Raw genomic sequence first — 41724 nt, 5'->3', positions numbered from 1 at the left:
GGCGGCGCCCTGCGGGGCACCGGCCGGGCGCGAGACCGCGCGGCGACGGCGGCGCGGCGGGGCCGCGGCGGAGCCGTCGGCAGGGGTGTCGGCCTGTTCCGCAGCGGACTGCGGTTCGGTGTTCTCGAGCATGCGGGTGGATCTCCCGTCAGGCCCCCGGGCTCCGCATCCGGGCACGGCTCGACACCTGGTTCACGGCCGGCCACGGTATGGCGTGCCGGCTTCCACGGTGCCGCCGTGCGGACGCGAGGCCGCACAGGAGCTCATAGTCTCGCTCGGCGCCCCGCACGGTGCGGGATGCCGAAAGTCTTCTGGCGTACCAGTCTTCTCGTTGTCCAGGTCGGGCCGCGGGGCCCGGCTGCGTGCGACGACGCTCGCTCCCCTGGGAAGCCGCGGGGACCGGGGAGCCACGGCCCGGTGGTGAGCCCTGGCTCCCTGCCCACTCGGCGATCGGCGAGGCGCGCGGCCCTGCGGCCGCTATCGGCCTGCCGGGGCCGCGGCGCGATCGAGCGCCAGCGGGTCGGTCACCGTGCCGGTCTCCTCGTCGAGCGGCCCCTGCGCCAGCCTGGTCACCTCAGCGGGGACCGGCGGCGCCAGGTCGGCCGTCGCACGGAGACCGGACAAAACGTCGTCGGGTCGTACGGCGGGTGTGGCATGTCGTACTACCAGCCGCAGTATCGCACAGGGTGAGCCCGGACGAACATCGTCGGCACGCTCTGTGCCAGTGTCGTTACCATCGCCGACCTGCGACGGGAGTACCTGCAGCGCCGAAACGGCCCCACGGGCGTCGAACACCCGCACGCCGTTCTTGGTCGTGCGCTGCACCTCGACGGCCTCCTCGGCCAGGAAGGCGGCGACCGCGCGGGCCGCCTCGTCCCGGTCGACGCCGGCCAGCCGCAGCTGCCACTCGGAGGCCTCCAGGCGCTCGACGAAGTTGGCCGTGCGGACCTCGACGGCGTCCACGATGTCCAGGCCGGGCGGCAGCGACTCGTCGAGCTGGGCCCGGAGCTCCTCCGGGTCGCGGGCCTCGGCGAGGCCGATCTCCAGGTACTCCGCCTCGCTGGCGACGCCGGTCGGGGCCGCGTTGGCGTAGGAGACCTTGGGGTGCGGGGTGAAACCGGCGGAGTACGCCATGGGAACGGCCGAGCGGCGGAGCGCGCGCTCGAACGCCCGCTGGAAGTCCCGGTGGCTGGTGAAGCGCAGACGGCCGCGCTTGGTGTAGCGGAGACGGATGCGCTGCACCGTCGGCGCGGGCGGCGGACCGTCGGGCGTGCGGCGTGCCAGGGCTGCTCAGTCCTTAGATCGGTGTCCCGTCCGGCCGTACCGGCCGGTTGCTTGTCAGGACAAGGGTACGCGCCCGGGCCCACCGCCCGGACCGGGTCACCCCACCAGGGCCCGCCGGACCTCCCGCAGCACCCGCGCGACCTCCACCCTGGCCGGCCACCACACCTCGCGGCGCAGCCAGCGGCAGGGCCGCACCACCAGGAACTGCCAGATCCGCCCGCCGATCCGCCAGGCCCGGGCGATCGCCCTCCCCACCTCGCGGAGCACCGGGTACAGCACCACCCGCCACAGCCACCCCAGCGGCACCGCCACCAGGACGCGCAGCACCCACCCCGTCCCCCGCGCGACGGCGGTGAGCAACCACACCAGTGCACGGGCGCACGGCTCCAGCACGTACCGCCACAGCGCCGCGAGCGGGACCACCACCAGGTAGTGGCCCAGCCGGGCCAGCACGGTCCACAGCACCCGCCCGGCGGGGGCCAGCACCTGCCGTCCCAGCCAGGCCAGCGGGGCCCACAGCAGGGTGCGGCCGATCCAGGCCAGGGCGTGCCCGCACGGCACGAGGACGTACCGGTACAGCTGAACGAGCGGCCAGCCGACCGTCCAGTACAGGAGTCGGCAGACCTGCACCACGAGCCACCCGAGCGCCCGGCCGCACGGTCGCAGCACGGCAGCCAGCAGCAGCTCCCACAGGAAGCGCAGCGGCACCACCACCAGCAGCGCGAAGACCCGCGCCGGCACCCGCACGAACGCCACCAGGCACCCCTCGGCGGGTCGCTCCTCGGTCATCTCTCCCCCTCGTCAGCGCGACGGCCCTCCCCGGCAGGTACGCCGGGGAGGGCCGTCGGGTTGCGCTGCGGTCCTACGACTTGACCACGGTCAGCGGCAGGAGCTTCTTGCCCGTGGGGCCGATCTGGATGTGCGTGTCCATCTGAGGACACACCCCGCAATCGAAGCACGGGGTCCAGCGGCAGTCCTCGACCTCGACCTCTTCGAGGGCGTCCTGCCAGTCCTCCCAGAGCCAGTCCTTGTCGAGGCCGCTGTCCAGGTGGTCCCAGGGCAGCACCTCCTCGTAGCCGCGCTCGCGGGTGGTGTACCAGTCGACGTCGACGCCGGTGCCGGCGAGGCCCTTGTCGGCGCAGGCCATCCAGCGGTCGTAGGAGAAGTGCTCGCGCCAGCCGTCGAAGCGGCCGCCGTCGTCGTAGACGGCGCGGATGACGGCGCCGATCCGCCGGTCGCCGCGGGAGAGCAGGCCCTCGACGATGCCGGGCTTGCCGTCGTGGTAGCGGAAGCCGATGTTCTTGCCGAACTTGCGGTCGTGCCGGATGGAGTCGCGCAGCTTGGCAAGGCGGGCGTCGGTGTCCTCGGCGGACAGCTGCGGGGCCCACTGGAAGGGGGTGTGCGGCTTGGGCACGAACCCGCCGATGGAGACGGTGCAGCGGATGTCGTTGCCGCCGGTGACCTCGCGGCCCTTGGCGATGACGTTCTTCGCCATCTCGCCGATCTGCAGGACGTCCTCGTCCGTCTCGGTGGGCAGGCCGCACATGAAGTACAGCTTCACCTGGCGCCAGCCGTTGCCGTAGGCGGTGGCGACCGTGTTGATGAGGTCCTCCTCGGACACCATCTTGTTGATCACCTTGCGGATGCGCTCGCTGCCGCCCTCGGGGGCGAAGGTGAGACCGGAGCGGCGGCCGTTGCGGGAGAGCTCGTTGGCCAGGTCGATGTTGAAGGCGTCCACGCGGGTGGACGGCAGCGACAGGCCGATCTTGTCCTCGGCATAGCGGTCGGCGAGGCCCTTGGTGACGTCGGCGATCTCGGAGTGGTCGGCGCTGGACAGCGAGAGCAGGCCGACCTCCTCGAAGCCGGTGGCCTTGAGGCCGCGGTCGACCATCTCGCCGATGCCGGTGATGCTTCGCTCCCGCACGGGGCGCGTGATCATGCCGGCCTGGCAGAAGCGGCAGCCGCGGGTGCAGCCGCGGAAGATCTCGACCGACATCCGCTCGTGGACGGTCTCGGCGAGCGGGACGAGCGGCTGCTTGGGGTAGGGCCACTCGTCGAGGTCCATGACCGTGTGCTTGGAGACCCGCCACGGCACGCCGGGGCGGTTGGGCACGACGCGGCCGATCCGGCCGTCCGGCAGGTACTCGACGTCGTAGAAGCGCGGCACGTACACGCCACCGGTCTTCGCGAGCCGCAGCAGCACCTCGTCGCGGCCGCCGGGGCGGCCCTCGGCCTTCCAGGCGCGGACGATCTCGGTCATGTCGAGGACGGCCTGCTCGCCGTCGCCGATGACGGCGCAGTCGAGGAAGTCGGCGATCGGCTCGGGGTTGAAGGCGGCGTGGCCGCCGGCGAGCACGATCGGGTCGTCGAGGCCGCGGTCCTTGGACTCCAGCGGGATGCCCGCGAGGTCGAGCGCGGCCAGCATGTTGGTGTAGCCGAGCTCGGTGGAGAAGGAGAGGCCGAACAGGTCGAAGGCCTTCACCGGGCGGTGCGCGTCGACCGTGAACTGCGGGACGCCGTGCTCCCGCATCAGCGCCTCGAGGTCGGGCCAGACGCTGTAGGTGCGCTCGGCGAGCACGCCCTCGCGCTCGTTGAGCACCTCGTAGAGGATCATGACGCCCTGGTTGGGCAGGCCGACCTCGTAGGCGTCGGGGTACATCAGCGCCCAGCGCACGTCGCAGGCGTCCCAATCCTTGACGGTCGAGTTGAGCTCGCCGCCGACGTACTGGATCGGCTTCTGGACGTGCGGGAGGAGGGCCTCCAGGCGTGGGAAGACCGATTCGACTGGCATGCGGTGAGCCCTTTGGGTCGTGGACGGGGACGACCCTCAAGGTTACCGGACCCGGCTGCCCGTCCTTCCCGGCCGGAACGCGCCGGTGCCGCGGCCGGGAACGGGTCGGCGCCCGCGACGGCGGTGGCCGTCGGGGCGCCGGCCGGGGGCGGGTGCGGCTGCCGGGTCAGATCCCTATCGGCCGCTGGGAGCGGACGGACTGGAGCAGTCCGACGGCGACCCAGACGGCGAACATCGAGGAGCCGCCGTAGGAGACGAAGGGCAGCGGGATGCCGGCGACCGGCATGATGCCGAGGTTCATGCCGATGTTCTCGAAGGCCTGGAAGGCGAGCCAGGTGATCACGCCGGCGGCGAGGATCGTGCCGTAGAGGTCGGTCGCCTGGCGGGCGATCTTGCAGGCCCGCCAGAGGATGACACCGAGCAGGGCGATCAGGCCGATGCCGCCGACGAAGCCGAGTTCCTCGCCGGCCACGCTGAACACGAAGTCGGTCTGCTGCTCGGGGACGAACTGGCCGGTGGTCTGGAACCCGTGGAACAGGCCCATGCCGGTGAGTCCGCCGGAGCCGATGGCGATCCGGGCCTGGGCGGTGTTGTAGCCGACGCCGGCCGGGTCGAGCGAGGGGTTGGCGAAGGCGGCGAAGCGGTCGATCTGGTACTTGCTGAGCACGCCGAGCTTCCAGATGGCGAGCGCGCCGATCGTGCCGGCCCCGATGAGGCCGAAGACCCAGCGGCGGGCTGCGCCGGAGGCGAGCAGGACGCCCATGATGACGACGCCCATCACCATGACCGAGCCGAGGTCGGGCATCAGCATGATGACGCCCATCGGGACCGCGGCGATCACCAGGGCCTGCACGACGCTGCGCGAGGAGGGGAACTCCCGTTCGCCGGCGTCGACCCGGGCGGAGAGCACCACCGCCATGCCCATCACGATGGAGAGCTTGGCGAACTCGGCGGGCTGCAGTGAGAAGCCGCCGCCGAACTGGATCCAGGAGTGCTGGCCGTTGATGGTGGAGCCGAGCGGGGTGAGGGTGGCGGCGAGCAGCAGCAGGACGCCGAGGTAGACGAACGGCACGGCGGTGCGCAGCCGGCGTGTCCCTATCCCGACGGTGACCGCGCAGAGCACGACGCCGACCAGGGTGTTGGTGAGGTGCCGGTAGAGGAAGTACTGCGGGTCGCCGTGGGTGAGGTTGTCGCGGCCGCGGGTGGCGGACCAGACGAGCAGCGAGCTGCCGAGGGAGAGCGCCAGGGCGGAGAGGACCATGATCCAGTCCATCCGGCGCAGCGGCGAGTCCTTGGCCAGGGCCCTGGCGACGGAGCCGCGCCGGGGAGTGAGCCGGACGGTGCGGTACGAGCCGTAGGAGGTCATCCGCGGCTCCTTCCGGTGGCGCGGGCGGGCTCCAGGGCGGCGAGCGCGAGGACGGCCGGGGCGCGGCTGCCGGTGGCGGGCGCCGGGTCGAGGAAGGCGCGGTCGCCGGGGGCGTCGTAGGAGGCCTGCTTGATGATGGCGGTGCCGTCGGGGTTGAACTTGGGCAGTTCGGCCTGCGGCTTGGGCAGCAGGGCCTTGTTGTTGTCGATGGCGCCCTTGTCGTCGACGCCGTAGAGCGCCTGGTAGATGCGGCGTACCGAGTCGCCGGAACCGCCGGAGCCGGTGCCGCCCTGGCTTATCGTCATCACGACCGCGTAGTCGCCGCTGTAGGTGGTCAGCCACGAGGTGGTCTGCTTGCCGGCGACCTCGGCGGTGCCGGTCTTGGCGTGCAGTTCGATCTTGCCCTGGGGCCAGCCGGCGCCGACGAACTTCCAGGCGGCGGTACCGCTGGTGACGACGCCCGCGGTGGCCTGGTCGATGTAGTCGAGCAGCTTGCCCTGGGCGGGGATCTTGCCGTCCTCGTGGGGGGCGATGTCGCGGACGAGCTTGCCGTCCGGGCTCATGATCGCCTTGCCGATGGTCGGCCGGTAGAGGGTGCCGCCGTTGGCGAGCGCGGAGTAGATCCGGGCCATCTGGAGCGGGGTGACGAGGGTGTCGCCCTGGCCGATGGCGAAGTTGACGGCGTCACCGGCGCGCATGACGTTGCCGTCCTGGCAGTTCTCGCGGGCGATCTCGTCGGCGTACTCGTGGCCGCCCTTGGCCGCCTGGGCGCACCAGGCGTCCTTGTTGGCGTCGAAGAAGGCCTGCTTCCACTGGCGGTCCGGCACACGGCCGGCGACCTCGCTGGGGAGGTCGACGCCGGTCTTGGCGCCGAGGCCGTACTGGTGGGCGGTCTTGGTGAACCAGTCGGCGGGGTTCTTCGGCTTGATGCCGCCGTCCTTCAGCCACTGGTCGTAGGACAGGTAGTAGAAGACGGTGTCGCAGGAGATCTCCAGGGCCTTCTCCAGCGAGATGTCGCCGAAGCTCTCGCCCTCGAAGTTCTTGAACTCGCGGCCGCCGATGGTCATGCTCGGCGGGCACGGGTAGTGGCCGTCGAGGGAGTAGCCGGCCTGGACGGCGGCGGTGGTGGAGATGACCTTGAAGGTGGAGCCGGGGGCCGACAGGCCCTGGATGGCCCGGTTGATCAGCGGGTAGTTGGAGCCCTTGTCGGTCAGCGCCTGGTAGTCCTTGGCGGAGATGCCGCCGACCCAGAGGTTGGGGTCGAAGGTGGGGGCGCTGGCCATGGCGATGATCCGGCCGGTGTGCACGTCCATGACGACGGCTGCGCCGGAGTCCGCCTCGTAGTTCTTGTGGGTCTCCTTGTCGTAGACCTTGCGGGCGTCGGTCATGGCCTGCGCCAGCTGGTCCTCGACGACCTTCTGCACCCGGGCGTCGATGCTGGTGACGAGGTTGTTGCCGGACTGCGCGGGGACGGTGCCGGCGCTGCCGATGACCTTGCCGAGGTTGTCGACCTCCAGCTTGTCGATGCCGGTGGTGCCCCGCAGGTCGTCGTCGTAGACGGACTCCAGGCCGGCCCGGCCGATCTGGTCGCTGGGCAGGCGGCGTTCGCGGCCGGTCTTGTCGGCGGTGCTCGTGACCTCCTCGTCCGTCACCGGGGAGAGGTAGCCGAGCACCTGGGCGGCGCTGGCGCCCTCGACGCCGGTGTAGCGGCGGACGGCGGTGGGCTGGGCGGTGACGCCGGGGAAGTCCTCGCGGCGCTCCATGATCTGCATGGCCTGCTGGGTGGTGGCCTGCTGGGTGACCGGGATCGGCTGGTAGGGCGAGCCGTTCCAGCAGGGCTTGGGCGTCTTGGCGTCGCAGAGCCGCACCTTGTCCTGGACCTCCTTGGGCTGCAGCCCAAGGACGCCGGCGAGGCGGGTCAGCACGGCCTTGCCGTGGTCCTTCTGCTGGAGCAGGGAGGTGCGGCTGACGGAGACGACGAGCTTGGTCTCGTTGCCGACGAGCACCCGTCCCGAGGCGTCGAGGATCTCGCCGCGGACGGCGGGCTCCACGACCTCCCGGATGTGGTTCCCTTGCGCCTGGGCGGCGTACTGGCTGCCGGTCCGGATCTGCAGGTACCACAGCCGCCCGCCGAGGGTGGCGAGCAGCGACAGCACCAGGATCTGCAGCACCACCAGACGGATCGTCACCCGTTGGGTGCGTCCGGTCTCCGGGATGTTGCTCACTGGGGGGACTCCTCCTGGGGGTCTGCGGGGCGTCAGGGACGGCGGGCGAGGCCGAGCGACCGCTTCTTGCGCGGGCTCGTCGGCATCGGCGAGGACTCCCGGGTGGTCTTGTAGCGGGCGAGGCTGCCGAGGCCGGACGCGCCCGGGTCCTCGGTCTCTGCGCCGGAGCCGCCGTGGTCGAAGCGGCGGGCGAGCAGCATGACGGCGGGCACCACGAAGGGCGCGAGCAGCACGTCGTACAGCAGGGCGCTGAACACCAGGCCGGCGAGGCCGACGTGGCGGGCGGCGGTGTCGCCGACCAGGGCGCCGACCGAGGCGTACAGGCCGGTGGAGACGACGGCCGCGACGGCGACCACCATCAGGGCGCTGACCGCGGAGCGCTGCCGGCCGCCCTCGGGGCGGAGCAGGCCGGCGGCGTAGCCGACCAGGCAGAGCACCAGTGCGTACCGGCCGATGGCGTGGTCGGAGGGCGGGGCGAGGTCGGCGAGCAGGCCGGCGGTGAAGCCGGCCAGGCAGCCGCCGGTCGGGCCGTAGACCAGGGCGAGGCCGACGACGACGAGCATCAGCAGGTCGGGGGTGGCGCCGGGCAGCTGGAGCCGGCCGAGCACGCTGACCTGGACGACCAGGCCGAGCAGCAGCAGGACGGCGGAGAGCAGGATGCGCTTCGGACGCACGGTCAGTTCCCCCCTGCGGGTGTGGAGGCGGCGGTCGGCTGCGCGGGAGCGGCGGCCGGCGGGTTCGCCGCGGCGGCGGACGGCTTGGGCGGCAGCACGCCGTCGCGCGGGTCGCTGCGCGGCGGTACGACGACGACGCCGACCAGGTCGAGGCGGGTGAACTGCACGTAGGGCTCGACCAGGATCGTCTTGGTGAGTTCGCCCGGGGTGGCCTGGACCTCGACCACCCGGCCGACCGGTACGCCGGGGACGAACGGGCGGCCGCTCTGCGAGCCGAACGTGACGACCCGGTCGCCGGCCTTGACCTGGGCGCGGCCGTTGAGCAGCTGGACCCGCATCGGGCTGCTGCCCTGGCCGGCCGCGAAGCCGATCTCGTCGCTGCCCTCCAGCCGGGTGCCGGCGGTGAAGCCGGGGTCGGAGGCGAGCAGCACGGTGGCGGTGGTCGGGGCGACGGTGGTGACCCGGCCGACCAGGCCCTGGCCGTTGATGACGGTCATGTCGCGGGTGAGGCCGTCGTCGCTGCCGGCGTCGATGGTGATCGTCCAGGAGAAGCCCTGGGCGGCGCCGATCGCGATGACCTGGGCGGCCTTGATGGTGTATCCGCCGTTGCCGGCCGTCCGCAGCAGGTCGTCGAGCTGCTTGGTGCGGCCGGCGGCGGTGTCGGAGGAGGCGAGCCGCTGGCGCAGCTCGGTGTTCTCCCGGGTGATCTGGTCGAGGCGCTGCTGGTGGGTGGAGGCGTCCCGGACGGCGCGGATGGTGCCGGCGACCGGGTCGACGAGGCCGGAGGCGCCGCGCTCGACCGGGCCGAGCAGGCCGGCGGCCGCTCGGCGGGCCCCGCCGAGCGGGGAGTCCTCGCCGCCCTTGATGTCGACGGTGATCAGGGCGAAGGCGACCGCGACCAGCAGGATGAGCAGTAGTCGGCTCTCTCGTGTGTCCCTCACGGTGCTGGAGCGCCCCTTCGTTCCCTGGTACCGGTTGTTCAGTTGGAGATGTGACGCGGTGTGCGCCGTTCGGCCCCCGCGGGAGGGGTCAGCGGCGCGGCTGGGCGTCCAGGACCTGCTGGAGCGCCTCGAACTCCTCGACGCACTTGCCGGCGCCGAGGGCGACCGAGTCCAGCGGGTTCTCCGCGATGTGGATGGGCATGCCGGTCTCCCGGCGGAGCCGCTCGTCGAGGCCGCGCAGCAGTGCGCCGCCGCCGGTGAGGACGATGCCGCGGTCCATGACGTCGCCGGCGAGCTCGGGCGGGCACTGGTCGAGGGTGGTCTTGACCGAGTCGATGATGGAGTTCACCGGCTCGTCGATGGCCTCGCGGACCTCGGCGGCGGAGATGACGACCGTCTTGGGCAGGCCGCTGACGAGGTCGCGGCCGCGGATCTCGGCGTGCTCGTCCTTCTCGCCCTCGAGCGCGAAGGCGGAGCCGATCGACATCTTGATCTGCTCGGCGCTGCGCTCGCCGAGGAGGAGGCTGTACTCCTTCTTGATGTGCTGGACGATGGCGTTGTCCAGCTCGTCGCCGGCGACCCGCAGGGACTGCGCGGTGACGATCCCTCCGAGGGAGATGACGGCGACCTCGGTGGTGCCGCCGCCGATGTCGACGACCATGTTGCCGGTGGGCTCGTGCACCGGCAGGCCGGCGCCGATCGCCGCGGCCATCGGCTCCTCGATGATGTGCACCTGGCGTGCGCCGGCCTGGGCACTGGCCTCGATGACGGCGCGGCGCTCGACCCCGGTGATGCCGGAGGGGACGCAGACCACGACGCGCGGGCGGGCCAGGTAGCGGCGGCGGTGGATCTTGAGGATGAAGTAGCGGAGCATCCGCTCGGTGATCTCGAAGTCGGCGATCACGCCGTCCTTGAGCGGGCGGATGGCGACGATGTTGCCGGGCGTGCGCCCGATCATCTTCTTCGCCTCGGCGCCGACCGCGAGGATGCCGCCGGTGTTGGTGTTCACCGCGACGACCGACGGCTCGTTGAGGACGATCCCCTTGCCCCTGACGTACACCAGCGTGTTGGCAGTGCCGAGGTCGATCGCCATGTCACGGCCGATGAACGACAGATTGTTGGCCATGGGGTGTGCAGTGCCTTCCCGAGCTCGGTGTGCATGTGCGGGGAGTGGGCCGATCGCGCGCGCCCACGACAGGGCTGACATCAGCTGAGCAGCCGTACCGGGCCCATGAGTTGCGTCCATCGTAGCCAGGCCCGCTCACCGCGAACGGCGAGGTACGGCATGCTGGCCATTCTCCGGCGGCCGATGTGCTCTTCCCGGGATTGGGACGCCGTGTCGGCGCTTGGGGTTCCGCCTTTTCGGGGCGGGTTCCGGCGGTTGCACCTGGTCGGGCCAGGGCGGTTGCGCCCGGCCCGACCTGGGCGTATGTCAGACCTGGGTCGGTCCTGCGTCAGGTCCGGGTGGGTCCTGTGTCAGGTCTTCGTCAGGCCCGCGTCGGGGCTGTGGAGGTCAGGCGTGCGAGGGGAAGAAGATCTTGATCTCGCGCTCGGCGGAGGCCTCCGAGTCCGAGGCGTGGATCAGGTTCTCGCGGGTGATCGTGGCGTAGTCGCCGCGGATGGTGCCCGGGCCGGCCTGCAGCGGGTCGGTGGCACCGGCCAGCGCGCGGATGCCGGGGATGACGTTCTCGCCCTCGACGATCAGGGCGATCGACGGGCCGGAGGTCATGAACTCCAGCAGCGGCTCGTAGAACGGGCGGCCGACGTGCTCGGCGTAGTGCTGCTCCAGCGTCGCCCGGTCGAAGGTGCGCAGCTCGAGGGCGGCGAGCCGCCAGTTCGCCTTGCGCTCGATGCGGCTGATGATCTCGCCGGCCAGGCCGCGCTGGACGGCGTCGGGCTTGAGCAGGACGAGAGTGCGCTGGGACACGGTGCAGCTCCTGGGGATCGGGTTCGGCACGGTGGGTTCGGCCACCGCAGACACTACCCTGAGGCCGCGGCCCGCCGATGCGAACGGGCCGCTCAGCGGGGGTTCAGGCGGTCTGCGAGGCCGCTGCGGCCCGGGCCGCCCTGATCGCGTCGACCTTGCGGCCGTAGTGCACCGAGCACCACCACAGGGCGGCGAAGACCGCGCCCAGCCCGAACATGGTCGGCAGCACCAGGCCGCTGGCGATCAGGCCGATCTGCAGCACCCAGCCGACGGCCACCGCGCCGGGGCGCTCGATCATGCCGCAGAGCAGCACGCACAGCACCATGGCGGTGCCGCTGACGGCCCAGATCGTGCCGGTCGGCACGTCCGACAGCGGCATCGCGACCAGGCCGGCGAACATGATGAGCAGGGCCTCGCCGATGAGGGTCGAGGAGCAGAGGGTCCGCATCGGGTGCTACTTCCTTCCGAACAGCAGGCGCGCCTCGCCCACCGTGATGACCGAGCCGGTGACCAGGACGCCGGCGCCGCCGAGGTCCTCCTCCTCGGCGAGGGTGACGGCCGCGTCGATCGCGTCGTCCAGCCGCGGCTCGACCTGCACCCGATCCTCACCGAAGATCTCCACGGCGAGCGCGGCCAGCTCGTCGACCGGCATCGCCCGGTGGGTGGAGTTCTGGGTGATCACGACCTCGGCGAGGATCGGCTCGAACACCTCCAGCAGACCGGAGACGTCCTTGTCGCCGCTGGTGCCGATCACGCCGACCAGCTTGGTGAAGCCGAAGGCCTCGCCGATCGCGGCGACGGCGGCCTCGGCGCCGTGCGGGTTGTGCGCGGCGTCCAGGATGACGGTGGGGCTGCGGCGGACGATCTCCAGGCGGCCCGGCGAGGAGACGCCGGAGAACGCCCGGCGGACCTTCTCGGTGTCCAGCTGGCCGCCGGCGGCCGCGCCGACGCCGAAGAACGCCTCGACCGCGGCCAGCGCGAGGGCGGCGTTGTGCGCCTGGTGGGCGCCGTGCAGCGGGATGAACACGTCCTCGTACTCGGCGCCGCCGAGGCCGCGCAGGGTGACGAGCTGGCCGCCGATCGCGACCTCGCGGCGGATCACGCCGAACTCCATGCCCTCGCGGGCGACGGTGGCGTCCACCTCGACGGCCCGCTTGAGGATGGTCTGCGCGGCGTCCAGCTGCTGCTGGGCGACGACGGCGAGCGCACCGGGCTTGATGATGCCGGACTTCTCCACCGCGATCTCGCCGGTCGTCCCGCCGAGCTTGTCGGTGTGGTCCAGGCCGATCGGGGTGATCACGGCGACGGCCGCGTCGATGACGTTGGTGGCGTCCCAGGAGCCGCCCATGCCGACCTCGACCACGGCGACGTCCACCGGGGCGTCGGCGAAGGCGGCGTACGCCATGCCGGTCAGCACCTCGAAGAAGGACATCGCGATGGGCTGGCCCTCGTCGACCATCCGCACGTAGGGCTCGATGTCGCGGTAGGTCTCGACGAACCTCTCGGCGCTGATCGGGGCACCGTCCAGGCTGATCCGCTCGGTGACCGACTCCACGTGCGGGCTGGTGTAGCGGCCGGTGCGCAGCTCGAAGGTGTTGAGCAGCTGCTCGATCATCCGGGCGGTGGAGGTCTTGCCGTTGGTGCCGGTGATGTGGATCGAGGGGTAGGAGCGCTGCGGCTGGCCGAGGATGTCCATCAGCGCCTCGATGCGGTCGAGCGAGGGCTCCAGCTTGTTCTCCGGCCAGCGGCCGGAGAGCTCGGTCTCCACGGCCCGCAGCTCGGCCTCGGGGCCGGTGGCCCCGGCGTCGGAGGGGCGGGTGGTGTACGGGTTCTGCTCGGCCTTGTCGCTCACGGGGCCAGTCTACGTAGCGTCCGGGGGCTGTCCGGCGCAGGCTCCCCGGCCCGGTGGGGCGGGGCCGGGGAGCCTGCGCCGGGGGGCTCAGCGGTGCGCCGGGAACTGCACGACCTGCTGGTAGGTCGGCCGGTTCTGCCAGGTGGACTTGGGGTCGGTGACGCCGCCGAGCGGGCGCTGGACGATCGAGTCGGCGCACCACTGGTCGCCGGCCGAGCAGTCCGTGTCGCCCGGGTAGACCTGGGCCGGGGTCTGCGCCACGGCCTTCTTCAGGCTGTCGAGCAGGGCGGTGCGGCAGGCCGCGAGGTCGCCGCCGCCGCAGAACGGGCGGGCGAGCGGTCCCGCCACCGGGTCGCCGAGGACGTGCCGCAGGTCCTTGTCGACGTAGCTCCACCAGCCGTACTGGAAGGCCGAGCCCTTGTGCGGGATGGACTCGTTCGCGCTGGCGGTGCCGTTGGTGGGGCCGGTCTGCCCGCCGGAGGGCGACTCGTTGATCTGGACGGCGCCGGTGAGGGCGGTGAACAGGGCGTCGCCGAGGCCGGGCCGGAAGACCGCGTCGGCGAGCAGCGGCCACCAGGCGTCGATGGTGCGGATCGCGTCGGCGTCGGCGTAGGCGTGGCTACCCGGTGAGGTCTCCCGGCGCTGCCCTCCGGCGGCCCGCCACGTCTCCAGTCTCTGCACGGCGGTGGCGAGGGCCGGGTCGGTGACGGGGGCGCTGCGGACGACCCGGAGCAGTTCGGGCAGCACGTCCTCGGCGCGCAGGTCGGCGAGGGCGGCGGACTCCATGGCCTTGGCGAGGGAGACCCGGCTCGCCTTCCCGCCGCCGGCGATCAGCGCCTTCACCCGGTCGTCGAGCAGGTTGCCACGGTGCACGGAGCCGTTGCCGAAGCCCGCCGCGGCGAAGCCCGCGGCCTGCTTGTTGTTCCAGGAGACGTAGTAGTCCTGGTCGACCGACTGCGGGTGCTCGGCGGGCGGGGTGTACCGGGCGGTGTTGGCGGCGGGGTCGAAGTCGCGCCACTCGTAGGCCGGCTCGGCGCGGACGGGCAGACCGCCGTCGACTCCGGTGGCGCGCACCGGGTTGCTGCCGGAGTTGTAGTACGCGATGTCCCGGGAGTCGGCGTAGAACCAGTTGAAGGTGTAGTTGATGTTCTGCGCGGCCTGCTGGAAGCTCGCCGCGTCGTGCACCACGCCGGGGTCGTTGAGCATCTGGAAGCCGATGATGGAGTCGGCCTCGTGGCGGTAGGTGGAGCGCAGCGTGGTGAAGGCGACGGGGGCGCCGGCGACCGTGCCGCGGGCGGTGACCAGGCCGTAGTTGGTGCGGTTCATCACCAGGGTGTAAGAGCCGGCCGCGGTGGAGTCGGCGGTGGTCGGCTTCCAGGAGTTCTTCCGCTCCAGCCGCTCCATGGCCAGGCACTGGCCGTGCCACAGGTAGTGGTCGGCCGTCAGGCTCGCCGGGCTGCCGTCGGTGGTGCAGAGCGGGACGGCGTAGGTGTCGGTGATGTCCTGTCCGGCGGAGGTGGCGCTCCAGGCGTAGTCCTGGCCGCGGCCGAGCTGGACGTAGAAGCCGAGGCCGGCGAAGGCGGCGCCGCGGGCGCTGATGCCGGGGCCCTGGATCTCCTCCAGCATGAGCAGTTGCGGGGCGAAGTAGCCGGTCTGCGGGCCGAACACGGCGACGGGGTGGCCGTCGTCGGTGTGGGCGCCGGAGACCAGTAGGGCGTTGGACATGCCGTGCTTGGCGGTGAGCAGGTTGCCGGGCAGCAGGCCGGGGGCGGTGGTCGCGCTCTGGGTGCCGGTGCCGGTGGCGTCGTAGATCATCTTCTCGGGGACGACCGAGCCGGGGTCGGGCAGCGCGGTGCCCTGCGGGGCGTCGGGAGGCAGGGCGTACGGGAAGCGCTGGCCGTCGTGCAGGGTGAGGACGGCCTCGGGGTCGTCCGCCTCGCGCAGCGAGGACCAGAGCCGGTCGCCCTCGGCGGTGCCGTAGCGGGCCTCGGCGGCCAGCCGGACCTGGGCGGAGGCGAGTTCCCCGCCGCCGCCGGAGCCGAACAGGGCGCCGACCACGGAGGCGAGGGCGACCAGGTCGGTGAGCTTGAACGGTTCGATGCCGCCGGCGTTGGTCACGGCGTCGATGTGGCCGGTGAGGTCGTACTCGCCGGGGAAGTACCGGCCGTCGTAGGACTCCCGGACGTACTGGTTGATGCCGTCGAGGTAGGCGCCGGCGTCGGCGAGGGCCTGCCGGGCGCGGTCGCCCTGGCCGGCGATGGCGTCGATCTGGCGCTGGAGTTCGTCCTCGGTGTACGGGGCGGCCTGCCAGAAGCTCTGTTCCAGCTGCCGGTTGGCGGCGGCGCCGCCGGCGAAGCCGGAGAGCTGTCCGCGGCCGACGTGCCGGAAGAGGTCCATCACCCAGAGCCGGTCCTGGGCGGCGGCGTAGCCGGCGCCGAACTCGGTGCCGTAGCGGGTGGTGCCGGTGATGTGGGGGACGCCGGTGGCCTTGTCGCGGACGATGGCGACGTCGGCGCGCGGGCGGGCGGTGGAGGCGACCTGGTCGGCGGGGACACCGAAGGAGGCGTCGTTGAAGAAGCTGCGCAGCTGGGCCTCGGTCAGTTGCGGGTAGGCGCCGGCGAGGTTGGCGTAGGGGCCGAGCTGGTCGTCGGTGTGGGCGGGGCGGGAGCCGAAGACCTTGTTGAGCAGGATCTCGGCGAGGGTGGCATTGCCGTTCTCGCCGGGCGGCAGGACGTCGAGGCATTTCCCGCCGCAGTAGTCGCCGGGAGCATAAGGGGCGGCGGCAATGGGGGCTTCTCCGGCGGCTGCTGCCGCGGTGGGGGAAGCGGTGGGGGCGAATACGGCCAGCAGGGCTGCCGCGAGGATGGCGGCGGCGAATCTGCGCGGGTGGGGGCGTCGTTGCATGCCGGCTCCTCGGTCGAGTTGCGGATGCGTTGCGGTACTCGACGGTAGGGGCCTTGCTGACATTCTGCCTAGTAGCGTGCATGCCACAACCCGCTTGCGGGCATGCGGTTTTGCCCGCCCTTGGCGGTTCGGCCGGATCAGCCGTGCCGGGCCTCCGGCACCTGCGCGGCCCGGCCTCCGTGCCGGCGGCGCAGCTCGGCCGCGATCTCCGCACCCTCGCCCTCGGGAAGCAGCGGCAGCATCATCGCGACGGCCTGCAGCATCCCGCCGAGCAGGTAGGTGGTGTCGGGGGTGGCCGCGACCAGCGTGCGGACGGCCGCGACGTCTCCGGTGCCGACGGCCTCGACCAGCCGGGCGGGGTCGGCGGCGTCCTCGTCGAGCAGCACGCCGGAGGTGTCCGCGGGGGCACGGCGGGCGAGCGAGCGCAGCACCCGGTCGGCGGCCTCGGGCGCGTACGCCTTGCGGACCGCCTCGGCCGCGATCCACACCAGCAGGGTGGCCACCTCGCGCTCCACGTGGTCGGCGAGGAGCCGGTCCAACTGCGCGTCGAAGGACAGCTGGTTCCCGTGCCGGAATGCCAGCAGCAGGGATGCCGCCCGGGCCTTCGCCGTCTCGACCTCGTGCTGCGGCAGTTCGTCGGCCAACTCCGTGGTCACCGCCATGACGTGCCCTCCCGTCAGTCGCACACCCGAATGGGGACATCTGCACACCGTACACATCCCAACTCCGAACACCGGTGGAACGCGCGCACGCACAAACGGAGATAATGCGCCAGACAAACGGTCACCGGGATTCATCGGCCCACTGTCGGACGCACACGATGAAATACCGCCGAACGGACTATCAAGAACGGCGCAGAATATACCGAATGGCGGATTTCACGCCGGTCCGGGCGGTGCACCGGCCGGGGCGTGCGGCGACGTTGGAGGGTGGCCCGCCCGTCCTCTGGGTATTGGGAGGGCGACGGGGGACGGCCGTCGCCGCCTGCCGCCCGGACCACCCCGGCGGGTGCGGACGGCCGTGCGGTAGCGTGCCCGGATACTCGCGCGGGCAGCCGTGCGGGTACTGACGAGGATTACGCCAAGTTCAGGCCGCGGAACGCCGTGGCGGGGGAGATCGATTTCGATGTACGGCCAGGGTCAGCAGTATCCGCAGGGGCAGCCGCAGCAGCCGTACGGCCAGCCGCAGTACGGGGGCGCCCCGCAGCCGCCGGCGTACGGCGCACCGCAGCCGCCCTCCTACGGCTACCCGCAGCAGCCGCCCGCCCCGCCGTACGGCGCCCAGCCCGGCTACCCGCAGGCTCCCGTGCCCGGGCAGCCGCAGCCCTACGGCGCACCGGGCGGCTACCCGCCGCCGACCCCGCCGAAGAGCAACACCGGTCTGGTGATCGGCCTGGTGATCGGCGCCGTGGTGCTGATCGGCGGCGGTCTCGCGGTCTGGGGCCTGTCCGGCAGCGAGGGCGGCAGCAGCACCAGCGGTGGCACCGGCGGCACCGGCAGCACGGGCGGCGGCACGGTCGCCTCCGCCGCGTACAAGCTGGAACTGCCGATGTCCCTGCCGGACGGCCACACCCAGCAGAAGGCCACCTCCGCCCCGGCCACGCCCGGCCCCGACGGCCAGAAGCCGGCCTGCTCGGACGGCACCGCCGTGGCCGGCAGCTACACCAAGGGCCAGACGGACATGGTGCAGGTCGTCGGCTGCTACGGCTCGGTGGCGACCCCCGAGCTCGTGCTCGTCGCCCTGGAGGCCGAAGCGGTGAAGCCGAAGACGCTCGCCGGTACGACCGTCACCAGCACCTGGAAGACCCGGCCGACGGAGTACCCGGCGGGCAGCGCCGGTGCGCCCGGCGCCAAGCTCAAGTGCGGGGTGCTGACCACCAACGCCACCAAGACCGCCGCCGGAAACACCGTCTGCTTCTGGGCGGACCGCTGGACGGCGGGCGAGGTGGTCTTCGCCGACCTGAGCTTCACCGGGAAGGCGCCGATCACGCCCGCCGAGGCCGCGGTGAAGGCCGCCGCCATCCGCGGCGCCGTCGAAATCAAGAAGTAGCCGTAGCGCCGGCGAGGCTGCCGGCCGGGAGCACCGGCCGGCAGCAGCCGGTCCCGGCCGGCCGGCCGACACCGGCCGGTCGGGAAGCAGCCAGGGCCGACCCCGTCGAAAGGACCTCCGGTGTCCGAGCAGAATCCGTACGGCGGCCCGCCGCCGTCCCCACAGCCGTACGGGGCGCCGCCCCCGCCGCCCGCCCAGCCCGGTTTCGGCCCCCCGCAGCAGCCCGGCTACGGCTACCCGCAGCAGCAGCCCCCGTCGCCGTACGGGCAGCCTGCCGGCTACGGGGTGCCGGCCCAGCAACCCTGGGGCGGCGGGGTCGTCCCGCAGCCGCCGAAGTCCCGCAAGACGCTGTGGGTGGTGCTCGGCTGCGTCGGCGGCGCCATCCTGCTCGGCGGCGGCCTGGCCGGCTACTTCGTCTATGACGTGACCTCAAAGACCGACAACTACCGGATCTCGCTGCCGAGCTCCTTCCAGGGCCTGCCGCGCGAGGACTCCAACCCGCTCGCCCAGAAGCTGGAGTCCGGGCTCAACGGCTCGCTCGGCAAGGGCAGCAACGCCTGGTCGCCGACCCCGGTCAGCACCGTGTACACCGACCGGCAGAAGGTGGTCGCGGTCTTCGGCGGCTACGGCACGGTGCTCTCCCCCGGCAGCCAGATCGACGACTTCTACACCAACTTCGAGAAGGGCGCGAGCAGCCAGGGCACCACCTTCAGCGGACGACGGGACTTCGAGCCGGGCCCGCTCGGCGGCCGGCTGAGCTGCGAGGTCATGCACGCCCCGACCGAGGACGACAGCCTGTGCGCCTGGGCGGACGGCTCCACCTTCGTCGCCGTGCTCACCGGCGAGGTCGACCAGGACTCCGATGTGGACCTGGACGCCGCGGCGGCCGCCGCCCGCGCGCTGCGGCAGATCGCCGAGGTGCCCAAGTAGCGCCCTCCCCCTGACGGGACAGGTCGGCGAACGACAGCACGGCGAAGGCCCTGCACCGCTTCCGGGTGCAGGGCCTTCGCCGTGTGTCGCCGTGAGTCGTGGCGGCGGAGCGTCAGGCGCTCTTCTCGCGGCGCTCGCGCTTGATCATGTCGCGCGGCACGAGGGTCGGGATGGCGTGCTTGGAGACGACGTCCCCGGTCACGACCACGCGGGCGACGTCCTGGCGCGAGGGCACCTCGTACATCACGGACATCAGCACCTCCTCCATGATCGCGCGCAGGCCGCGGGCGCCGGTGCCGCGCAGGATCGCCTGGTCGGCGATGGCCTCCAGCGCGTCCCGGGTGAACTCCAGCTCCACGCCGTCCAGCTCGAAGAGCTTGCGGTACTGCTTGACCAGCGCGTTCTTCGGCTCGGTGAGGATCTGCAGCAGCGCCTCGCGGTCCAGGTTGTGCACGCTGGTGATCACGGGCAGACGGCCGATGAACTCGGGGATCATGCCGAACTTCACCAGGTCCTCCGGCATGACCTGCCGGAAGTGGTCGCTCGCGTCCGACTCCCGCTTGGAGCGGATGGTCGCGCCGAAGCCGATGCCCTTGGCGCCGGCCCGGCCCTCGATGATCCGCTCCAGGCCCGCGAAGGCACCGCCCACGATGAACAGCACGTTCGTGGTGTCGATCTGGATGAACTCCTGGTGCGGGTGCTTGCGCCCACCCTGCGGCGGCACCGAGGCGGTGGTGCCCTCAAGGATCTTCAGCAGCGCCTGCTGCACGCCCTCGCCGGAGACGTCGCGGGTGATCGACGGGTTCTCGCTCTTGCGGGCGACCTTGTCGATCTCGTCGATGTAGATGATCCCGGTCTCGGCCTTCTTGACGTCGTAGTCCGCCGCCTGGATCAGCTTGAGCAGGATGTTCTCGACGTCCTCGCCGACGTAACCGGCCTCGGTCAGCGCGGTGGCGTCCGCGATGGCGAACGGCACGTTCAGCATCCGGGCCAGGGTCTGCGCCAGCAGGGTCTTGCCGGAGCCGGTGGGGCCGAGCAGCAGGATGTTGGACTTGGCCAGCTCGATGGCGTCCTCGCGGCCGTTGCCGGCCCGGCCGTTCTCACCGGCCTGGACGCGCTTGTAGTGGTTGTAGACCGCGACGGACAGCGCCTTCTTCGCGAGGTCCTGGCCGACCACGTACTGGTCGAGGAACTCGTAGATCTCGCGGGGCTTCGGCAGCTCCTCGAAACGGACCTCCGAGGACTCCGCGAGCTCCTCCTCGATGATCTCGTTGCAGAGGTCGATGCACTCGTCGCAGATGTAGACGCCAGGCCCGGCGATCAGCTTCTTCACCTGCTTCTGCGACTTGCCGCAGAACGAGCACTTGAGCAGGTCGCCACCGTCTCCGATGCGTGCCACGAGGTGCTTCCCCTTCGCCAGGGGCCCCGCAGCTCTCCGGGGCCTGGTGCTGTGGACCGGCTGCGCCGTCGGCGGTCGGTCTCGCTATCCGACGGTACTCTGCCGAGCCGGTGATTCCGCCGACTTCGACAGCTCTGCCCTACGCCCTGGGCGAATTGATACCGAACAGAAGCCGTCTCACGGGCATGGGCCCATACTGCATTGTGCCCGTCCGGCCGCCTCGACCGGAACGGATCGGGGCGGGGCGTACGTCACTGTCGCGCGCCCCCGTACCGTCCGGCACTCCCGCACCGGTGGTTCGTGAGGAACCGACAGCCGCGCACGGCCCCGCCCCCGAAGCCGCGAAGGCTCAGCCCGTCAGCGAGGACTTGCGGGTCGAGATGATCTGGTCGATCAGCCCGTACTCCAGCGCCTCCTCGGCGGTCAGGATCTTGTCGCGCTCGATGTCGTCGCGGACCGTCTCGACCGGCTTGTTGGAGTGCTTGGCCAGCATCTCCTCCAGCTGCTCGCGCATCCGGAAGATCTCCTTGGCCTGGATCTCCAGGTCGGACACCTGGCCGCGGCCGGTCTCGGTGTACGGCTGGTGGATCAGGATGCGGGCGTTCGGCAGCGCCATCCGCTTGCCCGGGGTGCCGGCCGCCAGCAGCACGGCCGCGGCGGAGGCCGCCTGGCCCATGCAGACGGTGGTGATGTCCGGCTTCACGTACTGCATGGTGTCGTAGATGGCCGTGAGGGCCGTGAACGAGCCGCCGGGCGAGTTGATGTACATCTGGATCTCGCGGTCCGGGTCCATCGACTCCAGGCACAGCAGCTGGGCCATGATGTCGTTGGCCGAGACGTCGTCCACCTGCGAGCCGAGGAAGATGATGCGCTCCTCGAACAGCTTGGCGTACGGGTCGTACTCGCGGATGCCCTGGGAGGTGCGCTCGACGAAGCGCGGCACGATGTAGCGGCCCTCGGCACGGGGGCCCTGGAACTCGCCGCGCGGCGTGTAGGGAGTGTTCATGGGGTGTTCGGTCCTCCGAAGCGTGCGGTCTGGAAGTCTGGGGCCGGCCGTCAGGCGGTGAAGCCTGCGCCGGTGCCGCCGCCGCCGGGGACGTCCGCGGCGCTGTGCATGATCTCGTCGATGAGGCCGTACGCCTTGGCCTCCTCCGGGGTGAACCAGCGGTCGCGGTCGGAGTCAGCGGTGATCTGGTCGAAGCTCTGGCCGCTGTGGAAGGCGATCAGCTCGGACATGCGCTTCTTGGTGCGCAGCAGCTGCTCGGCCTGGATCCGGATGTCGGACGCCGAACCGCCCAGACCGGCGGAGGGCTGGTGCATCAGGATGTTGGCGTTGGGCAGCGAGAAGCGCTTGCCCTTGGCGCCGGCGGTGAGCAGGAACTGGCCCATGGAGGCCGCCATGCCCATCGCGATGGTCACCACGTCGTTCTTGATGTACTGCATGGTGTCGTAGATCGCCATGCCCGCCGAGATCGAGCCGCCCGGGGAGTTGATGTACAGGAAGATGTCCTTCTCCGGGTCGGCGGCCAGGAGGAGGAGCTGCGCGGTGATCTTGTTGGCGATGTCGTCGTCGACCTGCTGGCCGAGGAAGATGATGCGCTCGTTGAGCAGCCGGTTGTAGACCTGGTCGCCCAGGCCGCCGAGCACGTCACCGGCGGCGGCGCGCGGCGCCGTCAGGCCATCCATCTGCATCTGCGGGAACGTCACTTAGCCACCTGCTCAGTCGATCTGCGTGTGTGTCGCTGTCCACCGACCCTAACGCGCAGGCCGCGACTCAGAATCCCCCACGCAGAACTGTTCGCTGTGAGCGCAGGGTGTGCGCGGAAATACGGGGCCGCCGGTGTCGCGGCCGGGCTCCCGGGGTGTCACGGCCGCCCCGGCAGAGGCCGGCGGCGGAGGCACGGGGCCGAGGCAGGCTGCGGACGGGCGACCGGACAGCAGTGGCCCGGACACCGTGCGGTGTCCGGGCCACTGCTGTCAGCGGGCTGAAGATCAGGCCTCGGCGGACTCGTCGGCGACCTCGACGGTCTCGACGGCGTCGGTGGCCTCGGTCTCGTCCTCGTCGTCCTCGAAGGAGACGGTCTCACCGTTGCTGTCGGTGACGGTGGCGGCCTCGACGACCAGGGCCAGCGCCTTGCCGCGGGCGACCTCGCCGACCAGCAGCGGAACCTGGCCGCCCTGGACGATCTGCTGGGCGAACTGGTCCGGGGTGAGGCCCGAGCCGGCGGCGCGACGGATGAGGTGCTCGGTCAGCTCCTCCTGGCTGACGTTGAGCTCCTCCTTCGCGACGATCTCGTCCAGGACGAACTGGGTCTTGATGCCCTTCTTCGCCTGCTCCTCGGTCTCCTTCTCGTAGTCCTCGACGGACTTGTCCTGGGTGGCGAGGTAGGTCTCGAGGGTCATGCCCATGGGCTCGAGCTGGTGGTGCTCGAGGTTGTGCTTGCGGGTCTCGACCTCGTCCTTGAGGAGCTTCTCCGGGTACTCCATCTCGACCCGGGTCAGCAGCTCGTCCAGGACCTTCTCCTGGGCCTGGGTGGCCTGGTCGAACTCCTTCATGCGCTCGAGGCGCTTGCGGGAGTCGTCCTTCAGCTCGTCCAGGGTGTCGAACTCGCTCGCCAGCTGGGCGAACTCGTCGTCGAGCTCGGGGAGCTCCTTCTCCTGGACGGTGGTCACGGTGACGGTGACCTCGGAGCTCTTGCCGGCCTGGGTGCCGCCCTTGAGCTCAGTGGTGAAGGTCTTGGACTCACCGGCGGACAGGCCGATCACGGCGTCGTCGATGCCGTCCAGCAGGCGGCCGGAGCCGATCTCGTAGCTCACGCCGGTGGCGGTGCCGTCCTCCGGCACCTCGCCGTCGACCTTGGCCTCGAGGTCCACGACCACGACGTCGCCGGCAGCGGCGGCGCGCTCGACGTCCTTCACGGAGGAGAAGCGCTCGCGGAGCTGCTCCAGCGACTTCTCGACGTCCTCGTCGGCGACCGAGACGGCGTCGACGGTGACCGAGATCTCCGAGAAGTCCGGGAGGGTGATCTCCGGGCGGACGTCCACCTCGGCGGTGAACTTCAGGTCGCCGCCGTCGGCGATCCGCTCCACGCCCTCGATGTCGGTGATCTCGGGCTGGCCGAGGACCTCGATCTTGCCCTCGTCGACGGCCTGCGTGTAGAAGCGCGGCAGGGCGTCGTTGACGGCCTCCTCCAGCACCGCGGCACGGCCGAAGCGCTGGTCGATGACGCGAGCCGGGATCTTGCCCTTGCGGAAGCCCGGAACCGTGACCTGCTGGTTGATCTTCTTGTACGCCGCGTCGAGGCTGGGCTTGAGCTCCTCGAAGGGCACCTCGACGGTGAGTCGAACCCGGGTCGGGTTCAGAGTCTCGACGGCGCTCTTCACGGTTTGGTCTCCTATGGGCTTGCGGTCAGGTTGTCTCCGCCCGACGTCCCCGGCCAAACGGCCGGTCGGTCGGGCGAGACGGGCGATGGGCGATTGGGGCTGCATCTCCCGTACGGGGGTGGACGGTGAGCGTGACTCCTCGCCCTCGGGCGGCTGCCGCCTGTGTGCATGCCACAGGTACTACCGCCATCGGCCCATCCTACCGGTACCACGAAAGCAACAGGGCCCCGCCCGCCTGACGAGACCCTGCCGAAAGCGTCGGGGTGACCGGATTCGAACCGACGGCCTTCCGCTCCCAAAGCGGACGCGCTACCAAACTGCGCCACACCCCGTAGTGCCGAAAGAGAGAGTACACGCCGGTCCGCTGCCTCCTCGCCGTAATATCAGCAGGCACCGGAGCGAAAGCGGTGTGCATTCGGCCGACCCGACCAGGTAGGCTGGCCCCCGTTCCCGAGGCCCGCACCGGCCGAGGGGCGACGTGCCGTCAACGCACGTACGCGGGCGTAGCTCAATGGTAGAGCCCCAGTCTTCCAAACTGGCCACGCGGGTTCGATTCCCGTCGCCCGCTCCACAGCAAAGGCCCCAGCTCAGCGACATGATCGCGGAGCTGGGGCCTTTGTCGTCTGAGGGGATTTCAGGGCGTCGTGCCCCTCGCGTGCCCCTTCGGATCGGCCGTGCCCTTCCGTGCTCTCGGACGGGCCTTGCTCACGAGTTCGCTGACCGCCCGGGCGATCGAGCGCTCCCGCTCCGCGGTGGCGTGCTGATAGATCAGCGCGGCCCGCGCAGTGCTGTGCCCCATCCTCGCCATGAGCTCCCGGGTGCTCGCCCCGGTCGAGGCAGCGAGGGTGTTCCCGGTGTGCCGAAGATCGCGGAAGCGAAGACCGGTCACGCCCGCCCCGGCGCACGCCCTGCGCCACAGCCGATTGAAGTGGTTCCGCCGCGGCATGACGCCCGTAGGCCCGACAAACACCTTCCCGTCGCTCCCCTGCTCGGCGAAGAGGCCCAGGTGTTGCCTCACCTCGGCGAGGATCACCTCGGGGATCGCCACCGTCCGGACGCCGGCCGCGGTCTTGGGCAGCTTGGTGATCCGCTCCCCATTGGGCAGCTCGGCCACGGACTGACGGACCCGGATCGTGCCGAGACCCGGGTCGACGTCCCGCCGGCTCAGCCCCAGCAGCTCGCCCCACCGCAGCCCGCAGAAGGCGGCGAGCAGCACGAGCACCCGGTACCGCTCCCCGATCTGCCCGGCGACGGCATAGACCTCGGCCACCGTGGCGATCGGCCGCTCCGGGGTCTCCTCCTTGCTGCCTCCCTTGATCTGGCACGGGTTGCGCCGGATCAGCCGGTCGGCGACGGCGGTGTTCAGCACGGCCCGCAGCAGGGCGTACGACTTGGCCACCGTCGAGGCCCCGACGCCGGCGGACAGCCGAGCGGCGCGCCAGGCCCGGACGGCGGCCGGGGTGGTGTCGGCGACGGGAGTCCGTCCGAAAGTCGGCGCCAGGTGGAGACGGAGCAGCGTCTCGTACAGCTGAACCGTGCGCACCCCGAGGCCCCGCTCGGCGATCCAGGCTTGGGCGAACGCACCGAAGGCGATCTTCCCGGCATCAGGGTCGGACCACTCCCCCGCCCGCAGCTCGGTCTGTGTGGCGGCGAGCCAGTCATCGGCCTTCCGCTTGGTGTCGAAGGTCTCCGGGGCAGCACGGAGGACGCCGTCCGGTCCGATGTAGCGAGCCTGCCAGCGCCCGGAGGGCAGCTTGCGGACCCGGCCGAAGGCACGGCGGCCGGCCATCAGGCAGCCACCCCCAGCCGGGAGCGCCGGACGGGCGGACGAACGGTGCCCGCTTCGATGAAGGCCGCCAGGACCGATGCCCTGATCCGGACGTGCCGGCCGACCTTCACGTACTCGATGCGCCGCTCCTCGATCAGGCGCCGCGGGAAGCGCACCGTGGTCCCGAGGACGTCGGCCACCTCCTCGACGCTCAACAGCCGGTCAGCCATGGGTCGGTTCTCCTTCCGTTCCGGGTGCGGGTTGCAGTGCTTGGGCGAGCCAGGCTTCGCCGCGGGTGAGGCCGGTGCCGGCGAAGGCCCAGTGGGAGAGGACGAGGGTGGTCTCCTCGGTCGCCGGGGTGTCGGGGCCGTGGAGATGTTCGAGGGCTTGGGCGCGGCGCCAGGCGGCGCGGGCATCACGAAGCGCGCCGAGGGTGGTGGAGTAGCGGCGGGTCTTGGTGGAGAAGTGGCCGCGGAAGCCGAGCATGTGGGCCCAGGCGCGGAGGCGGAGGTCGGCGAGTTCGGGGCGGTTGCCGAGGGTCCAGCAGGTGCGGATGAGGCGGCGGGCGTGTTCGGGGATGTAGAGGTGGATGATCTCGGCGATCAGGCGCACGGGGCGGTCGAGGGTCCCGGTGGCGGTCTCGGCGCCCTTGGTGGCGTATTTGGCGATGTAGGCGGCGACGGCCCGTTCGGTGATCTGGACCGGGCCGGTGAAGTCGGCGCTGCGGATGGTGCGGATGTCGAGCTGGGTGCCGAAGGCGAAGCGGTGCTCGCGGCCGTCGACCAGGGGGCCGGGGATGTCGGTGCGGCGGGCGGCGGCCCGGATCGCATCGGTCAGCAGCTCGGGGGTCGCCCAGTCCGGGGGTGGGGTGTCGCCGCCGTCGGGGCCGTCGAGGCGGATCACGGCGTGGAAGTGGATCGCGCCGCGCTTTTGGTACTCGGCGACCTTCCCGAAGGAGATCCGGGCGTGCTCGCGGAAGGCGCGTTGGGTGAGTCCGGCGCGCTTGGCGACCTCGCGGCGCAGGTGGATGGAGAACCGGGCCCAGAGCTTGCCGGCGTGGGCGTTCCATAGCACCGCCTGCTGGTAGTCGTAGCGGTCCGGGTCGAGGGGTGAACCGAGGGCCGGGTCGTTGACCGGGTGCTCGATGCCGCAGCGGCAGCGGCCGGAGGTGGGCCGGTTGTGGACGGGGCCGAAGCTGGGGGCGGTGAAGGTGGCGAACACCCGCGGGTGCGCGGCCACGGTGGCCGGGGTGCCTTTGCCGCCGGTCAGTCCGGCGGTGATCAGGTGGAAGGTGTCGCGGCGGTAGGTCTCGGTGCAGGACGCGCACCGGGTGGTGCGGCGGTTGCCGCAGCGCAGCAGCAGGTTGCCGGCGGGTAGGTCGGAGGATTCCAGGTGGTGCAGGACCTCACCGGCGGTGTTGGTCTCGGTGCGCCAGCCGGTGAGGCGGATCGGGGTGGTGCAGCCGGCGAGCGCGGAGAGCTGGCGCATGAGGGCGGGCATGGTGCCGAGTCGGGCGAGGCCGAGGAGATCGGCGACCGGGGGTAAGGCGGTGGCGGTCAAGGGAGTCACCTCCGGTGAGTGGCCGGCCCCGAAGCCGGGTGGTTGGTGGCTTCGGGGCCGGACGGTCAGGACGGGTCGGGGGCGGGCTTGGTGTGCTGGTCGGTCCAGGTCTCGGCGCAGACCTTGTGGACGGGCTTGCCGCGGTCCGAACGCAGGTTGGTGGGCCGCTCACAGACGCCGCAGGGGGCGGGCTTGTTGTCCCAGTGCCGGGCGTCGCGCCAGTTGAGGAGCGCGCCCATGTCTCAGGCCCGGGCGGTGGCGGTAGGACGTCGCACGGGGAGGTGACCAGTGCCGTGGCAGGTGCGGCAGTCCGCGGCGATCGTCACGCGGGTGCCGTCCGGGTGCCGGGTGCCGGTGGCGATGGCGGCGCGGGCGAAGCCGTCGCAGGCGGGGCAGATCGGGGCGTTGGCCTGGCTGTGCTGGGGCATGATGAAGGTCTCCTTCGTGGGCTTTGGGTTCGTGGAGGGGTGAGGTCCTCGGGGCGGGATGCTTGGCGGCTTTGCCGTCCCGGGGACCGGTCTTGCTAGCGGCGGCGGGAGGTCCGGCCGCCGGGCTTGTGGGCGTACATGTCGCGGTCCGCGGCGGCCAGCGCGTCGGTGAGCGACGGGACCGGCAGGCTGGCCAGGTGGCAGACGCCGACCGAGGCCCCGACCGGCAGCTCCAGGCCGGCCACGAACGTTCGCCTTGTAAGGGCGGCGCTGAGCGCTTCCAGCCGGTCGGCGGAGTCGAGGGCGACGGCGGCGAACTCGTCTCCACCGAGGCGGGCGGCCAGGCCATTGGGTCCGCACCAGGCGGTGAGCCGTTCGGCGGTGGCGGTGAGGACGGCGTCCCCCGCGGCGTGGCCGTGGGTGTCGTTGACCTTCTTGAAGTCGTCCAGGTCGACCAGCAGCACTGTGGTCCGGTCGGGGTGGCTGCGGATGAGGCGTTCGGCGCGGGTGGTGAAGCCGTCCCGGGTGAGCAGGCCGGTCAGCGGGTCGCGGCGGGCGGTGGCCAGGCGGCGGGCGAGCCAGGTGCCGTGGGTGGTCCAGCCGAGCAGCGGGACGCCGGCGGCGAGGATCGGGGCGAGGTCCATCGGTGCAGTTCCTCTCGAAGGGGTGCGGAACCGCGGGGCGGGATGCTTGGCGGCTTTGTCGCCCCGAGGCCCGGTCAGATGCCGAGGGACAGTGCGCGGGCGGACGCCCGGTCGAGCAGGTGGTGCACGTCGGCCTGGCGGGTGCCGGGCGCGTCGTTGAATCGGTCCGGGGAGGCGTGGGGTCGTCCGGTGGCGTGGAGGACTTCCATCAGCTGGACCCGGCCGCGGAGGACGGTGGTGGGGGTGCCGTAGCCGTGGGCGAGGACGGCGGCCTGGGCGCCGAGGAGGCAGACCCGGCCGGTCTCGTCCCACAGGCGGCCCTGGGTCCAGCCGAACGCGGTCATGTACCGGGAGGCGAGCTGCAGGTGGTCGGCGATGGTCACCGGCACGGGCCGGGCCGGGCGGCGGGTGAGCCGGTCGAGGAGCGTCGCGGTCGGGGCCGGGTATCCGGCGTTCCAGGGCCGGAGGGTGGCACCGAGGGGGCAGACGTACGGGACGGCCAACTGGGCGGCGGCGGGGAGGGTAGCGAGGTAGGTCTCGATCTCGGCGACGAGGGCGGTGACCTCCGGGGTGAGGGCAAGCGGGGCGGGTAGCAGGAGAGCGGCGGTCATGGCGGGCCCGCTACTTGCCGGTGACGGCGGTGACGCCGGAGCGGGTGGTCTGGTCGATGGCCGGGGCGAGGAAGGTTCCGGCGACGTAGAAGCCGAAGAGGGCGATCAGGGCGGCGACCCACATGCGGATGCCGAGGAGCTTGACGGCGGTCCAGGCGAGGGCGCCGAGGACGACGACCAGGGGCAGGGTGACGTTCACGGTGGGTGTCTCCTGTCAGCGGACGGGGCAGTGGTGGGTGCGGGCGGCGATCTCGGCGGCGGCGCGGGAGTCGTAGTCGGCGGAGAAGCCGCAGCGCGGGGCGGTGCAGGCGGCGGTGTGCTTCTCGCGGCCGCGGCCGTCGTAGTAGGTGGCGACCTGCACCGGGCCGATGCGGATCACGTTGCGGGGGCGGATCGGGCGAGGCATGACGGGTTCTCCTGTCAGGCGAGTTGGGCGGCGATGGCGTCGGCGAAGTGCGGCGGGACGCCGAGCCGGGCGCGGAGGGTGTCGGTGTCGATCGGCTCGCCGGTGCGGGCGCGGTGGTCATCGGCGACCTTGCGGGCGTGGTCGACCAGCGCGGCCGGCACGGCCAGCGGCGGTGCAGGTGCCGGGGTAGGCGGCAGAGCGGGCAGCGGCTCGGGCACGGTGACGGCTTCGGGCGCGGGCTCGACCGGAGCTGCAGGCGGCGCCGGTTCGGCTTCGTAGATCGGGAGTTCGGGATCGGCGTCGATGGCCGGGGCGTCCGGTTTGGCGTGCGGGGTGGGGCTGTGGGCGAGGAGGGTGCCGCCGAAGAAGGCGAGCGCGGGCCACCCGGCGACGAGGATGCGAAGCCACGCGGGGACGTGGACCAGGTCGAGGAGTCCGGCGGTGGCGACGTTCGCGCCGAGCGAGGCGGCCAGGGCGATGCCGAACCAGGTCCAGGCCGAGCCCGCCGGGCGGCCGGCGGCGCGAAGGGTGCGCATCCGGCGCCAGGCGGCGACGAGGAGCAGGTCGACGGAGACCGGGTAGGCCCAGGCCTTCCAGTCGTGCTGTCCGGCGGCTTCGGCGATGTCGTGGAGGTGGGCGAAGGACAGGGCGCCGGCGATGGCGGCCTGGATCAGGACGGCGTCCGGGCGTGGCAGTCGCATGGTCCGTTCTCCCTTCGTGGTTGGTAGGTGGACGGGACGGGTAGTCCGTGGTCGTGGACGGGGAGGCGAAGGCCTCCATCGCGGTGAGGTAGGCGGCGGTTTCGGCGGCCAGCTCTCGGGCGAAGGCGAGCTGATCGGCAACCGAGGCGCGGTCGTCTCCCGCGATGGAGAGCCTGAGGCCGCCGCAGGCGACGGACAGGATCGGGGTCCGCTGCTGTCCGTAGGCGTGGCACTTCACCCAGGACGACCCGTCGAAGTTGAAGGAGATGGAGCCGGACATTGGCGGTCCTCTCATGGCTGTTCGGGCATGGCGGGGTAGGGACGTGACGTGGGAACGGCCGCGCCGCCCGACGGGGTTGCGGTGCTACTGGGCGGCGGTGCCGGTGCCGAGGCAGGTGGGGCACAGGACCTCGACCTCGCCGGCAGGGCGGGACTTCTTGCCCCGGCCGACGGTGTGGGTCTCGCGGACCCAGCCCTCACCGGCGCAGCCGGGGCACGGGGGCGGGGCCTGCTTGGTGCTGGTCTTCCTGGCGGGCATGACCGTTCCTTCCGGGTTCGGGCATGGCGGGGTAGGGACCTGGCGCGGGGCGGTCGCGCCGACCGGTGGGCAGGGGGTGTTAGTCGGTGGCTGGCTTCGGGACGAGCCGGGGCGGCGCCGCGGGCTTCGGCGGGACCACCACGGTCTGCGGGGCCGGGATCGCGGGGCGGAAGGCGGCGAGGGCGGGCAGGTCGGGGACCAGGTGGGCGTGCTCGCGGCAGATCCGGGCCGCGTCGGCCAGCGACAGGTCGGGGGTGCGGATGCGGGACCAGCCGCCGGAGGTGTCGCCGGCGACGGCCAGGCCCGGGGTCTCGGGGGCGATCTGCGTCGAGGCGAGGACGGCATCGGGTGAGATGTCGCCGAGTCCCATGTCGGCGGTCTGCCGGTCGTTCACCCGGTGGACGACCCGGCCGGTGAGCTGGGCACGGAGCATGGTGGCGCCCTTGCCCAGCTCGGAGCCGAACCGCTGCCCGCAGACCTCCAGGAACATGCCGGCCGCGCGGCCGATCTGCGCGAGGCGGATCAGTTGGGTGACCATGTGGTCGTGCCGCTCTTCTTCCCTGCGGGTGGCGACGAGGAACAGCTCGGCGACCTCGTCCACCAGCAGGACCAGCGGCACCGGCCGCAGCTCGGCGGGCAGACCCCAGATGTCCGAGGTGATGTCCTCCACTGGCACCGAACCGGGGATGCCCTGCTGGCGGCGGATCAGCTCGTAGCGGTCCTCCATCTCGCCGACCAGCGCATCCAGCAGCGCGGATGCCTGCTCCGGGTCGGTGGCCAACGCGGACAGCCGCGGGGCGAACGGCGCCTGCTCGACACCGCGCTTGCAGTCGATCCCCGCCAGGGCGACCGGCCGCCGGGCGAGACCGGCGATCAGGTTCCGCATGAACACCGACTTGCCCGACAGGGTGGCGCCGAGGTTCAGGCCGTGCGGCACCGCCCGGTAGTCCCGGACGAACGCCGTCCCGTCCTCTCGCAGCGCCACCGGCACCACCAGGTCACCGGCCGGCAGGCGGCGCGGCATCCGCACGGTGCGGAGCACGTCGAAGCCGGTCATCCGCAGCTCCACCACACCGGGCTTGAGCACCGCCACGTGGACGGAGTGCACGCCCCAGGCGTGCCGCAGGCGTTCGGCCGACGCCTGGACGTCCGCCGGTTCCTGCCCCGGGGCCAGCCGCAGCCGAACCCGCAGGCCGGTCGAGGTCGGCCGGACCATCAGGATCCGCGGCGGGACCGGTCGAATCTCCCGGCGGGTGGTCGCCCGCATCAGCAGGACCCGCAGCCGGGACGGCTCCACCGTCAGCCCGCAGGCGTCCATCGTGCTGCCGTAGGTGGCGGAGAACCGCACCGCCGCGACCGGCAGACCAACCGCCGCCCAGAACAGCGCCGGCGCCTTGACCCGGGCGTACGCCGCTCCCCCGGCGAGGGCCGCCGCGGGGGCGGCCAGCTCGGCGAGCGTCAGCAGCTCGGACATGGTGATCAGCCCCGGGCCGGCGCCGGGACGAGCGAGGTGATCGCCGTCGCGCGGAAGGAGATGCCGTGCCGCTTCTGACCGTTGAACTCGTTCTCCCAGTCCCGCGCCTTCAGCCCGGTCACCGCGACCACCGTGCCCACCGTCAGACCCTCGCTGATCCCGGTCTCCGGCACCGACACCGTGTAGAGGCTCGCCTCACCGTCGTCCGCGATGGTCAGGCCCACCGTCAACATCCGCGCACCGGTCTCCCGGTCGATCGCGATCTCACCGGTCTGCTTGTTCACGACCTTCGGCGCCGGCGGGACGACCACGAAAACCACGGCCGTCGAAGTGTCGATCTTGAACGTAGCCATGCGGCAACTCTCCTCTAGAAGAGGCGATCTCATGCACTCATGTACATGAGTTGATGAATAGAAGAGTGCCTGACTCCTGTACATGAGTCAACCCGCTGCGGGAAGAATCCTGCAGCGGGTTGCGGAAGTTGATCGTCCGTCAATCGCGCGCGGCGAACCTGTAGTCGAGAACGAACTGGTCAGCCGCCATCACGGTGTCACAGACCTCAACCACACGACCGGCCGCCGTCGTGGCGTTCCGCACCAGATGGATGACCGGCGAGCCGGGGCTCAGCGCCAGCGCCGAGGTCTCCGCCTTGGTAGCGAGCCGGGCCCGAACCGTCTCGGTGAACTCGGCGAGAGAGTGACCGTGCTCCTCCAGGCGGGCATAGATCCCACCGCCCCCAGGGTTCTCGGCGAACATCTCCGGGATGTCCTTCACCACGTCCCACGGCAGGTAGGAGGTGGCTTCCTCGGTGGGCGTGCCGTCGCGGAAGTAGCGCCGCTTCCGAGCGAGCACCTTCGTGCCGGCCGGGACCGCCAGGCGCTCCGCGATCTCCTCCGGAGCCTCCACCGGACCGACGAAAAGGACATTCACCGACGGGGTACCGCCGGACTGCTCGGCCTCAGCCAGGTAGGCAGCCTTGCCGGCCAGCCGGTGAGCCCGGCGGAAGCGATCCGAGGACTTGCGCTGCACCGGGGGCCGAGAGCGAACGAAGGACCCTCGCCCGTGGTGGGTCTCGATCAGCTGGGTCGTCCGCAGCTCGGCAACGGCCTTCCGAACGGTGCCGGACGCCACCCCGTAGCGCTCCATCAGCTCGGACTCACTCGGAACGGCCGCCCCGGGGGCCAGGACTCCCGAACGGATCTGCGCGGCCAGGTCATCCGCGATCTGCAAATACTTCGCTTTGGCCGTCGAGGCCGCTTCGCCGCTCGCCATAGTCCTTAGGGTGCTCCTATTCTCCTGTACATGAGTAGCAGTCCCGCAGTTCAAGCGTCAACGCCGCTCCACTCCGTGTCGGTGGCCGGTGTTGTCGTCCGCGAGGACGGCCGAATCCTCGCCATTCGACGTGCGGACAACGGCACGTGGGAGCCGCCCGGTGGCGTGCTCGAACTCAGCGAGACCGTCGAAGACGGTGTCTGCCGCGAGGTCTTCGAGGAGACAGGCATCAGGGTTCGCGTGGAGCGGCTCACCGGCGTCTACAAGAACATGACCCGAGGCATCGTCGCCCTGGTCTTCCGGTGCCGGCCCGAGGGCGGCCAAGAGCAGCTCTCCGAGGAGTCGACCGCAGTCGACTGGCTGACCCCGGACGAGGTGCGCGCCTCGATGGGCGAGGTGTACGCGGTCCGGATCACCGACGCGCTCGAAGACGAGGCTCCCCACATCCGTGCACATGACGGTCGCACCCTGGTAGCCGCCGCGAGCTGAGCCTCATCGTGCCCAGGTGCGGCTGTCTCGCGCGACTGTGTAGACGCGCTCCACCTGCTCGGCAGACATCCGAGGTGTGCGGCCCGAGAGGCGGCGATCCGCCTCCCTCCCGTCCAGGAGGAGCACAGGCGCCAACTCGGACGTCACCGTGATCGATGCCGCTCCGAGCACGGCAATCACGGGTTGCACGGGCACCTCGAATCCGCACCGTCCCGATAAGAGCCGACTGACCCGCGCCCCCTCCCGCTGGCTGATCGGGACGTACTGCGTAGAGGACCGGTTCACCGTCACGGCATGGTCGCCCTGCCATACCGCGGCGCCACGATGATGCTTGGTGTTGACGACGAACACGCCCGGCAGGCCGATGACTAAGTGATCAATATCAGCGCCTCCGCTCGGCGGCTGCACCGAGTGCAGGACCTTCCAGCCATCCCGACGGAGCCGGTTGAGTCGGCCACCGACGAGCCGTTCACCTCGCAGGCCGACCGCCCATGAATGCGCCGACGTCGTCTCCCGACTGAGCCAGTAGGCGAAGCGGCGCTTCCACCAGGACGGCTCCTCTTCGGCGATCTTCCGCCGTAAGGCATCCCCGGGCTTGTTGAGCGCCAGGTCCAGGCTGCCGCCCTCCGCGGCCGAGGGTGGTTCCGGCATGGCCTGCGGGGGTGCCTGCACCTCCGGCGTCAGACCGGCCAGACGTGGGGTCAGCACCCGTACCACAGCAGCGCGGTCCCGTTCGTCTGGGACCTCGATCCTTCCGGTGGCGAAGTCGTACCAGCCAACGGCCTGCTCAGCGCCCTGCCGGTTCACGTACAGCCGGTCATGCCCATACCGGCGCCAGCGCCGGACAGTGAACTCGCCGTCCATCCCCACCCCCGAGGCAACGATCACTCAACGCTCCAGCTCAACATGCCAGCCAGCAGGAGCCAAGACCGCCTTCGGCCATCGGTCGGTAGGCAGGAGGGGATGCGTAAAAACCTTCTCTACGGGTTCAAGGCGCCTCGCTCCGCTCGGCGGGCGGGGCGGGCGAAGCCCACGGGGAAGGCACATCACGGCGGGATCGGAGATCACCGGCGAGATTCCCGGCCTCCTGGAACTACTAGACGTAGCCTCACAATGTTCGGGGTGCCGCGCCTGCGGCGCGGCGGCGCCGGCCGTCCTCCGGCGCGCGCCCCGCCTCCTGTCTTCGCCCCGGCTGGGGCTTCGCCGTCGTCGGCCGCGCCCACAAGGGGCGAAGAGCTAAGGCCGGGGCAAAGACGGACAGGTCCAACTTCCACCCCCACACGGGCGGAGGACGGCGCAGAAGGCACAGCTCAGAACCAGGCCCGTCGGGGCCGGGGCGGGCGGCTCCGCGGTTTTACCCACCTGTCCGGACTGGGACCCGCGTCGAGCAAGAACGGGGGGCCACTCGGCCACATTGCGGTCAGGCCCAAAGAGCCCTGACCGAGTCGCAACAGCTTACGGCCCCCCGATCATGCTCGACCCCAACCCGAACAGGACACCGGCCAAAACCACTCCACCCCCCGTAGCATCGAGAACGCCCATCGACAGCTCATGCCACAGTACCCACCGACCTCGAGCACCTACAGAAGCGGTAGCTCGCGCTGGACATGGTGGACGAGACCCGATTCTGGAACGTGCACGTTCCGCCGGCCATCGCGGACGCCAGCAATGTGGTTATGGGTATCTCGGCCATCATTAGCACCCAGACGGAGTCCGCGCGACCGTTCATCCCGCCCTACAGCGAGACCGAACGGCCACCGGTCATTAGGTATCCGAATCCGCCGAACCGCGTGAAGGCCCCGATGGAAGGGACTGGGTGAAAGAGCAACATCAGGGGCGCAAACGCGAGTAGTCACGGTTCGTCACACTGCGGATCCACCCCGCAGGCGGCCGCGAGGTCCGTAACACCACCAAGGCATCGAACTGCCCGAGTGCCGGCCACTGTCCGAAGGCCCAGTGAAAGAGGCCGAGCCGGTGCGGTTCTGGCTCTCTGATCTACTCACCGATACTCCTGGTGATCGCTCGCTCCGCTCCACCAGGCTCTGCTGGCGAATCGAGCACGGCTACCGGGATATGAAGCATGCGCTGGGGATTTGCCCACTAAGGCCACCTTTAACGGCCGCCCTGGCCATACCTCTACATCCTGCGGAGGCTGGCCATGACCGCAAAAGAACCAGCAGCCGCCTGAGCCTCTACCAAGTCGTCCGCAAGCCTCAGCTACTCCTTGTTACCTTGCCATAGCACCAACCTGGCCCAACTGAGGTGCCGGGAGCACTGTTCACGGCTGACCGGAGTCGCCGGACCAGCCTTGGAGTGGCCACTCGACCCGGGAATGGGGAGAGATTCATGGGATGAAATACTCTTTCAAATGCCCTAGCCCATCACAATACGTGACACACGCGACCAACGTTACAGCTAGCGCAGGCATCAGTCCGATGCTGCCCTTGACAGTCGGCGGCCCGGAGCGTAGCAGTAGAGGGAGAAGCCTACCAAATCCGCGCCGGCCCTCCCGCGACGGACGCTTGGCGGCGGCATTTCCGATCGCGCCGCACCGGCCTTTTCGCGAATCCAAAAGCCGCCACGGAAATTGCCATGTGCCCATTCGTTGCACAGATTCCTGCCAGATTAACCGACGATATCCTATTCGAGCAGAAGGATTTCCGGACAAGTCTGGAGAGTGTCGCTTCACACATTGCGCGACCCTGCGCCAGTGGCGCCCCTTCGCCACCCATGGTGTTTGCACTTTACGGCCGATGGGGCGCGGGTAAGTCCACCGCCCTCCGGGTACTGGAGCAGATGGTCGAAGAAAAGGTAGAGGCCGCTAACGCGTCTGACCGCTTCAGCAGGACATGGTACGAGGCGCCACTGTGGGAACGAGTGGAGGACGTCCGGGCGAGCCTTGCCTATGAAATCGTAAATGGCCTCACGGAAGGTGACCCCACGCTCCTCTCGGAATACCTTTACATCATCGCAGGAATGGAATCTAATTCCCCGTTGATCATGCCTAATGATGTTCCACTTCGATCCTCCCTCCAGGGAGCTATGGTATTCCAGCGCATACTCCAGAGCTACTCAAATGCCCCACCATTGCTGGAGCAATGGATGCGTCAGTGTGCCGACAGAATGGTCGCCGACCGCCTGAGCGAGACGGGCCCGGGTCCAGGTCGCGAGGGAAGCCACAGCCAGCGAGTCCACGTGGTTCTCGTGGACGACCTGGACAGGTGCCGCAAGGGCTTCACTGCCGACTTGCTCGCAGCGATCACGCAATGGCTGAGCCCAAATCAACAGAATCTGTTCTTCGTCATGGCCGCCAGCCGTGAACATCTCGTCGAGTCAGTACGTGAGCACCTCTTGCTCGGGCCCCGCTATCCGGAGCAGGCCTTGGAAAAGTACGTTCATCTCGGCGTGGAGGTACCCACTCTCCTGTCCTCTCCCGGGGATGTGGCGGAGTACCTGATCGGACTCACGAAGAAAATACCTAGTGTCAGCGGGGACGGCGACCTAGGGGAAAGGTTCAAAGAACTGGAGCAATTCCTGGCCGAGTCCGGCCGACGGTACCCGAACTGCCTCCTCGCTCCGCTCCTAAAAGTCGACGTTAATCTCACACCGCGGTCGGCCAAGCATCGCTTCAACACCTTCCTCGCCCAGTTCAAGCCTCAACCCGGCGTGCCGCTGTCGCCGGCCGACGTCAAGCAATGGGTGATGCGAGCGTTCTGGCCGAACTTCTGGTGGAGGTATTCCTGGAGCCTGAACCTGCAGGCGCAGACCACCGGACCGGAGCAACGCGAGCAGCTACGGCAAGTCAACCAGCTGACGGAGCAGGTCGATCAGCTCATCGACCTGGGTCGGGCGATCTCCGGCTTGTGGGAACTCGGCGATACCGAGCTCTGGCCCGCCTTGAAAACACTCGCGGACCAACGCGGCGCGGACCTCACCGATGTCGATCCGCAGCTGCTGCTCTACATCAACGCGGCGCCGGCTTGGCAGCCGCCTCCGCCCCCTCCTCTACAGGACGACGGCGAGAGTGATGGCGGAGGAGGACGAGGAGGGGAAGGAGGAGCTGGCTGGCACGGACTTCAGGGGATGCACACCTCAGTGGACGCCACTCGCCTGGGGTCAAACGTAAACGAACCGGCTGGATCGCTGGAGAATCAGGCCTTCCTGCTGTACCTCAAGGCCAACCAGGCGGAAGATGACGGCCGACTCGAACAGGCGAGAGCTGCGCTGGAGGAGATCAGACAGCTGACCCAGCAAACCGACTTCCCCAGCCATGCTGCGGCCACAGTTGGAAACTCTGCCCTCATCGCCGCTCGGGTGGCTGGCCAGGAACTGGCGTTGCAACTCCACCGAGCGGCCATGCGCCTCGCCCCGGGCCACTACAACATCATGCAGAACTATGCGGATTTCGTCCTGAAGCGAAAGATATCCGATGAGTACTCGGTCGTCGACGAGACCCTCAGGCGGCTGCTCAACGAAGGTGCCCATCATCGCCCGGAACGAACCCAGGCGCTCGTATTCCGGTTTGCCCGCGTCCGGAACCATCCCATACCGGAGGACCAGATCGATGCGGAAGTTCGGAGGATTCTCACGGGAATCGATTCCAACCCCTCCCTAGGGAACCTCTACGAGGCTATCGACACACTCGTCGAGCTCGACCAGCCCGAGGCTGTCCGGGAGGCGGCTCGCAGGGTTGCGGAGGCTGCTAGGTCCGACCATGTTCGCTACGCCGCGCTTCGGTTTTTCGCAGACTCGCTGGCATCCGACCAGGCCCGGCAAGCGAGCGATGTCTACCGATTCCTACTCTCTACCGGACTAGCCTGCCTGCCCGATAGCGACATGGATGGTGTAAACCACAATCTCGCAGTTTCCCTGTCGCAACTCAAATACATGAACATCGCAGCGATGCTCTGGGAAGACGTCTACCGGAATTCCCCGCACGACGATACGGTCCGCCGGTCCTTCGCGATCCACCTAAATGACATGAACCGTCAGGCCGCGGCCGAGGCCGTACTGCTCGGCCAGGAACTGGACCCACTCGGACTGGAGCCGGAGGCCCTTCCCGATCGCCTCGACCCGGACACCGAAGCCTGGTGGGAGCAGCTCGATCACACTCCCCACGCGCCCTGCGCATCAGTGGCTGCCAAGGAGGACAAGTAACGTGAGTGTGCAAGCTGCCAAAAAAACCTTTGAGACAACCAGGAAACGGCCGAACTGGATCCTCTCTGCCATCGTGACCGTCACCGGTGTACTGCTGCTGTGGGCGGCCGCAGTAGTGGAAGCCTACTGGCAGTCCATCTTCATCAACGTCGGTGCCGCCCTCCTGCTCTTCGCTGCACTGGCTCTGCTTCAGGATCAGCTGATGAGGAAGACGGAGGCCGCTAACGAGATCCTAAGGAAGGATCAGGAAGAGCTTTACAGCATCCTCCATGGCCAGCTCCCAGTGACTCCACAAGCGCCGCTGCCGAGGCAGGTGCTCGTTGACCAGGCTGTGAGTCGCACAGGCCGCGCCATCCTACGCGCTGGCTTCATTCAGGACCTCGGCCGGCATGAGGGCGCGGGTGCCAGTGACACCCTGTTCTTTGCAAGTCCCGACGGCCAGCGCACCTGGGAGCTCGGCTGCGGCCCGTCGCTATTCCATGTGCTCCTACTCGGCAACGGCCAGGCCCGAACATGGCCTCCGAATGGACGGGCGGGCGCGATTCTCCGCCAGGACGGCGACCAGCTGTCATCGAAAGACGAACGACTGCTCATGGCCTTCGAGAGTGAGGCCTATCGTCTGATCCACGAAATGGTCAATTTGCCGTGAAATGGCCCAGTTACATCCTCGGCCTGGGGACTGTCCCGGTCACCAGCGGTCAAGGCCGCCGACGCCGCCCCTGTTAGGTGATTCGGACACTGGTCTCGCTGTAACCCTGCAGCCAGGCATGGCAACATCTCATCGTTCAGAATCTCCACCGCCCACACGTACCTGGCACTCCATGACCTTCGGCGGTGATCCCCACACGCCATGCGGCGGCCTGCCTGGGATCAATCGACTCCGGACGGTCCTTCTTTCAGGGCTCAGGGCCTGCTCCCGGGCACACCGCGCGTGGCCAACATGCTACTCACGGGCCCACATCACTGCATCAAGAATGCTCCTGCTCGATCGAGGCGACTTCGAACCAGCCTGCGACGCCTTAGCGTCGGATCAGCCGATTTTCCTGATTCCTGATGATCATGTATGGGTTAAAGCATGCCCAGTAGCCGTTCTACGGACCCCAGGGGCAATCGAGAGGCCTTCGGGGCTGCTGGCCCGAGTAGCGGGCATAGGAGCAGCTGTGCCCGCTCCGTGCCCCTTGCATGCCCGTTCGGCCAGGAACCGGCGGGGAGGTGCGGGGAACAACGGCAAGGCGCCCCGCTCCCCCGCAGGTCAGCGAGTCGCCAGCTCAGCGGCAGTGCGGTGCCGGCGTCTTCCAAACTGGCCACGCGGGTTCGATTCCCGTCGCCCGCTCCAACGTCAAGGCCCCAGCTCAGCGACATGATCGCGGAGCCGGGGCCTTCGTCGTCCGAGCGGGCTTCCGTGCGCCGTGCCCGTTGCGTACCCCTTTCGGGCGGGGGGCGTGAGGTGGGTCGCGGCGTCAGGCGCGCGCCCGTGCGGCCCCTCGAGAGTGTGGTCGAACCGCCGCGGGGGCGACGCGGTCCGGACCACGGCCCCGGTTGCACGGCGGTCTCGCCGAGTCGGGGCCGTTGACCTGGTGGTGCCCGGTCAGCCCAGGTAGTGGCGGGTGACGGCGGCGGCGACGGCGTTGAAGTCGAGCCAGTCGCGGGAGGTGGAGTCGCCTCCGTTGTCGGAGCCGACGGTGTTGTCGCCGCCCACGTTGAAGATGTCGTCCCCGGCCACCTGGTTCTGGTCGCCGACGATGTTCTTGGTCGCCGATGACGAGGGTGCGGTGCTTGCGGGGCGGCTGCGGCGGTTGCCGCCGGCAGGCGGGCGGCGACGGCGACGGCGAGCAGGACGGCGGCGCGCTTGAGTCCTCGGGGCATGGCTCTTCCGCGACGAGGTTGTCGTGTCTGCGGCGGTAGGTCGCACCGGGCGTGCGTTCGGGAACGTTCGGCCGGTCGGGGGCGTGGTGCCCGCCGGGCCGGACCGCCCGGGAGGCCGCCGCACGGGCGCCCGCCGCCAGCGGTGAACTGCCCCTGTGCCAGGGGCGGTTGGGAACGGCCGAGGCCCGGCCCCGGGATCGTGGGATCCCCGGGCCGGGCCTTCGGATGCGGCGCGGTGTGCCTCAGCGTCGTTGCGTCGGCATGGTGCGCGTCGGCGGCGTGCGTCAGACGCGGACACCGTGGGCGGCGAGGTACGCCACCGGGTCGATGTCGGAGCCGTACGACGGGGTGGTGCGGACCTCGAAGTGCAGGTGCGGGCCGGTGACGTTGCCGGTCGCGCCGGAGAGGCCGATGATCTGGCCGGCGGTGACGGTCTGGCCGACCGAGACCTTCAGGGCCGAGAAGTGGGCGTACTGCGAGTACTTGCCGTCGGCGTGCTTGATGACGACGTTGTTGCCGTACGCGCCGCCCCAGCCGGCCTCGACGACGGTGCCGGCGGCGATGGCGTGGATCGAGGTGCCGGTGCTGACGGCGAAGTCGACACCGGTGTGGTAGCCGCTGGACCAGTTGGAGCCGGCCTTGTGGTACGGGGTGCCGAGGGGGGCGGCGACCGGCGCGACGTAGCCGGAGGCAGCGGCGGCGGGCTTGGCGGCCTCGGTCTTCGGGGCGGCGGCCGGCTTCGGCGCGGCGGGCTTGGCGGCCTCGGTCTTGGGGGCGGCCGGCTTCGGCGCGGCCTGGACCGGGGTGCGCTTCTCGGAGCGGGAGGCGGCCGCGGCGGGCTTGGCGGCCTCGGGCTTCGGGGCGGCGGCCGGCGCGGCGTGGCCGCCGACGGTCAGCTTCTGGCCCGGGAAGATCAGGTTCGGGTTGCCGCCGATGACCTGGCGGTTGTCCTGGTAGAGCTTCTTCCAGCCGCCGTCGACGTGCTGCGCGTTGGCGATCTTGGACAGGGTGTCGCCGTGGACGACCTTGTAGGTGGCGTCGGCGGCCGGGGCGGCGGCCGGAGCCGCGGCGGGGGCCTCGGCGG

At 70.5% G+C, this 41724-nt stretch carries 39 protein-coding genes and 2 tRNA genes; 6 read left to right on the top strand and 35 right to left on the bottom strand.

Annotated features, from left to right (window positions below; all coding sequences use genetic code 11):
• Nucleotides 1-477 precede the first annotated feature (477 nt).
• The 13 genes from KSNIM_RS25185 to KSNIM_RS25125 form a co-directional block, all read right to left on the bottom strand.
• A complete protein-coding gene (locus KSNIM_RS25185; protein WP_263105410.1) occupies nucleotides 478-1242 on the bottom strand; it encodes a TIGR03936 family radical SAM-associated protein in 765 nt (254 codons plus the stop codon).
• Between the two features lie 138 nt (nucleotides 1243-1380).
• Complete coding sequence (locus KSNIM_RS25180) at nucleotides 1381-2073, bottom strand: hypothetical protein (RefSeq protein ID WP_263105409.1); 693 nt, start codon at nucleotides 2071-2073, stop codon at nucleotides 1381-1383.
• A 73-nt stretch (nucleotides 2074-2146) separates the two neighbouring features.
• Nucleotides 2147-4075, bottom strand: a complete 1929-nt coding sequence (locus KSNIM_RS25175) for a TIGR03960 family B12-binding radical SAM protein (RefSeq protein ID WP_263105408.1) — start codon at nucleotides 4073-4075, stop codon at nucleotides 2147-2149.
• A gap of 166 nt (nucleotides 4076-4241) precedes the next feature.
• Nucleotides 4242-5441: a rod shape-determining protein RodA gene (gene rodA / locus KSNIM_RS25170; RefSeq protein WP_263105407.1), complete on the bottom strand. Its 1200-nt coding sequence runs from the start codon at nucleotides 5439-5441 to the stop codon at nucleotides 4242-4244.
• Nucleotides 5438-7666, bottom strand: coding sequence for a penicillin-binding protein 2 (gene mrdA / locus KSNIM_RS25165; RefSeq protein WP_263105406.1), 2229 nt, complete (start codon nucleotides 7664-7666; stop codon nucleotides 5438-5440). The genes rodA and mrdA overlap by 4 nt, the downstream gene beginning before the upstream one ends.
• 32 nt (nucleotides 7667-7698) lie before the next feature.
• Nucleotides 7699-8340, bottom strand: a complete 642-nt coding sequence (gene mreD, locus KSNIM_RS25160; RefSeq protein WP_263105405.1) for a rod shape-determining protein MreD — start codon at nucleotides 8338-8340, stop codon at nucleotides 7699-7701.
• A gap of 2 nt (nucleotides 8341-8342) precedes the next feature.
• Entirely contained in the window at nucleotides 8343-9281 is a 939-nt protein-coding gene (mreC, locus tag KSNIM_RS25155; RefSeq protein WP_030270518.1) for a rod shape-determining protein MreC, read from the bottom strand.
• Between the two features lie 88 nt (nucleotides 9282-9369).
• Nucleotides 9370-10395, bottom strand: a complete 1026-nt coding sequence (locus KSNIM_RS25150) for a rod shape-determining protein (RefSeq protein ID WP_030270516.1) — start codon at nucleotides 10393-10395, stop codon at nucleotides 9370-9372.
• A 399-nt stretch (nucleotides 10396-10794) separates the two neighbouring features.
• Nucleotides 10795-11208, bottom strand: coding sequence for a nucleoside-diphosphate kinase (ndk, locus tag KSNIM_RS25145; RefSeq protein WP_263105404.1), 414 nt, complete (start codon nucleotides 11206-11208; stop codon nucleotides 10795-10797).
• A 103-nt stretch (nucleotides 11209-11311) separates the two neighbouring features.
• Nucleotides 11312-11656: a DUF4233 domain-containing protein gene (locus KSNIM_RS25140; protein WP_263105403.1), complete on the bottom strand. Its 345-nt coding sequence runs from the start codon at nucleotides 11654-11656 to the stop codon at nucleotides 11312-11314.
• A gap of 6 nt (nucleotides 11657-11662) precedes the next feature.
• Nucleotides 11663-13060, bottom strand: coding sequence for a bifunctional tetrahydrofolate synthase/dihydrofolate synthase (gene folC, locus KSNIM_RS25135; protein ID WP_263105402.1), 1398 nt, complete (start codon nucleotides 13058-13060; stop codon nucleotides 11663-11665).
• An 87-nt stretch (nucleotides 13061-13147) separates the two neighbouring features.
• Entirely contained in the window at nucleotides 13148-15964 is a 2817-nt protein-coding gene (locus KSNIM_RS25130; protein WP_263105401.1) for a penicillin acylase family protein, read from the bottom strand.
• 137 nt (nucleotides 15965-16101) lie between these two features.
• The gene (locus KSNIM_RS25125; RefSeq protein ID WP_263105400.1) at nucleotides 16102-16626 is read right to left on the bottom strand and encodes a hypothetical protein; all 525 of its coding nucleotides are present in this window, start codon (nucleotides 16624-16626) and stop codon (nucleotides 16102-16104) included.
• A 463-nt stretch (nucleotides 16627-17089) separates the two neighbouring features.
• On the opposite strand from KSNIM_RS25125, the gene KSNIM_RS25120 reads away from it, so the two are divergent.
• Both KSNIM_RS25120 and KSNIM_RS25115 read left to right on the top strand, forming a co-directional pair.
• The gene (locus KSNIM_RS25120) at nucleotides 17090-18013 is read left to right on the top strand and encodes a hypothetical protein (RefSeq protein WP_263105399.1); all 924 of its coding nucleotides are present in this window, start codon (nucleotides 17090-17092) and stop codon (nucleotides 18011-18013) included.
• A gap of 120 nt (nucleotides 18014-18133) precedes the next feature.
• The gene (locus KSNIM_RS25115; RefSeq protein ID WP_263105398.1) at nucleotides 18134-18943 is read left to right on the top strand and encodes a hypothetical protein; all 810 of its coding nucleotides are present in this window, start codon (nucleotides 18134-18136) and stop codon (nucleotides 18941-18943) included.
• Nucleotides 18944-19055: 112 nt separating this feature from the next.
• Here the strand turns inward: KSNIM_RS25115 and clpX are convergent, their stop codons facing one another.
• The 5 genes from clpX to KSNIM_RS25090 all read right to left on the bottom strand — a co-directional run bounded on the left by clpX (nucleotide 19056) and on the right by KSNIM_RS25090 (nucleotide 24058).
• Entirely contained in the window at nucleotides 19056-20342 is a 1287-nt protein-coding gene (clpX, locus tag KSNIM_RS25110; protein WP_263105397.1) for an ATP-dependent Clp protease ATP-binding subunit ClpX, read from the bottom strand.
• 349 nt (nucleotides 20343-20691) lie between these two features.
• Nucleotides 20692-21348 carry an ATP-dependent Clp protease proteolytic subunit gene (locus KSNIM_RS25105; RefSeq protein WP_030270507.1) on the bottom strand — a complete coding sequence of 219 codons (657 nt, stop codon included), beginning with the start codon at nucleotides 21346-21348 and terminating at the stop codon, nucleotides 20692-20694.
• Nucleotides 21349-21398: 50 nt separating this feature from the next.
• On the bottom strand, nucleotides 21399-22028 hold the full coding sequence (locus KSNIM_RS25100) for an ATP-dependent Clp protease proteolytic subunit (RefSeq protein WP_052390707.1): 630 nt from the start codon (nucleotides 22026-22028) through the stop codon (nucleotides 21399-21401).
• Nucleotides 22029-22334: 306 nt separating this feature from the next.
• Nucleotides 22335-23726 carry a trigger factor gene (gene tig / locus KSNIM_RS25095; RefSeq protein WP_263105396.1) on the bottom strand — a complete coding sequence of 464 codons (1392 nt, stop codon included), beginning with the start codon at nucleotides 23724-23726 and terminating at the stop codon, nucleotides 22335-22337.
• Between the two features lie 258 nt (nucleotides 23727-23984).
• A tRNA-Pro gene (locus KSNIM_RS25090) sits at nucleotides 23985-24058 on the bottom strand.
• A gap of 165 nt (nucleotides 24059-24223) precedes the next feature.
• Between KSNIM_RS25090 and KSNIM_RS25085 the strand changes: the two genes are divergently transcribed.
• A tRNA-Gly gene (locus KSNIM_RS25085) sits at nucleotides 24224-24297 on the top strand.
• A 63-nt stretch (nucleotides 24298-24360) separates the two neighbouring features.
• Here the strand turns inward: KSNIM_RS25085 and KSNIM_RS25080 are convergent.
• The 14 genes from KSNIM_RS25080 to KSNIM_RS25015 all read right to left on the bottom strand — a co-directional run bounded on the left by KSNIM_RS25080 (nucleotide 24361) and on the right by KSNIM_RS25015 (nucleotide 33128).
• The gene (locus KSNIM_RS25080; RefSeq protein WP_263105395.1) at nucleotides 24361-25515 is read right to left on the bottom strand and encodes a tyrosine-type recombinase/integrase; all 1155 of its coding nucleotides are present in this window, start codon (nucleotides 25513-25515) and stop codon (nucleotides 24361-24363) included.
• Nucleotides 25515-25724, bottom strand: a complete 210-nt coding sequence (locus tag KSNIM_RS25075; RefSeq protein WP_263105394.1) for an excisionase family DNA-binding protein — start codon at nucleotides 25722-25724, stop codon at nucleotides 25515-25517. The genes KSNIM_RS25080 and KSNIM_RS25075 overlap by 1 nt, the downstream gene beginning before the upstream one ends.
• Complete coding sequence (locus KSNIM_RS25070) at nucleotides 25717-26994, bottom strand: replication initiator (RefSeq protein WP_263108105.1); 1278 nt, start codon at nucleotides 26992-26994, stop codon at nucleotides 25717-25719. The genes KSNIM_RS25075 and KSNIM_RS25070 overlap by 8 nt, the downstream gene beginning before the upstream one ends.
• A gap of 125 nt (nucleotides 26995-27119) precedes the next feature.
• Nucleotides 27120-27293: a hypothetical protein gene (locus KSNIM_RS25065; protein ID WP_263105393.1), complete on the bottom strand. Its 174-nt coding sequence runs from the start codon at nucleotides 27291-27293 to the stop codon at nucleotides 27120-27122.
• A 3-nt stretch (nucleotides 27294-27296) separates the two neighbouring features.
• Nucleotides 27297-27482, bottom strand: coding sequence for a hypothetical protein (locus tag KSNIM_RS25060; protein WP_263105392.1), 186 nt, complete (start codon nucleotides 27480-27482; stop codon nucleotides 27297-27299).
• Between the two features lie 95 nt (nucleotides 27483-27577).
• Entirely contained in the window at nucleotides 27578-28126 is a 549-nt protein-coding gene (locus tag KSNIM_RS25055; RefSeq protein ID WP_263105391.1) for a GGDEF domain-containing protein, read from the bottom strand.
• 74 nt (nucleotides 28127-28200) lie between these two features.
• Complete coding sequence (locus tag KSNIM_RS25050; RefSeq protein WP_263105390.1) at nucleotides 28201-28737, bottom strand: hypothetical protein; 537 nt, start codon at nucleotides 28735-28737, stop codon at nucleotides 28201-28203.
• Nucleotides 28738-28747: 10 nt separating this feature from the next.
• On the bottom strand, nucleotides 28748-28936 hold the full coding sequence (locus KSNIM_RS25045; protein ID WP_263105389.1) for a hypothetical protein: 189 nt from the start codon (nucleotides 28934-28936) through the stop codon (nucleotides 28748-28750).
• A 15-nt stretch (nucleotides 28937-28951) separates the two neighbouring features.
• Nucleotides 28952-29143 carry a mobile element transfer protein gene (locus KSNIM_RS25040; protein ID WP_263105388.1) on the bottom strand — a complete coding sequence of 64 codons (192 nt, stop codon included), beginning with the start codon at nucleotides 29141-29143 and terminating at the stop codon, nucleotides 28952-28954.
• 14 nt (nucleotides 29144-29157) lie between these two features.
• Complete coding sequence (locus KSNIM_RS25035) at nucleotides 29158-29844, bottom strand: DUF2637 domain-containing protein (RefSeq protein ID WP_263105387.1); 687 nt, start codon at nucleotides 29842-29844, stop codon at nucleotides 29158-29160.
• 364 nt (nucleotides 29845-30208) lie between these two features.
• A complete protein-coding gene (locus tag KSNIM_RS25030) occupies nucleotides 30209-30382 on the bottom strand; it encodes a hypothetical protein (protein WP_263105386.1) in 174 nt (57 codons plus the stop codon).
• A gap of 79 nt (nucleotides 30383-30461) precedes the next feature.
• Nucleotides 30462-31856, bottom strand: a complete 1395-nt coding sequence (locus KSNIM_RS25025; protein ID WP_263105385.1) for an FtsK/SpoIIIE domain-containing protein — start codon at nucleotides 31854-31856, stop codon at nucleotides 30462-30464.
• Between the two features lie 5 nt (nucleotides 31857-31861).
• Entirely contained in the window at nucleotides 31862-32209 is a 348-nt protein-coding gene (locus KSNIM_RS25020; RefSeq protein WP_263105384.1) for a hypothetical protein, read from the bottom strand.
• Nucleotides 32210-32348: 139 nt separating this feature from the next.
• Nucleotides 32349-33128 (bottom strand): GntR family transcriptional regulator, encoded by a 780-nt coding sequence (locus KSNIM_RS25015; RefSeq protein ID WP_263105383.1) that lies wholly within the window; start codon nucleotides 33126-33128, stop codon nucleotides 32349-32351.
• A gap of 18 nt (nucleotides 33129-33146) precedes the next feature.
• Here KSNIM_RS25015 and KSNIM_RS25010 point away from each other — a divergent pair, with 18 nt between their 5' ends.
• Nucleotides 33147-33617 carry an NUDIX hydrolase gene (locus KSNIM_RS25010; RefSeq protein ID WP_263108104.1) on the top strand — a complete coding sequence of 157 codons (471 nt, stop codon included), beginning with the start codon at nucleotides 33147-33149 and terminating at the stop codon, nucleotides 33615-33617.
• A gap of 3 nt (nucleotides 33618-33620) precedes the next feature.
• On the opposite strand, the gene KSNIM_RS25005 is transcribed toward KSNIM_RS25010, so the two are convergent.
• Complete coding sequence (locus KSNIM_RS25005; RefSeq protein WP_263105382.1) at nucleotides 33621-34505, bottom strand: nuclease-related domain-containing protein; 885 nt, start codon at nucleotides 34503-34505, stop codon at nucleotides 33621-33623.
• Between the two features lie 1704 nt (nucleotides 34506-36209).
• Here KSNIM_RS25005 and KSNIM_RS25000 point away from each other — a divergent pair.
• Together KSNIM_RS25000 and KSNIM_RS24995 are read left to right on the top strand one after the other, a co-directional pair.
• Entirely contained in the window at nucleotides 36210-38774 is a 2565-nt protein-coding gene (locus KSNIM_RS25000) for a KAP family NTPase (RefSeq protein ID WP_263105381.1), read from the top strand.
• A gap of 1 nt (nucleotide 38775) precedes the next feature.
• Nucleotides 38776-39423 carry a hypothetical protein gene (locus tag KSNIM_RS24995; protein WP_263105380.1) on the top strand — a complete coding sequence of 216 codons (648 nt, stop codon included), beginning with the start codon at nucleotides 38776-38778 and terminating at the stop codon, nucleotides 39421-39423.
• A gap of 939 nt (nucleotides 39424-40362) precedes the next feature.
• On the opposite strand, the gene KSNIM_RS24990 is transcribed toward KSNIM_RS24995, so the two are convergent.
• Nucleotides 40363-40497: a hypothetical protein gene (locus KSNIM_RS24990; protein WP_263105379.1), complete on the bottom strand. Its 135-nt coding sequence runs from the start codon at nucleotides 40495-40497 to the stop codon at nucleotides 40363-40365.
• A 427-nt stretch (nucleotides 40498-40924) separates the two neighbouring features.
• The coding region (locus KSNIM_RS24985; protein WP_263105378.1) for a LysM peptidoglycan-binding domain-containing M23 family metallopeptidase at nucleotides 40925-41724 on the bottom strand (800 nt) is incomplete at its 5' end.

Source organism: Kitasatospora sp. DSM 101779, from assembly GCF_025655475.1.
Lineage (GTDB): Bacteria > Actinomycetota > Actinomycetes > Streptomycetales > Streptomycetaceae > Kitasatospora.
Note: the sequence above shows the minus strand (reverse complement) of the source record. Positions and strands in the feature narration are given on the sequence as shown.

Coding starts and splice junctions, on each gene's coding strand:
- KSNIM_RS25070 (WP_263108105.1), bottom strand. CDS start 26,994: ATGCCCGCCCTCATGCGCCAGCTCTCCGCGCTCGCCGGCTGCACCACC.
- KSNIM_RS25125 (WP_263105400.1), bottom strand. CDS start 16,626: ATGGCGGTGACCACGGAGTTGGCCGACGAACTGCCGCAGCACGAGGTC.
- KSNIM_RS25105 (WP_030270507.1), bottom strand. CDS start 21,348: ATGAACACTCCCTACACGCCGCGCGGCGAGTTCCAGGGCCCCCGTGCC.
- KSNIM_RS25055 (WP_263105391.1), bottom strand. CDS start 28,126: ATGGACCTCGCCCCGATCCTCGCCGCCGGCGTCCCGCTGCTCGGCTGG.
- KSNIM_RS25015 (WP_263105383.1), bottom strand. CDS start 33,128: ATGGCGAGCGGCGAAGCGGCCTCGACGGCCAAAGCGAAGTATTTGCAG.
- KSNIM_RS25030 (WP_263105386.1), bottom strand. CDS start 30,382: ATGCCCGCCAGGAAGACCAGCACCAAGCAGGCCCCGCCCCCGTGCCCC.
- KSNIM_RS25065 (WP_263105393.1), bottom strand. CDS start 27,293: ATGGGCGCGCTCCTCAACTGGCGCGACGCCCGGCACTGGGACAACAAG.
- KSNIM_RS25000 (WP_263105381.1), top strand. CDS start 36,210: ATGTGCCCATTCGTTGCACAGATTCCTGCCAGATTAACCGACGATATC.
- KSNIM_RS25130 (WP_263105401.1), bottom strand. CDS start 15,964: ATGCAACGACGCCCCCACCCGCGCAGATTCGCCGCCGCCATCCTCGCG.
- KSNIM_RS25080 (WP_263105395.1), bottom strand. CDS start 25,515: ATGGCCGGCCGCCGTGCCTTCGGCCGGGTCCGCAAGCTGCCCTCCGGG.
- KSNIM_RS25040 (WP_263105388.1), bottom strand. CDS start 29,143: ATGCCTCGCCCGATCCGCCCCCGCAACGTGATCCGCATCGGCCCGGTG.
- KSNIM_RS25120 (WP_263105399.1), top strand. CDS start 17,090: ATGTACGGCCAGGGTCAGCAGTATCCGCAGGGGCAGCCGCAGCAGCCG.
- KSNIM_RS25100 (WP_052390707.1), bottom strand. CDS start 22,028: ATGGATGGCCTGACGGCGCCGCGCGCCGCCGCCGGTGACGTGCTCGGC.
- KSNIM_RS25025 (WP_263105385.1), bottom strand. CDS start 31,856: ATGTCCGAGCTGCTGACGCTCGCCGAGCTGGCCGCCCCCGCGGCGGCC.
- KSNIM_RS25035 (WP_263105387.1), bottom strand. CDS start 29,844: ATGCGACTGCCACGCCCGGACGCCGTCCTGATCCAGGCCGCCATCGCC.
- KSNIM_RS25180 (WP_263105409.1), bottom strand. CDS start 2,073: ATGACCGAGGAGCGACCCGCCGAGGGGTGCCTGGTGGCGTTCGTGCGG.
- rodA (WP_263105407.1), bottom strand. CDS start 5,441: ATGACCTCCTACGGCTCGTACCGCACCGTCCGGCTCACTCCCCGGCGC.
- KSNIM_RS25060 (WP_263105392.1), bottom strand. CDS start 27,482: ATGCCCCAGCACAGCCAGGCCAACGCCCCGATCTGCCCCGCCTGCGAC.
- KSNIM_RS25140 (WP_263105403.1), bottom strand. CDS start 11,656: ATGCGGACCCTCTGCTCCTCGACCCTCATCGGCGAGGCCCTGCTCATC.
- KSNIM_RS25175 (WP_263105408.1), bottom strand. CDS start 4,075: ATGCCAGTCGAATCGGTCTTCCCACGCCTGGAGGCCCTCCTCCCGCAC.
- KSNIM_RS25075 (WP_263105394.1), bottom strand. CDS start 25,724: ATGGCTGACCGGCTGTTGAGCGTCGAGGAGGTGGCCGACGTCCTCGGG.
- KSNIM_RS25050 (WP_263105390.1), bottom strand. CDS start 28,737: ATGACCGCCGCTCTCCTGCTACCCGCCCCGCTTGCCCTCACCCCGGAG.
- KSNIM_RS25020 (WP_263105384.1), bottom strand. CDS start 32,209: ATGGCTACGTTCAAGATCGACACTTCGACGGCCGTGGTTTTCGTGGTC.